We start from the raw sequence: 54840 nt of genomic DNA, 5'->3' as shown, positions 1-54840 counted from the left end.
GGTCCGGAAAGAAGAAGCGAAGTGTAAGAAGCGCCCTGCGAAACTGCGGCTACAAGACGGCCGACGCATTCCGAAACCATTGTCGCCTGCAAGGCCTGCCGGACGATTTCGATCTGCCGCCGTTTACCGTCGCGGCCAAGGTCAAAGCGGTGGGGAACCGCGTTCCGCTAGCGATGGGCCGCGCTGTCGCTCAAGCGGTGGCTCGCGCGATCGCCGCATGAGGTTTCCGATGACCTGCCCCCTTCCTGATCCCTCGGTTTGAGTGAGAGTCCGTCACCTAGAGGAGACGGACGTGAAGAAGAGCAGGTTCAACGAGGCGCAGATCATCGGCGTGCTGCGGGAGCAGGAGGCCGGAAGCCCGACGGCGGAGGTGTGTCGGCGGCACGGGATCAGCGAGCAGACCTTCTATCGCTGGAAGGCCAAGTACAGCGGCATGAGCGTGTCGGACGCGCAGAAGCTGAAGACGCTTGAGGACGAGAACCGGCGGCTGAAGAAGCTGCTGGCGGAGTCGATGCTGGACGTCTCGGCCCTGAAGGACCTTCTGGGAAAAAACTGATCGGGCCTGCAGCGCGCCGGGAGGCTGTGCTTCGCCTGATGGCGGAGCGCGGCTTCTCGCAGAGGCGCGCCTGCGGGCTGGTCCAGGTCGATCCCAAGACGGTGCGTCGCGTGGCCGATCCAGGCGATGCGGACGTGCGGGAGCGGCTGCGGGGCCTGGCGGCGGAACGACGCCGCTTCGGCTACCGGCGGCTCGGCATCCTGCTCGAGCGTGAAGGCGTCAGCATGAACAAGAAGAAGCTCTTCCGGCTCTATCGCGAAGAGGGCTTGGCGGTGCGAAGGCGGCGTGGCCGCAAGCGCGCGACCGGGACACGGGCGCCGATGGCGCTGCCGGATGGCCCGAACCAGCGCTGGAGCCTGGACTTCGTGGCCGACACCCTGAGCTGGGGCCGGCGCTTCCGGATCCTGTGCATCGTCGACGACTTCACCCGCGAGGCCCTGGCGCTGGTGGTCGACACCTCGATCGGCGGCCATCGCATGGCCCGCGAGCTGGACGTCCTGATCGCCCGGCGGGGGAAGCCGGCGACCATCGTCAGCGACAACGGGACCGAGATGACCAGCCGGGCGATGCTGGAATGGACCAATCGCACCGGCGTCGACTGGCACTACATCGCGCCGGGCAAGCCGCAACAGAACGGCTTCGTGGAGAGCTTCAACGGCAAGCTGCGCGACAAGTGTCTGAACGAGGAGGCCTTCGCCAATCTGGCCGAGGCCCGCGCCGTGATCGAGCGCTGGCGGCTCGACTACAACCACGTGCGCCCACACTCGGCGCACGGCGGGCTTACCCCCGAAGCCGTGCGGCTGAACCCCGCGGCCGGGCGGTTGCGCAACGTAATCAGCTCCACCGCCCGGCCGCTACCGCCGGCGATGGAGATCAGCTACCAAACCCCTGGGCTCTCACAATGAATGAGGGACCGGCGGGGGGCAGGTCACAGCGCCGTTGGTGTGGGGAGCCCACGATAGGGACTCCACCGCAGCAGCCCCCGATTTGCGGAGGTATTGCGGAGTTAACATGCGAACGCCCCGGACGCGAGTCCGGGGCGTTTGTCGAAGCCGTTGATATTGCTTCGTAATTTTGGTTGCGGGGGTAGGATTTGAACCTACGACCTTCAGGTTATGAGCCAAGCGAAAAGCCATTCTCGGCACAACCTGCCAACAGTACTCAACAACCAATTCACTGAAATAGAGCTGTTTTTTGATTGAGCCCTTCAGGCTGTTGTTGAGATTTTTTGCTTCTAAGTGTGCCAAAAGTGTGCCAAAAAGCGGCTTGGCACATTCGCGCCGTCCCTCTCCTCTCCCTCTTTCCGAGGCACACCGTGGCGACCATCCAGAAGCGTGAAGGCAAGAAAGGCCCGTCCTATCGGGTCATGGTGCGGATGAAGGGCTTCCCGCCCCAGGTGCGGACCTTCAAGCGGCTGACGGACGCCAAGCAGTGGGCGTCGGACACCGAAAGCGGCATCCGCAAGGGCGAGTTCAAGAACGTCGTCCGCACGGCCGCCAGCAAGACCCTCCAGGACGTGATCGACCGCTTCCGGAAGGAAGTGTTCGTCCACCGGGCTGAGAGCACCAAGCGGGCGGAAGGCTCGTTCCTCGCCTACTGGGAGAAGACCCTCGGGCAATACTCCCTCGCCTACATCACCGCCGACATGGTCAGCGACAAGCTCGCTGAGCTTGCCGCCGCCGGCGATGGTCGGCGCAAGCCGCCGGAGGAAGGCGAAGAGGCGAAAGCCCCGAAGGCGGCGCCCAAGCCAAAGAGCCGCAAGACGATGAAGCACTACCGCGACATGCTGGCGGTGCTGTTCAAATACGCGGTCCAATGGGGTTGGACGGGGTCGAGCCCGCTCGACGGCGTGAACCGGATTACCAAGATCAGGAACGAACGAATGCGCTATCTGAGCGATGCGGAGCGCAAGCGCCTGCTCGATGCCTGCAAGGCCAGCGACAACGAGCACATCTACCCCGTGGTCGTGTTCGCGCTCTCCACCGGCGCGCGGAAGAGCGAAATCCTCGGCCTGACGCTGGCCGATCTCGACCTCGACCGCGATACGGCCGTGCTGCGGGACACCAAGAACGGCGACACGCGGGCGGTGCCGGTCGTCCATCACCTGCGGGATGTGCTCGAAGGGCAGGTTGAGAAGGTGAATGGCATCTACAAGGAGCTGGGCTCGCCGTCGGGGCCGCGCTGGCTGTTCCCGCGCCGCGACGGGGAAGCGCCGATCGACATCCGCACGGCCTGGGAGAACGCCCGCGACACGGCGGAGATTGCCGACTTCCGCTTCCATGACCTGCGGCACTCGACGGCCAGCTACCTGGCCATGAACGGGGCCAGCCTCGTTGAGATTGCCGAAATCCTCGGCCACCGGACGCTCCAGATGGTGCGCCGCTACGCGCACCTCTCGGAGAGCCACGTCAAGGGGGTGGTCAAGGAATTGAACGAGAAGATGTTCTGAGGCATAGATAAGGCTTCCTGCTGTTTATAGGCCCCGAACCATGAGGAAAACATGGTGGATTACAGGGACCTCGCTACCGTGAAGCAGGTTGCGGCGGATTCGCCGGTCATCACGGAGCACACGTTGCGCTGGTGGATATTCCATGCGGAGACGAATGGACTGAAGCCCGCGCTGCTGAAGATCGGTGGCCGGGTCTACATCGACCGCGCCGAATTCAACAAGTGGCTGGAGGGCCAGCGCATGGCTCCGAAGCCGTTGAAGCCCGCGGCCTGACCGGCCCCTATCGACGACTGAAGCCCCACCCTCGCGGTGGGGCTTCTTTTCCACAGCCAGCATCCTATTCCGCGAATCCCATCTCCACTAAGAATCGGGACGGTTGCTTTTGCCAACCCCGGTAGCTTTGGGCACGACTAAGTATGAGGGCTTCCTTCGCGCGTGTAATCGCGACGAAGCAGTTTCTCCGCTCTTCCTCCATCTCGGGGCTTGCATCGCCCTTCTGCCGACTCTGATAGGATGGCATGACGTCCTCTGCCAGCCCGATAACATAAACCAAATCAAACTCACGCCCCTTGGCACCATGAATGGTCATAAGCGTTACCGTTCCCGGTGTCGGTGAGGGCTCCTTGGAACGGAGCTGCAATTCTTGAAGGAACTGATCAAGCGGAATATCACGCCCAAGGTGCTTAGAAATATCTCTCGATATTTCGCGCCACGCCGCCACGTCTTCCGTGAGGTCTGATTCCCCGTTGGTGTCCGTTGCGGCCCGCTCGAACTCAGCCAGAATGTCCTCCGTCACCTTCCTTGCACCGGAGGGTTCCTTCATGAGTTTGCCAATCAACTCCAATAGCCTTCTCTTCGGCGATGAGGCTATTTCCCTACCAGCAGCGGCCAGCCATGTTGCAAGGTAACTGCGTCCCGTCGCTTCTGCATCGGCGATGACCTGATCGACGGACACACCAATTTCAGCGATCCGATTGAACGCCTCGATGAGAACCGTCACGTTTCGCTTGTCGAGCGGCCTAACGACCTGCTTTAGGCTGGCCACAAGCCAACGCAGCTCGGCAGAAAGAAAATCATCGCGCCGCTGCGAAATAGTGGAGGGCACGCCCCTCTGCTGAAGCGCGGCGCGCATCTTCTCAAGAAGAGCGCGTGTACGAGCAAGTACAGCGATCTGGCCCCATTGCGCATTTCCTTTTTCCGCGATTTCCTGCGCTATCCCCTCGGCCTCCTCCTGGTCGGTTTCAAACACCCGGTGCTGGATGTGTTGCTCGGGTGGGTATCTGAGGTCCGTTTTCCCGGCAACCAGCGGCTTTTTGGCCTGTGTCCGATTGGTGTTGTAAGCAACGAGCCGGTTGGCGGCATCGACGATGGCGGGCGGGCACCTATAGTTCGTTGGAAGCTGTATTAGCTCGGCAGCGTAATCCGCGCGGAACCGCTGTATTTGACGAAAACTCGCGCCGTTCCACTGGTAAATGATCTGATCGTCATCCGCGACGGCAAAGATGTTTCGGAACGCATCGCCAGCCATCGCGCGAACAAAGCGATACTGTGCATCATTGGTGTCTTGGAACTCATCAATGAGCCAGTACGGGTGCGATCGGCGGTAACGCGCCGCAATGGCCGGGAAGGAGACCATCAGCCTGTGAGCCTCGAAGATGAGAGAGTTGAAGTCGAGTGCGTTCACTCGCCTCAGCTCGTCTTCATATAGCTTGTAGACAAGAGCTATTCGGCTGCGGTCGTCGAAACGCGACAGTCGCGCCTCGGCGTCCTCCGGCTCGATCAGTCGCTCCTTCATCCGATCAATTAAGCTGAGATACCGACCATCCTCTGACGAGACGGCTTCCCCTGCGGAAGCAGCACGCCTGAGCGCATCCTCAAGGATTGCGCGCCGGTCTTCGTCCAAGGCATAAATAGCGAAATCAGGACTGATACCCAAATGAACACCATGCTGTCGAAGCACCTGGCCACAGAAGCTATGGAACGTCCCGATGTTAGCTCGTTCTCCAAGGCCCGGTACGAACGCAGTCACGCGGTCCTTCATTTCGTCTGCCGCCTTGTTGGTGAATGTCAGAGCGAGGACGCGAAAGTTCTTGTCCCGGGCACCGTCCAATAGACGAGCGATCCGGCACGTCAGCACCTGAGTCTTGCCGGAGCCGGGTCCGGCCAACACTAACAACGCTCCGTCTTTCCACTCAACGGCTTGCCGCTGAATGTCGGTGAGCTTGGCCAGTGCGGCTTCTAAGGGCGTGTCTGTCATGTGAGCCCCCTTAGACTGGAGATGGCGTCCCGTAAGGCCTGTGGCATCCGCTGCGAGAGCGCGCCATCACCGTTGAGCCGCGCAGCAAGGGCAGCGGCATAGGGAATCTTGTTATCGGCTAGCCGTTTCCGAAGGGTCGTCCTATCGATTGTGTCAGCGTCGTTCTGTCCAAGATCCTGCAGGATAGTACGCAATTCGGGCTCTAATCCGTCGGCGAGAAGCTGGTCCTCCAGGTGTCCAGCGGCGTGTGTCCGACACCGCTGCGCGATGAAGGCGGGATCGAAGCCACGTGCCGCCAGCGCATTCACGTACCTTTGGCCAGCCGCGTCACCGTCGAACACTGCGGTCCACGGAATCCCCAACGCGCGTGCGAGCGCCGCGAAGAGTGTAGGATTGCCGTTGTTGACGGCGTCGATCAGGGCAACCCCGTGTTCGTCTAGATCATAGCCGAGGCTACGCGCCAGAGAATGAACGATAAGATACTCTCCCTGCCCCTCCACGATCATCCATCGGCGCGCGAAAAAAATCTCGCCACGTATCCGCCGGGCAAATGTCTCAAGTTGCCGCAGCTCCTCGTCAGAGATGAAGAGCTGCGATCTGTCCCTAAGCTCCCGGAGAACGCCGTGAATGACCGCGCGTTCCGGGTGGGTGCCAAAGCTGGCCAGAAGGCCGCGGTAGGGGGCCTCCTCCAGCCGTCCACGGACGGTCAGTGTCTGGGCCGCCCGATCATATGCAATCACGCCTCCGCTTCCGGCAACTACGTGATCAAGCCCGGCAACATGGGGCACCTGCGCCGAGAAGCTCGGCGGAAGCCATCGGACCTCGGTGCCGTTTTCCGTGAGACGTACCAAGCGGAGATCGCGGAAGGGCACATGCTGGACGAAGTACGGCGAATGGGTCGTTATCAGCTTCTGGCCCGGCAGATTGTTGACATGGACCCAGAGTGTCCTGGCTGCCTGCGGATGCAGGTGGGTTTCTGGTTCTTCAAGAGCAAGCAGGGGCGTGCTATCTGCCTCATAGAGGTCGGCAAGCAGATGCTCGACGAACGCCTGAAAGAGGAAAATGACCGACAGACTTTGCATCCCCTGACCGTGCCTTTGCAAAGGCAGCCAAGGCCAATCCGGCTCGTTTCGCAGAATGATCTCTGCCTTAGAGAGTAGGTCCCACGACTTCAGGGGAACGAGCCTCAGATCGACGCTGCCGTCTCGGTCTCGCGCAGCTACCCTCGTCGCCCCGGATAGCGTGTTGGCGATTTGCCCCAGCCTGGGATCGGCTTGCAGGAGCTTCCTATTGAGAAGGTCCAGGACTCTCTGCACGCGGGATTCCAACTCGGGTGGAATTTCCATCGCCTTGAGCAATCTGCCCCAGAATTGGGACCGCGGAGAGAACTCGTCATCCGCATCTCGCAATGCGCCGAGGTAGAAGACAGGCAAGTACTGCCAGAAGCGCTCCAGGTTCATCCGGCGCGCGGATTGTCCCACTAGGGGCGCGCGTGCAGCATTGAGAAAAGCCCAAGACGGTTGGAAGCAGCCTTCGGCGTCGCTCCAAGCGCAGCTCGCACGGAGAGAAATGAAGCTCCGGCCAGTGGCGGGGTCGGTCTGCACGATCTCGTCAAGATCCTGCTGCAACGCATCCGGCCATTCGCCTGCAACAGTCTCTTCGGCCCGTAGCTCTATGGCAACACCGGGGGAAGTCTTAGGGTCGTCTGTCTCGCTTTGCAGATGGACATCGTACTCGGTGAAGCCGGTACCCCTCTGCCCCCAGCGCCGGGTGAGCGCAATGCGGACAGCATCCAAGATTGCGGTCTTACCGGCATTATTGGGACCGATAAAGACCGTCGTGTCGCTAAGCTCGATGTCGAGCTGGCGAATGGAACGAAAATTTTCGATACGAAGCCTAGTAATTCGCACGACAGCCCGGTCTTTCGCTAAATTTATCTGCGAGATCAGTTTTCATTCATCCTCAAACCCCACATTCCCAGCGGCCAGCTTCAGGTCGCGGATATTGGCACGGATCACATCGACCACATCGTCAGGGTACCCGTCCGGAGCTGAAGCTTCGATTTCTAAGGTTAGACGCAGGGTCGCGCCATCGGGGCGGCCCAGCTCGAAGAGGATTTCCTCGGCGATCTTGGCGACCTGCAACCCGGCCTTGTCAGGATCGAGTGGGATCGACCCGTAGAAGCGGCGCGGCTTCCTATTCACCGCACCTTCCGGTCTGGTCTGCTCGCCATCGCCGGAAGTCACGCCCCTGATGCCTTGACCAGCACCGGTGGACCCTGTCGGACCTGGCACCGCCTGATCGGGAAGTGCAGACCGCCACACCAGAAGTCCACTCGCGACATTGGTGCCGAGATTGGTGGCCCAGCGCGACACGCCATCGTATGTGCCGGCTTGTTGATTATACGCTTGCGCGAAGCCGACTGGCCCCTCCAGTTTCCCTATCAGCTTCTCGATTGCGAGCGTCAGGGTCGCGTCGTCGCGCAAACGCGGCAGGTAGACGTAGGACGCGAACCAGTCGAGAAGCGTGGCAACCTCGATGTGCGGCTTGTCCTCCGGCCAGACCTTGCGCAGCTCCGCCAGCAATGTGTCCGGCCCCAGCTCATCAACGATCACGCCGTTCGCCCGGAGCTTCTCATAGACCACCTGTGGAATGGGCTTGCCTGGTGCCCGGTTGGCAACGGAGGTGTGCTCCAGGGAGAAACCCATTGCAGGACCGGAGCCGTTGCCGCCGTCCTGCGTTGGCACCGGATAGAGAACGTGCGACCAGGTGCTGCGGATACGTTGCGCCAGTGCTTCCGCCGACTGGCGCATCCGCGAGCCAGCGTCCTCGAACTGCGCCCGAGTGAGGCCGTCGGCCATCTCCTTGTCCTCGACGATGGACTTCCATGCGAGATATTTGCGGGCGATCTCGCGGCAGGTGTCGAGGCCGCTCTCGTCGGCGGCGGCGAAGACAAGTGCGTTGCGGAACTTGCGCTGCCCCGTGCCCCGACGCTGCAAGGCGTCGGTCGCAATGCGCTCCGCCGGTGTCTTGTCGGGGCTTTTGAGCGCATGTGGATGCGCGGGGGGAATGATGACGAGGGCGATGGCCCGCGCGTCATCGACGTCAATCAGATTGTCGGGCGCGGCGTGCACACGATGGAACCCGCCACGATAGCTCTGCTCTTTGCGCAGGATCGCAATGATTTCCGCGTCGGCATCGTCGGGCGAAATGTCATTGGCACGCTCGTCGGCGATGCGGTTCAGCGTTGGCTGGGTCGAGAACCAGTAGCGATCGCCTTCACGATAGAGATAGGCGGACCGCTCTGACAGCTCGCGAAGCGCATCGCCGAAGATGGAAATCTGATCGCCCGGTTGGGCGCAGGCGAGCCTGAGCGAGGGACCCGTCAGTCCGCCGCGCGACGAGCCGCGATGTGGCGCTGTGGCAAGAAACACGGCACGAGCTGCGCGTGTCGCAGCGATGACATCACCGAAGCGCTTGCGCGATGCCTCCATCTTCGCCGGCAGCGCCAATTCGCCGTCCACCTCGGCCTGAAGGATCGGGCCATAGGAACGGTCGAGCGGCTCCAGGATTGCGGTGCGAACCTTTTCCTCGGACAGAGGCAACAGCGCCAGCGTAATCAGCGGCGCGTTGCTCTGACCGCGCCAGAGCGCATAGATGGCGTTGGCCATGATCTTGAGGATGCCGCGGGTGCGCTGGAACTTCTCCAGCGTGGACCAGTCCTCGGAAAAGCGCTTCAACACCTCCGGGTGGATTGGGTACGCCCGGCGCATCTCCTCACGATAGGCCGGCTCTTTCACCTCGGGCGGGAAGTCGGTGGCATTGTCGCGATAGAGTTTGGCGAACGCTTGAATAGTGGCGTCGCGAGCCTTTTCCCCGTCCTCGTCGAGCGGCTGGAACAGGCGGCGGCGAACGATCTCGAAGGTCTCCATGCCGCTCGCCGGCGTCCAGGCAGACTGCACGCGACCGAACAGCTTTTCCAACCGATGCAAGGCATCGACGCCGCGCTGGTCACCCACCTCCATCGTCGATTCCGGCAGCGAACCCACGACCATGGCGCCGGGCACGGCCGCAGCCGCCTCGGTCAGCGACTGGATGAAGGCATGGAACGCCTCATACTCCTCGCCACGCAGCTGCTTCGCGAACGCAACGACTTCGTCGAGCAAGATGAGGCAAGGAGAGGCTGCCTCCAGAATCCGTACCAGCCGTTCCGATCCGGGGTTGGTGCGATTCGCTTCCGAGTCCGCGATCAAGTCGACGGCCTTCCAACCACCGAGGCGATAGGCGATGTAACCCCAGGCGGTGCGTACCGCGCGGCCATCGCTGGCATGCATAACCTCACTCGGTCCTTTGTGGGTGCCGACGAAGACTGCGCGTCGCACCTTGGGAAGCGTGGCAATGCCCGCCGCCTCCAGGATTCCCGGCATGCCGTGAAGCGTTTCGGGCCGATATCCGGCCTCCACCGCGCCCGCCAGATGGTAGAGGGCGAGCATTGTGTGGGTCTTACCGCCGCCGAAGTTCGTTTGCAGGCCGATGACGGGATCGCCGCCCTTCTTCGCGAAACGCTCTGCCGCAGTTCGCAGCACGCGGCTCAGGCCCTCGGTCAGGTAGGTGATACGGAAGAAGGCGAGAGGGTCAGTGTATTCCTCGGACCCGATGCCTTGATCGACATGGGCCAGGTTCGCTGCAAACTCCGCGTCGGTGAAGCGCGCTTCCAGCACATCGGGATGGGGCTGGGCCACCTCGCGCCACGGCCGCAGCTTCTCAGGCAGTGGAGGTTCGTCGAATCGCCGCTCCTCCTTGACCTTTTCCTGTTCAGCGTCCGGGTTCGCGCGCTTTTGCGCTTCGTAGAGCCCATCGACGATCTTCACCTGCGGCTTGGCGCCGACGGCCTCAAGAAGCTCGCGAATGGCGTCGAGATAACGCAGCGCCTCTCGGTCCTGCATCATGCCGTCGAAGTGCGAGGCGGCATTGCGTGCGTCGAGGGCCAGCGAGACGTAACTGCGCGCCTTGCGTAGTGCCGCATCGTGACGGAACACCTCGCTGTAATTGTCGAGGACTGTCTTCAACAGGCCGTAGGCGTCGAGCTCCCCGCCTGGCTCGCCACCGCTGGCGCGGCTTGCGTACTGTCGCCAATGAGCGCCATGGCGCTGCTTCATCCGCTCGGCGACATAGGGGCCAAGGCCGATGCGCAGCGCTTCGAGGGCCTGATCGACCCGCTGCTTCGCGGTGAAGGGATTGTTCATTGCCGCACCTCCCCGAAATCAAGAGACCTCTGTGCCGGAGCGTGAGCGGCCTGGTGGTGCAGCGCGGCCTGCTCCAGATGCGGGAACTCCTCGGCCAGAAGGTTGTAGACCTGCGCCTCCTGCGCCCAGCCCTTCTTCTCGCAGATATCGTAGAGCCGATAGGCCAGCGCCCGCGCGGCCTCGGCATCTTCCGGGCTCATCTCGGCCACCAGCGCGGCGGCGGCCTCGGTGCCTCCGTGTTCGTCCTCCAGAAGGCGGATCAGATGCTGGGTGCATTCCCAATGCGTCAGGTGCCTGTCGGTGCTTGGCCGCCAGTCGGCACGCATCTCGGAACGCTTCAGAAGCCGCGCGACACCCCCCTTGGCATGGAAGACCCCCGCCTGTTCCAGGTCGCCGAGGCCCAGATTGTAGGCGTTGGCCATGCCGATGGCGTCGCCGGACTTGCCAGCCTCCATGCCGAAGGCCTGGAACCAGTCGATGCAGAACCGGGTCGCGGGATCGTAATGTGCGTCCTCTTCGCCGAGGATTTCCTCGCGCACCTCGTTGATCAGCGCGATGGCGGTGCGGACGGTCATCTCGGAATCATCCGGCTCCAGCACCTTGGAATAACTGGTGAAGACGCCCATGCCGGGACCAAGCGCAGACTGCGCCATGTCCACCGGACCGACGCCGGCCTCTTTGATCTTCTGAAGGGCGCCCGGCATCTCCCGCTTCAGGCGGGCGATGAACTCTCGGCGAGTCGTGACGGCGGCAGTGGGCGGCCGCTTGGTGCAGACGAGGACGATGGAGGAGGCGAGGGCATTGGCGCCGTGTCCGATGAGACGCGCTGACTGCTCAGTTCGCATTGGCCATGTACCATCAATGACGAACCCTGCGTTAGCGACTGCCTGGAGGAAGCTGGCCCAACCAGATGATGTGAGTCCTTCGGACGCAATCTCAGTCTGCTTGAATGCATAATAAACAGTAGTTGGGGAGTTACTGTCCGCGGCATTATGCATTGCAGTGAGGGTCGCAGACATACCGTCCATGAAAAACTTCTCGGCGTTCTCCTTCCCTCCGTGCCTGTACGGCGTTGCAACCAACTCCTCATCCTTTGGAGTAAGGGTTCGCCGAAAGGCTACCGGCCATACCTCTCGCAAGGACTTGCGAAGCCAAACATAAAAAAAATCAGCGAGTACAGCGTACCCAATATTGTCAAAATACGGCGGGTCTGTAGCGAGCAGTGCTGGCCGTATCGGATAGCTGTTTGATGGAGCATCAATTTGCTCTATTTGAGCAAAACCTACCGCCGGGACTTTCAATATGCATTTGGAAATGAAGTCGCAGGATGGGAAAAACCCTCCCACCACATCATTCAGAATTGCGGCCTCGCCAAAATCAAAAGTCATAGGTAAGGCTTGACGGGCGAGTGTATTCATCACCTTTTCATTGCTCGGATTCCACCGCACTAGGCTTGAGTTGAAGTCCACTGCACGATCAATCGCAAACGCTAGGTATGTCGCTATCGCGTCGGCATAAGCGATAGAATTGGTTCCCGCTTCCGATAACGGAGCACCTTCCTCAATGCCACATGCTTCAGCATCGCCTTTAACTTTCTCTCGAACTGATGTGATCAGCGAGCTGAACGTGGTCAGCGCTTTTAGTTGCCGCGCTGTGAAGATATGTCCCCACGTGGAGAGGCCATAGGCGGAGCAAACGCCGCCCGTTATCATCGCGCGTGTGGGGGTCTCCGAATTGAGGAATGAATCGCGTGCTTCGTTGACCGTTTCATCCTCGTTAAGATGAGAGGCTGTTAGTTGATGTTCATCATCCGGGGATAAGTAGATGCGTGTTCTTTGGCCTTCGGCAACTATTGCCATCAGCCTAATACCGAGTCGGCCAGCCTTGCCTTCCGACTGTATGTAAGCGCGTTCTATAGGCGACCCAGTCAGGGTACATAGGAACGCTTCCGCCTTGCCGGCCTTAGTACCCAGACGTATTGTCTTTTCTTCTTCGGTTGAAAGCGATCCCGTAGTAACTTCGAACCGCCAACCGTCCTGCGCTGCCGGATCGCGCACCACCTCGACCCATGCCTGCTTGCCCTTCCTGGTCGAGAGCATGAAGGATGAGACGAGCGGCACATGCGCGCCCTTCGCCATCGGGTCGGGCGAGGCCACGGTGCGCGCCCAAAGCCAGGCGATGACGGTCGCTTCACTGCCGTCGGGCAGCTTCGCCTTTGGATAAAGATGGCCGATGCGCTTCTCCGCCTCGTCACGCATCCACTGGCCGTAATGGCGGACGTCGTCGGCCAGCCCTTCCGCCCCCTTCCAGGCACGGTGCGGATCGCGGTCGGGGTTGACCGGGGGTAACCCGGCGAACTTCGGGGGTATCTCGACCAGCGCCTTGGAGATCAGCACGGCGACGGGGTTGAGGTCTGAGCCATAGGCACGCAAGCCCAGCCGCTGCGCCTCCAGCGGGATCGAGCCGCCGCCGCAGAACGGATCGTAGACCGGCGGCGCCTTTTCTTGCAGATAGGCGAGCACGGCCGCGGGGTCGGACCTCGGAGGCGGTTCCTCGCCGCGCCCCCAGGCGACGGAGCGGGCGATCTCCCAGCGGGCATTGTTCAGAATGTGCTCATTGGTCGAGGCCTCCCACGGCACCATCGCCTCGATGATCTTGTGCAGGCGTTCGCGCTCGCGCTTTTGCGCCTCCTCGGTCGGGAAACGCTCCGGCCAGGACGACGGGTCGTCCACAAGCTGCGCGAACAGCACGGCTCGGCAGGCGGCCAACGGCCGGCGCGCCCACCAGAGATGCAGCCCTCGGGGATGCGGCCCGATACCAGGCATCTTTTCATGTGCGCTCGCCTTGTTGATGGCTTCGAGCGGAATCGAGACCTCGATCAGCTTCTTTCTTCTTGTTGCTTCTGTCATGCAGGCGGCCCCCCGACGGCCAATATCTTTGAAAGATTGAGGATGCGCGAGACCTCGGTGAAGCCGGGCTCGGCACCGAAGATGCCGGTTGGGTTGCGAACGTAAACCGGCTGTTGCGCGAATCCGACCTCCACGCGCACGACGGCGAGAATGTAGGAAAGCCCGGATTGCTCCGCGTTGAAGGCCGTCAGCATCTCGTTGCGGGTGATGGCGACGGTGTCGGCGCCGTCCACGCGCCCCTTCACCTCTATGAAGGTTAGGCTGCCGGTCTTGGGATCGCGGCTCTCGATGTCGTAGCCGCGGTTCTCGGCCGACACGTCGCGCGGCTCCCGCCCGAGGCTGCGCTCGGCCACCATGACGGCGTCCATTGCAAGCTTCTCGACCGCGGCGCGCCCTTCGGCCAAGCCGGTCAGTGCGGCGACCGGTTGCGCCTTCTTGGCGAACCATCCGATGGGGATGACGAGGGCCGCGCCCTGAATCTCGGGCGGCAGCGGCGCGATCTGACGTTCCTTCGCAAGCTCGGCAAGCCGCTTGTCCAGACGGTCGGTCAGCGTCTCAACGTAGCGGCGGGCATTTTGCGAGTTGAGGCGTTGCTGCTTGCCCGCCTGTTCCTCACGTTCCAGTTCCAACGCGCGGCTTTGCCAGTGCAGGATTTCCCGGCGAAGGCGCTCCTTCACCGCCGCCTCGGTGCGGGCGATTTCGTCGAGACGACGCGCCTTCACTTCCTCCAGATGACGCGGCACCAATTCGGCAATGGCATAGCCGCGCACGCGGTCCTCAATATCTCCGGCGAGCCAGCCTTCCTTCAGGATCTCCTCGACCTGGCGCTTCTCGTTCTCGGTGGGCGGGCGGCAATCGAGATAGGGCGCGGCACCGCCATCGGTGGCCTTGCCGTAACGGTCGAGATAGACGAACTGAAGCCGCTGCGAGATGAGGCGCGGGCGGCCGTTGCCGCCCACTCGGCCGTCACGTATGGCGTGCTCCAGATAGACCAGCACGCGCGGCTCGTCGCTCGTGTCATTGTCATCGACCAGCACCGCGCCTTGCGCGAGTAGGTTCCGATAGCGCTCCAATGTCAGATCGACGGTTGCATCCAGGAGCGGATGACCGGGCGCCACCAAAGCCGCCTGACGCTTGCCGGGCACGTCAGCCTTGTCGAAGCAGATGCGTTCGTAGCGCGGCAGGACAGGATCGCCGCGGCCGATCAGCCGGTCGCGGTCGCGCAGGATAGCGGGGACGCGGCGCACCTCGTAACGCCCTGTCTCCCGCTGGTGCATGACGCCGCCAGCGAGCGCGAAGGCTTCCTCAAAGAAGGAGCGGATGTAACGCGGTTGAAGCCGACGGGCTTCTGCGCGCTCCATCTCTTCCTTGAGCGCTGTGATGGTCGAAGGATCGAGTCCTTCCTTGGTGAGCTTCGATCGGGCGACAACTTCCTCGATGCGCTTTCGCTCGAAGGCAATATCGATTGTCTTGAAGTGTCGCTCAAGGACATCGGGCCTTTGGTTGTATCGTATTGCCTCCATGAACATGTCTCGAAGCGCACGGGCTTCGAACAACTCGCCGAGCACATCGTAGACCTTTCCGCCAAGCGCCTCACGGGCGATCTCCAGCTTTTCCAGGAGCCGGGCATAGACCTGACCTTCGCGGGTCTCGCCGGCGATCAGGTTCCAGAGGTGGCACACTTCGGTCTGGCCGATGCGGTGGATGCGGCCGAAGCGCTGCTCCAACCGGTTCGGGTTCCAGGGAAGGTCGTAGTTGACCATGAGGTGCGCGCCACGCTGAAGGTTCACGCCCTCACCGGCAGCGTCATTAGCAATCAGGAAACGGACCTTGGGGTCATCGTTGAAGGCGGCAATGGCCGCACGACGACGGTCGCGCGGAACACCGCCATGGATAACGACGACGCTCTCCTCTTCACCGGTGCGTCCGCGGATGCGCCCGGCCAGGTACTCCAGTGTGTCTCTGGACTCAGTGAAAATGACGATCTTCCGACGCACGTCGTTGTCTGGGTCGTGCACAATGGGATCGTCGAGAATGCGGTCTAGCTCGCGCCACTTGGTGTCTTCACCGGAGCGGCGAAGCTCGCGCGCCAGCTTCTCAAGCTCCCGAAGCGAGGCAATCTCGGCCTCCAACTCGGCAATGGTGCGGGCGGCAGTTGCCTGGTCCACCACCTGATCTTCGAGGTCCTCAAGCTCGTCCTCGGGCGCTTCCTCGATGTCCTCTTCGTCCCAAGCCGGGAGATCGACGCGCGTCGCAAGTTGGCCTGCCGCTTCCTGGCCCCGTTTCAACAGCCGTTCCTCTTCGAGCCGAGCCTCCAGCCGGGCGAGACGGCGCTTCAGGGACTCGTGGATGGCAGCGGGCGAAGATGCGAGCCGCCGCTGGAGAATCTGCAACGCAAAGCCGACGTTGTTGCGGCGACGGTCGCCACCCTCTTCGATCTGATCGGCGCGGTTCATCTCGTCGCGCACGTACCGCGTGACCGCCTCATAAAGAACGGCCTCGCGATCCGAGAGCTTGTAGGAGACAGTGTATGCCTTGCGCTCGGGGAAGAGCGGGCTGCCGTCGAAGCGCCGGAGTTCCTCCTTGGTCAGGCGCCGCATCATGTCGGATGGGTCGATCTTGTGAACACCCTGCCGGAACCGCCCCTCAAAACGGTCCGAATCAAGCAGTCCCATGAAGAGCTGGAAGTCCTCCTCTTTGCCGTTGTGCGGCGTCGCCGTCATGAGGAGGAAGTGCCGAGCCACCGCGCCGAGAAGTTGGCCGAGCTGGTAGCGCTTGGTGTATTTCACCTCGCCGCCGAAGAAGCTTGCCGACATGCGGTGCGCCTCGTCGCAGATCACCAAGTCCCATGAGGGCGCGGCCTTGAGACGATCCTGAAGGTCCTGGGCGCGGGAGAGCATGTCGAGCCGCGCAATCACCCGCTGCCTCTCGGCGAAGAAGTTGCCGGTGCTCGATGCCTCGATTTGGTCGCGGGTCAAGATATCGAAATCGATCGAGAACTTGTCCTTGAGCTCGTCCTGCCACTGCTCGACGAGGCTGCCGGGCGCCACGATCAGGCAGCGCTCCAGATCGCCGCGAATCAGTAGCTCCTTGATGAGGAGGCCGGCCATGATGGTCTTGCCGGCGCCGGGATCGTCGGCCAGCAGGAAGCGCAGGGGCTGGCGCGGCAGCATCTCCTCGTAGACGGCCGTCAGCTGGTGCGGCAGGGCCTCGATCTGCGAGGAGCGGACGGCGAGGAACGGGTCGAACAGATGGGCGAGCCGGATGCGCAGCGCCTCCGAGGCGAGCCTGAGGAGGTGCCCGTCGCCGTCGAACGCGAAGCGGCGCGTCAGCTCGGCAAGCTCCAGCTCCGACTCCGACGACCGGAAAAGCACCGTTTGATCGACGGCTCCGTTCAGCTTGTAAGTGACCTCCACGGCGTCAGGGCCGAACGAGCGCGCGGCCAGGACCTCGACGAACTGCGTGCCCGCAATCCCCCGAATTCTGGCTCCCGGCACGATCTCTTCAAGCCGAATCATCTTTGTGGGGGTTTCCTGATCTTGCAGAGTGTTTTCATTTCCTTCGGTTCTCGTTTACATCGCATTGCTCTTGTGGCCTCTACGACGAGGGCCTCTCTTATTCGGCGCATCGCCTTCTGACCGTTCGTCACTGTGCTCAGCGACATACCCCCGCATGAACTCGCGCAGAACCTGGGCAGCCGGCTTATCCTGAGCGCGGCACACCTCTAGGAACTGATCGCGTAGCTCCCGCTGGACTCGAATCCGGAGGCCGACATCCTTCATGGCGGCCAGTGTAACCAACGGATACACAAATTGCCAGCCCGAAGGGGAACCCCAATCTCCAGGTTGCGTTCAACGGACATCGGGTCTGCGCGGTAGAAGCTACGGAGAAACCCTACTGGCCGCTTTCTCGTTCAGGTTCTTGGGCGAGCACACGGGCGACGGTGGACGGGTGAACGTGGAAGAGACGGGCTGCGTCCGCCGCCAACTCTCCCCGCACCCGCACCATATGTATGATCTCGCGACGCTGACGTTCCGAGAGCTTGGGCCGCCGTCCGCCTCGGCGCCCTTCCCGTCGGGCGCGCTCCAACCCGGCCCGTGTGCGTTCGCGGATCATTTCCCGCTCGAACTCTGCGACGCTGCCAAGCATCTGCATCGTCATCCGGCCGCTGGCCGTGGTGGTGTCGATCGCTTCCGTGAGCGAGCGGAATGCAGCACCCGCACGGTCGATCTTCTCCATGATGAACAGCAGGTCTCGGAGTGAGCGCGAGACGCGGTCGAGCTTCCAGACGACAACGATATCATTGGGACGGAGTTGCTCCAGAAGACGCTGGAGCTCGGGCCGATCCCATCGGCCGCCGGATGCGGTTTCCTCGAAGATGCGTCCGCAACCGGCATCCCGAAGGGCAGCAACCTGGGCAGCAACATCCTGCCCATCAGATTTGGAAACGCGAGCGTAGCCGAGCAGCAATCAACGAATCCTCCCAAACGTATTGCAATTGCGCTCTATTTTGCGATCGATTTTCGCAATTCGGAAGACCGCAGGTTAGCGTCTGCACAATTGGTGTTGCGAAAACGGTCGTTTTCACATTGATTGACTTCAATGCAATAAGAGCCAAAATTGCTAAAGTCGATATTACGCCTCCGGCGGCCCAATGTACGAATTACATTTGCCGATGTTTGTTTACCTAGCGGACGGCTCATCGGAAACCACTCCATGCTCAATCCGTGATAGCTCCTTATCGATTACGGCACGAAGAGCCGGCCAGTTATAGTTGATCAGATGCTCGGTCGTGCCGATAAATGTTGTCGGCGAATAAAAGTAATCGAATGTCTCGTTGGCGGTCTCCTTAAGGAGGCTGAGCATGCGCCTTGCATCAGAACCAGAAGCGCACGCCAACACACGGGCCGGATCAATGTGCAACTCTTTTTGGGCCTCTTTAAGCAGCATCGTCAGTCCATCTCGGCGATAGTTCCAGAATCCGCTTGCTGACTGCCAATGCTTTGACGTCGCAGCCGCTAAGGCGAAAAGGCGAAACTGGACAATCGGGTCGTCTGATGCGCACAGAACAGCCGCGGCAACCTCATTGCCATTCTGAAACCACGTATAGGGACGCAGCGTGAAGCGCACCTTACCTGTATCTATATAGTTACTCTTCAGGTGCGGAAATACATCGTTGAAAAAAATGCCTGCTGCTGGAAACTCAGGTGTGTCGTATCTCACGATGTGCAGCGGTGCAGCGGGGTCACCGATAGTGATCTCGCCAACCGTAGGCGCAAGCGCCTCAGCGATCGCAGATACGGCTCTGGGTCGACCATTGGCCTTTCTGATCGCACGCAACAGGGTTTCGGTCAGCACCGGCTCGTCAACAAGACCCGGAAAGTAGTGCTCGTTCAAATAGAGATGGAGGTTAGGCATTGGCACCGGCCGGAACAGACGGCCTTCCGCAATCTTCTGTCGGGTGACCATTTCCTCCCGCAGCTTGGTGTTGCCCAAGCATGAAGCGATCTCACTTTGCTTCAGGCCGGCTTTGTCCAGTTCCGGTCTCAAATATGAATGTACCGAGCGCGCCTTTTCCCATGACCGTGACTTGCTTGCCGCGGCGCGCAGAAACACATAGCGCCTATCTTCCGGCAAACAAGCCGCCAAGGCGAAGAGCTGCCACGTCTGCTCGGTCAGCGTTTTAGGTCTGACAACGATACCGGCACCGGCAGAAATGGCTTTGGGAGCAACCTGCGTGAAGAAAACGTCGGCTGCGTCTTCCCCGAAGGGGATGAAGGCAAAAAGGACGACTTTGGTGTCGCGTTGGTGCGGCCATATCACAACATCCTCAGACGCGACGTAGAGCACTTGGCGATTCTGGTTCGTCGGAGATGAAAAGAACTTCTCAGCGGTGAAACCTGCTGATGGACTGATAAGCGCAGCCATAAAATACAAGAAACGGATTACGATTTTCATTCTTCTCTTGGTGTTTCAAGTTGTTGTTGTCGTGCTGGGATAACAAGAGGAGTAGCGCTGAGCGCGTACTTTTCACGTAATTGCTCGTATATTTGGTCGATAAGTTGATCGGCTTCGACGAAGTGGTCCTTTTGCGCCCGCACCTTGGGCTCCAGTTGGTTGTTCGCCTCGCGGGCGATGTGAGTAAGCGCAGCGTTTCCTGTCTGTTGCCGAACGCCGGTCTGCGCACTGGCGGGAGCAATCAAAATTCCGGTGAAGATGATCCCAAAAGTCACATGAAATACAGCAATCACTGACAGCACCTCACTTCGATACGGATTGTTTGTAAGTTGCGCACTTGCTCTTGCAATTCATGCAGTCGGCGTGTCCGCTCCTGAATTTTGCGCTCCGTGGCATCCAATGCGCCAGAGAGCGTGACGGCGAGCATCGTTGCTGTGTTCTGTTCTGCGACAAGCGACATCTCCCCGCCGGTACGAACGGTTTGCTCGCCGCGGCTGTCGGCTGCTGCCTGCTGAACCAAGAGGACTGCGGCACACATCAGCGCCAAAGCACTTAAGCGCTGCATGACTTACCGCTCCCCTATCCCGGCTTGCACGGCGCGCGCACTCACCCGAGCCGTGGCATCGGTCCGAAAGTTGTGATGCACAACATAGCCTTCTGCAATGTAGGTACCATCGCCAGAGACCAACAGGCTGTAGACCACGTCTTCGTCGTAGCCGGACAGGATCGCGATGGATTTGACGGGTTCTTGCCCGTGCAGAGTCATCAGCCGATCACCTACTTCCAACCGGGTAACAGGTGTGTCTGGATTGACGCGCCGCGTGCTTTCGGGGTCGAGGCTCTTCCAGCCTTGGTCGGTCAGGAGTGGGTGTTCCGGCGTCAAACGCAATTTTTGATTGATCAGATAGAGGGTTCGTTGCCCAACAGGGAATGTCGGCGTGTCCAGCACGGTATTGACCGATCCGCTGCGACCAAGCACCTGCTCACCAACTCTGATGCTCTCAATTTCCTTCTCATAACCGTCAGCCATCGTCACTAATGTGCCGCTGCAGAAACAGTCCCCCCCGCCACCATCATCGCCGCCGCCGCCGCCGCCGCCACCGCCGTCACCGCCGCCGTCACCGCCATTGCCGAAATCCAAAGCCACCAAATCGGTGTTTGGCAGCCAAATAGTTTCGACTTGGGGCTCGTATCCAGCTATAAACTCTTCAATCCGCGCTATTTCTTCATCAATTATTTCAAGGTCTCGTTGTCGGCGCTCCAGCGCCTCGCTGAGTTGATTTAGATTTGATATTTCTGCGTTTGAGCTTGCGAGCGCTTCGGCGCTGAGCTCAGCACTGGGATTTCGACCGGCGCGCTGCAACTCTTGTTGGGCGAAACCCTCTGATGCCATCAAACCGACCAGCAGGCCAACCGTGAGGACATAGGGGCGAAAGACGCTCGTGCCAGCGTGCGTTGGTGGAAAGCCACCATGAATACCTATAACATCCATCGCCATTCTCCTCATTTTGCTTGAAACAATATTACTCATACTGTCAATATTATGGATTATCTCACTTTTTTCTTATGTTGAGCATCGAAAAATGTGAGCTGACGCCGAACTGACGGGGTCAAAGGTGCGCCACCGCACCAAAATCTGCCGCTGAAACAGTATGAGTAATTCTGTTGCAGGCTGCGGGATGACCGCTGCGCGTGCGGGCAGATAACGGGCGGCTGAGCTTCGGCTCGCCGCCGCTTTGAACAATCGAAATGAAACCGATGTCAGGACAACTGTTTGATCAGGATGGCCAGCGGAAGTATCTGACGGCCGATGAACGGGAGGCGTTTCTCAAAGCGGCGGAGCGCGCACCGCGCGACGTGCGGACGCTATGCGGTGTGCTCGCCTTCACCGGCTGCCGCATCTCCGAGGCGCTCGCGCTGACGGCCGATCGCGTCGATCTTGCCGGCAGGCTGATCGTGTTCGAGAGCCTAAAGAAGCGACGCAAGGGCGTGTACCGCGGCGTGCCCGTGCCGCCGGCCTTACTCGACGCCCTCGACCTGGTGCATGGCATTCGCCAAATCCAGCAGCGGCGTAGCGGCGGACGCAGCGTTCGCCTATGGAGCATGAGCCGGCCCACCGCTTGGCGGCAGGTGAAAGCGGTGATGGACACCGCCGGCATCGGCGCCGGCCCGCAGGCGAGCCCGAAGGGACTCCGACACGGGTTTGGGGTGGCGGCCGTCTCGGCCGGCATCCCACTCAACATGGTGCAGAAGTGGCTGGGCCATGCCCAGCTCAGCACCACAGCGATCTACGCGGCGGCCGTGGGGGATGAAGAGCACCACATCGCTTCACGGATGTGGTGATGAAGGAACCTGTCGGGCGCCGCTCTATCAGTGCCTTAACCGCCGCAGGTTCTCGATGTGTGGCTCCATTCTGGCAAGGACATTTTTTGTCCCATCTGGCGAAAGCCACCAATCGCCACGCTCAGAGATTTTGGCTCTCAGACATAGTCCGTCGAACTGGGCAAGCTCTTCAGGGGACGGTTCGTGGCCAAAATATTCCTTGGCAAGCATCTCACGATTGCTTGCATATCCGCCATAACTGTAGATTGTTACTGAATTGAGGTTCTTGAGTTCGAGTACCACCTCATTCTGTGATCCCCCATATTGTCCAATACCGCTACCAAATCCAACTATCTCACCTTTGTGCGTGTCAACGGCCGCCAAGAATGCCGAATCTGCATAAATCTCGACAAGGTTGAGAACGACACTATCCGCTGGTGGCACGATCTCGAAGATTACGCCTTGAAGCCCCTCTGGCGGAACTCCACCTTTAAATGCCTTTGCAGTGGAAAGGTCGGACGTCCAGGAAGCGATCGTTTCTGGCAAGGCATTCTCCGCCAGGAGCTGCCAAACACGATCCTTTTCGTGAGCCTCCTGCCGATAGCAAGGCCCGGAGAAGATACGGAATCGCTCTGGCAGCGTCAGAGCGACATCCTGGAGCTTCGCACCTCTCCTGACCTTCTGCTTGTGATCGCCACCACGTTGCCAATCATTGATGGCTTGCAGGACTTCCAAAGTAAATTGGGTCAATCAACACATCTCCTTATTGGTTCCCATTTCGCGACGATTATCGGGAAGGAAAGAAGGGCGACAACTGGTTCCGTCCTTCTCAGAAGGATCATACCCTCAACAACGATCGTTGTTGCGAGGCATTTCTACTGCCTCCAGAGCCGCTGCGGTTTCGTCGAAACCACTCCGTCGCGCCTCATCCGCCAGATAGCGTATGCACCAGGCCAGCCTGTCGGCTTCGATGCGGGAGGGCCGTTCGCCGGCCTGTGGCGGCGACGCCGGCCATTCGGTGTCGTATGTCATGCCGCAATCCTCCCCTGATCGATCTCGTCCAGGTTGGCGATGATCGGCGCGGCGGAGCCAGCCCGCTCGCGGACCCGCCCGAGGTAGGCCAGAGACACCTCCAGCCATTCGGCAGCCGCAGTGTCCGTGCCGGTCTCCATCGTTCCACCTAGGCGAACGGGATTCCAGCCGGCGCGGCGCATGATGGGCTCCATGCGGATGTCGGATACCGACACATAGCCGCGCAAACCGGTGAACAGCCCAAACTCCAGCATGCCCGCCATCAGGATTGCGGCGATGTTCGCCGGCGCTGTGGCCTGGTCTGCACAGAAGCGGGTGCTCTCCCATATGTCAGGCGCGCGGGGTGGCTCGCCGTCCACCAGCTCCGGGAACACGTCGGCCAGAAGGTAGGGGCAGGTCGTCGGCAGAAGCCGGGTGCAGGCGTTCACGCGGCCGTCGGCGGCGTAGTGAACCAAATAATGCGCCTCGGGCAGGTCGAACTGGTCGATCTCCAACCCGTTGACAACAGTGACGCTCCAACCAAGCCGCTCGCTGAAGACCGCGCGGCGAAGCTGGTGCATGGATGCGAGCGCATCCCAGTGCAGGTGTGCATTCTCTTTCGTTATGATGTGAAGCAATGGCTTTCCTCCCAATGTGTTTGGGAGCATTGAGCCAGAGAAAGACGCGCCTGCCATCCTGTCAACCTCCACAGGTTACTGGCGAGTAAAGCGCTTTCAGGGAGTGATGATGCCTTCCATGATCGCCTTCATCACGGCGTGATAGACGTTCGCCACGCCCATCTTGGCGCGGACGTTGGCGAGGTGGAAATAGACCGTGCGCTCCGATATCCCGAGTATCTGCGCGGTCTGCCAGGCGGATTTCCCGGCAGCGGTCCAGAGCAGGCATTCCCGCTCGCGCGGCGTCAGGCTGACGGTGATGCGCCCCATGCGGCCGAGCGCGAGCAGCTCGCGGGCATGATTGTGGAAGGCCAGCGAAAGCAGATGCACATCCTGCCCGACGGTTGACATCAGTCGGTCCAGACCGTTCGCGCCGTGGTCGGAAACCATGGACGCCATCGCAAGCGCCCCTCGCGCGCCATGGATTGGGATGCCGACGCCTTCCCCGACCCCGAACTCGGTGGCTTCTGCGAACAGGCGCCGTTGTTCCTGCGACGGTTCGATGCCGAATGACATGGCGCTCCATGTAAAGGGCGCGACCTGCAACGGTCCATTCTGGATCACCGGATCGATGCGGTGATAGCCGTTGTCGATGTAGTGGTTGTACCAGGCATCGGAGAAGGTTGTGAGGATGAGCGGCTTCTCGTCCGGCAGAGCATCAGTGCGAATGACCTGGTAGGCCCATTCCCGGAATCCGAGGTCCCAGAGCGCCTTCGAGAATGCTGCTTCGAGGGACGCCACATCCTCGACATGGCGTATCTGGTCAAGGAAGGCGATGACGGTTGGCCGAATGCGTGGCTCCTCCAAGTACTGTATTTTGCAAATACTTATGCGCGTCAGCGAAAGTGCGTGAAATAACGATTTCCATATGTCATGATTTCCTCAATTCGTCCTTTCAACAAAAACAACAAGAAAGATCGGACATGACTCTCTTCATTGGAATCGTCTCTCAGAAAGGTGGCGTCGGCAAAAGCACGCTGGCGCGGCTCATCGCCCGCGAGTACGCGCTTGCCGGTTGGAACGTGAAGATCGCGGACCTCGATATCCAACAAGGCACCAGCTTCAGCTGGCAGGCACGGCGTCTTCAGCGCGCGGTCGAGCCGGTGGTCGCGGTCGAGCGCTTCGGCACCGTCGGCCAGGCCGTGAAGGCGGCGACAGGCTATGATCTGATGATCCTCGACGGCCCGCCGCACGCGACGATGGGCACACTTCATATCGCCGAAGCGAGCACTCTCGTCGTGCTGCCCACTGGACTTGCCCTGGACGACCTCGAACCGACCGTCCTGCTGGCGCATGAGCTGACCCGGAAAGGGATACCGGCCGAGAAGATCGTCGTGGCCTTCTGCCGCGTCGGCGACAGCGAAGGCGAACTTGCCGAGGCCAGCGCCTATGTGCGGCAGGCGGGCTACCGTTCTCTGGTCCACGTCCTGCCCGAGAAGACCGGGTTCCGCCGCGCCAGCGACGAAGGCCGCGCGCCGACGGAAACGCGCTTCCCGTCGCTCAACGAGCGGGCGGAAGCCATCGCCCAGGAGATCGCCGAGCTGATGCAGGCGCGCAGCAACAGGGAGGCCGCCTGAGATGACGAAGATTCTTCCACCTCAGCGGACGAGCAAGGGGCTGCCGCCCGCTCCGGTTCAGGTCGTCCACAACCTCGATCGTGCTGAGGCCGGCGCCCTGAAGCCGCTCAACTTCAAGGTCAGCCCCGAGTTTCACCGCGAGTTCAAAGCCTATGCGGCGGTGCACGGCGTCTCGATGCTGGACTTGCTGAAGGAGGGCTTCGATTTGGTGAAACAGCGGCGCGGATGAAGAAATAACGAAATCGCCATATAGGTATTTCTTCCGGAAATTCAAGCTGTAAGGGTTGACAGGTTTTCCTGCAAACCATCGATGCCAATATTTGTATCAGGAAGGCGTTGCCGACTCCTCATTTGGCAAAGTCGTCAACTGGGAATGCGACGAACGGAGCCGGCAACACTTCCATTATTGCTCCGATCGCAAACAATTTCCACACGTCAGCCAAAGTAATTTTTCGCCGCCCCATAAACCCTTGGCAAAGTCAACTACCAAGGGAATGCACCATGGGGCATTTATGTCTTCTGTGGCGTCTCGTCAGGCTTGTCCTCGTCGAGCTGCCAATCTGCCTGCTCATCGCAGCGCTCATCTGGACCATCATCGACAATCTGACCATCGGCGCCGACCGGCTGGTGGTGCTGGGCACGACGGGAGCCGCGGCCTTCGCGGCGATCCTCTTTTTCGCCTATCGTCTGTCTCGAAAGCCGTCCGACGCGCATGGCTCGGCGGCATTTGCGACGACAGGTGACATCCGCAGCGCAGGCTTGCGCTCTCGCGGCGTGATCCTGGGCAAGAAGGGCGGACGGTTTATCCGTTTCGGCAAACCTGGCCACCTCCTCACCTTCGCGCCGACGCGCTCGGGTAAGGGCATCGGTGTCGTCATCCCCAACCTGCTCGATCATCCGGGCTCGGTGGTGGTGACCGACATCAAGGGCGAGAACTACCGCATCACCGCCCGCCATCGCGGCACGCTCGGGCCGGTGCACGCCTTCGCGCCCTTCGATCCCGGCATCGAGAGCGCTTCCTACAACGCGGTCGAGTTTATCCGCGCCGGCACCGTCAACGACGTGGACGACGCGCGGCTGATCGCGGAAATGGTCATCGCGCCCGAAGGGCATGAACCAAACCACTGGGAGCAAGAGGCACGGGTGCTGGTCACCGGCCTGCTGCTCCATATCGCCCTCGACATGCCGCCGCACCGGCGCAACCTGCGCGAACTCCGCGTTCTCCTGATGCGCTCGCGCGAGAAGTTCGACGCCGTGCTCGCCCACATGGGCGACAGCAAGCACCCCATCGTCCAGCGCATCGCTGACGGCTTCTCGCAGAAGGAGCCAAAGGAGCGGTCGGCCGTCGTCTCGACGGCTCAGACGCGCACGGCGGTGTTCGACAGCCCTCAGCTCGCGGCGATCACCAACCATTCGACCTTCCGGCTCGAAGACCTGAAGAACGGCGTCATGTCGATCTTCCTGATCGTTCCGCCGGAATACGCGACAGTCTACCAGCCCTTCCTGCGGCTCATGGTCGGGCTGACCACGGCCGCCATGACGCGCAACAAGCGTGTGCCACGGCATCCGGTGCTGTTCCTGCTGGACGAGCTGCCGACGCTCGGCTCGATGCGGCCAATCGAGGACGGGATCGGCTACCTCGCGGGCTACGGCGCGCATCTGTGGCTGTTCGTTCAGGACCTCGACCAGCTCCAGAGCACCTACCGTAAATGGCGCTCGATGATCGCCAACTGCGCGGTGCGGCAAGCTTTCAACGTGCAGGACAGCGACACGGCGCAACTCCTCTCCGCTATGCTTGGCAAGCGCACGATCCCCGTCACCAGCGGCGGCAAGAGCGGACGGCTGCCGTTCCTCACCTTCGCCTCGACCTACAGCGAGCATCAGAGCGAGATCGGTCGCCCGCTGCTGGCGCCGTCCGAAATCATGCTGCTGCCAGAGAGCTGCCAGCTCCTGTTCGTGCAGGGCTGCCGGCCGATCCTGGCGCAGAAGCTCCGCTATTTCGAGGAGCGCGCCTTCAAGGGCCGCTGGACGCCGTGGCGGATGGAAGCGGCGGAGGACGACCCCGGCGCGCTCATCTCCGCCGACATGATGAAATAACGAAAGGATGAAATGATGAAGCCGTTCAATCACGATATCGGCGGGTATGCCTTCCTCGGCCTGCTCGTTGCCACGGCCTGGGCCATCCCGCTCGCCGTGTTCCTGCACCGCGACGCCCATGGGAGCGCGATGGAGTTGCCGCGATGCGACGAGGCGCGTTCGCTCGATCAGGTGCGCGAGGCGCTCGAAGAGCAGGGTGGCCAAGCCGTTCTTGGCCTCTTTGACGCAACCGAGCTGCGGCGCGGCGCCATTGGGGATTACCGGCGCTGCCTCGCCAAGGTGGTGACTACCGCCGGGGAGGCACACATCGGCTTCGCCATCGGCTGGCACGACCGCCGGAACGCCATCCCGTTCTGGACCGGCGACCGGCTGCCCCCGTCGCCGCTGGACAGGGCGAACCATTGACATTCCCGGCTGAAGTAATTACATTGTAATTACATAGGAGGGCTTGGCCATGAAAGTGAACCTGATCCCGATCGGCAATTCCAAGGGCGTGCGGATTCCCAGCTCGGTCATCAAGGAATGCGGCTTCGGCGACCAGATCGAGATGCGCGTCGAGCACGGCATCGTCGTGCTGGCGCCCGCCCGTCGCACCAGAGATGGCTGGGACGGCGCGTTCGCGAGGATGGCCGCAGCCAAGGACGACACCCCGCTTGTCCCCGACACGATGGAGCATGACTGGGATAAGGAGGAATGGGAGTGGTAGCCGATGTCCGACGCTATGATGTGTATCTGGTGAACCTCGACCCGACGCTGGGCTCGGAGATCCAAAAGACGCGACCGTGCCTGGTCATTTCGCCGGACGAGATGAACCGGCACATCCGCACGGTCATCATCGCCCCCATGACCTCCGTGCGGCGTGACTACCCGACCCGCGTCGATGTCACCTTCCAACGGAAGAAGGGACAGGTCGTGCTCGACCAGATACGGACAGTGGACAAGGCGCGCCTTGCCAAGCATCTCGGGCGCCTGCCGGAGCCACGTTGCCGCGAGGTCGCCGACCTGCTCCAGCAGATGTTCGCCTACGAATAAGTCGCCTCAGAGACTCAAGTCCCTGTCCCGCGATTTCTCTCGCGCGAGTTCGCGACGGATGCGAATGACGGCAGCCTTGAGACGGGCCAAGTCTTTCTTGCAGGTTTCCCACAAGATGACCGGATGGCTGTCGTGGTAATCGTGACGCAGGATGTTCCCGATTCCGGCGATCGCCTTCCACTCGATCTCATTCTCCTTGGCCTTGAGCCGATCGGGAAGGCGGCGGCTCGCTTCGGAGATGATTTCGAGATTGCGCTCGACGAGCTGCTTGGCTCGCCTGTCGGACCGGAAGCTGTCGAAATCATGTCCGGCGATATCCTCCTCGATATTGGCGATCGCTTCGAGAAGATGGTCGGCGTAAAGCTTCGGGTCTTTCGCCATCAGAAGACGCTTTCGGCTTCGTTGAACACGCGGTCTCTGATGGTTGGCTCGATACCCTGCCGTGTCACGACATCGACCTTGCGGCCGATGCGTTCTTCGAGGAGGTTCTGGACGGACACGAGATCTACGAGACTGAAGCGGGCCTTCGGATCGACATCGACCAGGACGTCGATATCGCTGTCAGGCCGCGCATCCCCGCGGACCACCGACCCGAACAGCGCAAGAGACGTGATCCCCTTCTCGCGGAGCGGCCCTTCCAGCGCCGCGAGTTGCGCATGAAGCTCCTCCTTGCGAGGCGGGCGGGCGTGCTGGGCTACCTCTGAAGCGCCATCCCGTTCGACAAGGAGGCGCAACCCTTCGCGGATCACCTCGCTGGCATTGCTGTACAGCCCGGACGCGACCTTGCGTCGGACGAACTCTTCCAGCTTCGATGTCAGCGAGACGTTCATCGGCCCATACCTCTCCAAGCAAAAGGATAGGCACGATGTCCAATAATGTCAATCTTTGTTACTTCTGCTCAGCGAGACGCCGGGCCTGAGCGCCTCAAGCAACATCACGCCGCGTCAAAGCCCCAGCCGCGCTCCCGGTACAACGCACACAGAGCCCCAATCAGCGCGTTTGCCTGCGACAAGCTGAAGACCCCCGGGTCGAAGCCGCCTGCCCAATCCACGATGTCCCGGTGTTCCGGGTGGTCGGGATCGGCCAGCGCGTCCAGAAACTCAGGATAGCGATAGACGCCGCCGCAGTCCTCCGGCGGACAGGCGCGCTCTCCGGCGATGCAGCGCGGCGAGAAATGGCGCACAGAGGCGGGAGCGGCGATATCCTCGACCGTGACAAGGTGCTTCCAGTTGTCGCCGAAATCGTAGATGTAGAGGAACTCCATTCCCTTCGTAAGGATTTTCGCCAGCGTTTGCTTCCGCTCGTCCGCATAGCCGTCCTCCGGCCCGATCCTGTCATCTTCCGGCACCTCGAAACGCTTTCCGTCGATTTCGAACATGTGCAGGTGGTAGTCCTGCCAGCCCATGGCGCCTTGAAGGACCGCATGAAGCTCCCGCAGCGTCAGCGTGGCCGGAACAATGATGCGGCGCCAGATTTCCGGCTCGATGCCGATGATCTGAACCTTGATCTGAAATGCCGTGGTCGCGGCGGCGGGCTTCTTCTTGCTGGGCATACTCGGCTCCCCCTCTGTTATCGCCATCTAGTCTATCGGTTTTCAAAGCATTCGACGAAACGCCGCGACACCAACGATCAGTATTTGTCGAAGAGATCGAGGTCGAGCCCAAACGCCCGGCCTCGCTCGCGTTTGCGCTCCCGTTCAAGACGCTTCTCCTTCGCCACGCGCCATGCCCGATGGAGCTGCTCCCGCCGCTCGTCGGCGAGGCGGCTGCGCTCGATAGCGCGTTCGGTCACCCGCGAGAGAGCGCGTGCCCGCGCCTTGATCTTCTCCAGCATGGTCTCGCGCAGCATCTGCGGCGAGCCTGCGACATGCTGGAGAAGTTCGTATTCGCGCACGGCAAGCTTCACCCGCTGGCGGGCGCGCTCGATCTCGGCGCGGGTGTGTTCCAGCCGGTTCTTCGCATCACGCCAGCGCTGGCGGCGCTCGACGATGTAGCGGAAATACCGCTTGGCCTCCCGCCGGTCGGCCGTGCGGGTGTCGCCCAGCCGGATGCCCCGCACCGCGCCGAGGATGAACGGGTCCTTCTCGATCATCCGCTCGGCGTCGCGGATGCCGAACTTCTCCTCCAGGTCATCCCAGATCGCCCGTGCTTTGGCAGCGTCCCGGTAGACCTTGCCCAGAATCTCGTCGAGGCTGCGGCTGCGCTTGCCAAGCCATGCCTCATCCCGGTGCACCTGCTTCTCGTTGAAGGCTTGCTGGCGTTCGGCGTAGCGCACCTTGCCGGCGGCAGAGCGATAGGACGCCTCGATCTGGCTCCAGTAGCGGAACTCCATGTCGGCCTGGTCGAAGCGCCGCACAGCGGCCTCGGCTGAACCGCGCTCGGGCTCCTCGTCGAACATACCCTCCACCGTCCGCCGTTCGGCCGGGGCCATGCTGCTGGTGTCTGGGGCGCGATCCTCCTTGCCCCGTTCCCGCTCGGCGACACGGGCGGCGCGGCGGGCCATGTGGTCGTCGAAGCTCTCGCCGTAGCGTTCCTCCAGGACATGGAAGCGCACGCCCTTGCCCATGTCGGAGAGCTTGGCGAAGCGCTCACCGTCGGTGAGCACCAGGCCCTGCCCCTTGCGCTCCAGGGTGATGCCCTTGGCCGCGAGCCGTTCGGCCAGGTCATCCCAGTCGCGGGCGCGGATGAAGTCGTCCTTCAGGCGGCGGCGCAGGTCGGTGACGGCATCCTTCTCGAAGGGTCGCTGCGCCTCGCGTTCCTCGCGCCGGGCGCGCCAGTATTCGGCATCGGTCGGGGCCGGGCCGAAATCTTCCACCACCTCGCGGCCGAGCTGGCGCTCGTACTCGCGGTTGCGCAGGATGTTGAGGCCGTGCTCGCGCGCGAGCTCTTGCACGACGCCGGTGAGCCGCCGCCCGTCCTGATGCCGGTCGTAGGCAATGTGCTTCGTCGGGTGCACCCGGTTGACCAGGAAATGCAGGTGGGGGTGGTCGGTGTCGGTGTGGGAATAGACCAGGAGCTGGTGCTCGGTGAGCCCCATCCGCTCGATGACCTGCTGCGCCACGCGGCGCTTCAGCTCCGGCGTCACCTTCCCCGCCGCCGCGTCGTCGGGGTCGAACGTGACGATGAAGTGGTAGGCCGGCTGGCGGCATCGCGCCGACTTCTGGGCGGTGGCGTCCATGACGGCCGCCGCCGAGCGCGGATCGTCGGTATGCAGGTTGCGCCGTTCGACGAACTCCACCCGGTCGGGCGACAGGCCCTTCACCCGCCCGGCGAGATAGAGGACGGAAGCCCGGAAGCTCTCCGGCTGGCGGGCGGGCACCTTAAAGCGCATCCGGCCCGTCTCCCGGATCGGACGTGCCGTCGCCTGCCTTCGCCGGTCGCTTCACCGCCCGGTGGATCGGCTCCAGCACACGGCGGAGGATGGAGAGGGTTTCCTCGACCTGAGCCGCGTCCAGCGGCTTGCCCATGTTGGCGCGGCGGGCCATCGCGTTGACCATGTGCCCGGCGCCGTTGATCGCCTCCAGGTGCTCCTCGATGAGGGGTGTCAGCTCGTGGCGGTCGGTCACCCGCTCGACCAGCTCGCCACCGACATAGCGTGCCCATTGCGCGTAGGTCGGCTCGCCGGTGGCGTCCTCAAGCTGGGAGAGGTTCGTGGCGATGGACGACAGCTCGTAAAGCAGCGCCGCCATGACCCGGTCCTTGACCGGCTTCGGCTTCGGCCGCCGCCCCGTCAGGGTGGCGCGGGCATAGTCGGCGAGCGTCACGCCCGCCTCGGCTGCGCGGCGCCGCAGGTCGTACATCTCGGTCGGAGAGAGCCGAAGGTTCAGGACCTCGGAGCGCTTGCGCTGGGGATCGAGGGTTGGCCGTGCCATGGCTAGATGCCCCCTCTCCCAGTCGCCTCGCAGAGCAAGATGAGCTGCGCTTGAGACCCCGTCAGGGGGTCGAATGCGGGTGCTGTTGGGTGAAGAAAACTCCCGTCAGGCCGGACGGCGGAGCCGCGGCCGGTGTCGGGGCGGCAGCCTCGACGCGGGAGTTTTTGTAACACAACATCCATCTTGCCTCCCCCCTGTGACACGAAAACCCTCCCCCGCTTATGGGGTCGGTCCACAGGGTGGAGTGGATTCGGACTGACAGGTCAGATACTTAATGCCAATGATGGACAACGCGATACTAACCGCAATCGCCCGTCTCCACAAGCCACAACACCTGCCAGCGGCCACCAACACCATGTCGCTGCCGACACCCGGCACAGCGCCAGCCGGCGGACGGAGGCGCGACAGCGCCGTCGCGGCCGTCGAAAGATGCCGGCAGCCAGGCATGCGAAAACCCCGCCGGGTCGCACCGACGGGGTTCGCTCGGGCCGCCGTCGGTCAGGCGGCGTGGAACCAGTGCTCGCGCGCGTCGAACGGCCGGCGGGCGTCGATGATGCTCATGACGCAGCCGTTCGGGCTGAGGCCGCGCTCGAAAGCGGCGAGCACCGTGGCGTAGTCGTCGTCGGCCAGATCGGCGCCGGTCTCGATGAGGTGCAGGTCCTCCACGGTGATCAGGAACTCGTCCCAGGTCAGCTCGTAGTCGGTGTCGATGGTGTGCAGGGTGTTCATGGTTTGCCTCCTTCCGTTACTGTGGCCGCGACCGCGGCCTTCCATGGGCAACGTGAGGCGTCGGCAAGGGCGTCCAGCCGCACCCGAAGGGCGAAGCGCAGCGGCAGACGGCGAGGCCCGTCTTTCTTGGAGCGCAGCGACCGCGAGGAAGGCGCCAGCGGCGCCGGGGAAGAAAGTCGGGCAGCGCCGTTGCGGCAGACGCCGCCGACGCCAGTTTGCCCAGTTGGAAGGCCCGCATCGGTCGTGTGCCTCGGAAGGGGACAAGCCCCGCCCTGCATGCCTGACCGCCGACCCGCTGACCGTGAGGACGTCAGTCGCCGGGGTGACCTTCGCCTTCATAAGACCCGTGTCGGCCGACCGACGCCTGCGCCGGGGCCAGCTCGCCACGTCGCGCCTCGCAGACGCCGCTCGTCAGAAGCAGCGTCGCGCCAGCGGAGCCCGATGGGAGCCGCCCACGTCTGACCGCATGACGCACCGGCCGCCGACCCCGCGTCCGTCGAGGGGATACTGGCGGAAAACGCGGTCGAGGCCGCCCTTGGCGAGGGCGGCCTCGTTCCAAGCGGCGCTTACCACCACGAGGTGTAGAACACCGTCTTCCCTTCGGCGATGGCCGCGCGGGCCTTCTCGATGAAGGCAAGGTCGAGGTCGATCTCGTCGGGGCGCGAGGTGCCGAAGAAAAACCCCTCGGTGTGCGGCAGCGCCTGATGGCGAATGTCACGCTCCAGCCGATCGAGGTCGTCCGCGTCGAGAGCGACGTTCACGCAGTTGAAGTCGGCGTCCGTGCCGCCCTTGGCGCGATAAAGCTGTTCCATCCAGCCATGCAGGTTGGGGTGCTTGCGCCAGTAGGCGAGTTCGGTGGCGGTCTCGGTGGTGAAGTCCACCTCGGCCGTGATTGGCTCGGCGGTGGTGAAGGCGTACATATCCAGTCCCATGATGATCTCCTTTCGGTCGTTGGTTGCGCGTCCTGACGGACGCGACCGAAAGGGCGGGCGGCATGAGCCGCCGCCGTCCTGACCAACACGGGCGGGGCACCGACCCGCTGGTGCGGGCAGGTCATGGACGGCAAGGCGCCGCCTGCCAGGTACGCGGAACCTCCAAAGGACGGGCAACCGACCGGAAGGGATCGGGACTGGATGCCTGCGCCCTCCGCCGAAGAGCCACCGATCGGACACACGAAAAGCCCCCGCCGCCGAAGCGACGGGGGCGGAAGCCACCGTCAGTCGAGGCGGATGTCGAGCTGACCGTCGCCCTGCCATGGGCGCTCGGTGATGAGGTAGCCAAGGCGGTTGACGAAGTGGAAGCCGGACAGAAGGTAGAGGCCGTCGTCGTCATCGCTGCTGACGAGCGTCCAGACGCAAGCCGGGTCGGCCGCACGAACGGCATCGAGTTCGGGGCCGAAGGTCTCGAACATCAGCCCGCCGAAGGGCGCATCATTGCGGAGCGTGTTCAGGACGGGGCGGTCGGCGTCTTGGGAGACAGCCGCGCGAAATTTGATGCTTGGCTTGCTCCTCTGCTCGATAGACGACCGGAAACAACTTGAAGCCGGAAATAGGGAATCTACCCGATGATAGCCGCGATCGCACCCGCCTCCCATGCCAAGCATGGGACGGCGAAAAAGGCTCGCCGCAATGTCCGTGGAGAGCGCTCCTATTCTTCCACCCGGATCGTGATGGGGTCTTCGTAAAGCATGAACCGATGTTCTCCGGGGCGCGTGGCCGTGAACACGACCGCTCTTGCGGGTGTCGCTCCGCCACATGAGCGGCTGACGCGGTAGCCTACCCCTCCATCTGACCAAATGCCCGTGGCGAGTTCCGGCAGATACTCGAACACCTCTTCCCACGATGGTGGCTGCTCCCCGCAGCGTCCACGCTTGGCGTGGATCACAACCGACTCGCCTACCCTCACCTCGGAAAGCTCACGCCAGTAAATGCGCTGGTCAGTCATGTCGATCACACGCGGGCCGGGTTCGGGCCGCTTCCTTTGGATGGCCGAGCTTTCCGACACCTGCCAACCGCTCAATCCGATCATGCCGCCGCCAGCGGCCAACAACACAAGGGCGACGATACCGGCAATCTGCCAATGACGGACGCGGCGGGAAGCCGCAACAGGATGAGGCGGTGCTATCCTTTCGGGGGTTCCCGTGTGTCCGTTCGCGTCGCCGTTGTCCGGTTCGGTGGAAGGCTTGCGCCGCTGGGCATCTTCATAAAGCCGGTGCCAGTAAGGCAGCGCATCGTCCATGTCCTCCACTTGAAGCAGCAAGGTCAGGATGCGGAAGTTACGGCGGCTGGGGGTGTGTAACCCCCTGCGCCAGTTGTTCAGGCTTTTCAGCGCGCTTTCGTAAGCGCCGTCCGCCTTCTTCTTGGTCAGGTTACAGTATTCGCTGGCAATCCGGTCGTTATCGACATGGCCACGCTCGATGCACAAAGCATCGAACAGCTTCCACCATTCTGCAAAACTGGCGAACTTGTCCCCCATGCCGTCCCCTCACGCGGCTCTTTCCCTCCTTTCTAGCCAGACCGGGACTCCCGATCAAGCTCTTGAGAAGGATCACCTATTCGGCGCATTTTCCGATTTTTCCATGCCTTCCAACATTGCCGGTGACACCAGCCGGTAGCAGCCCTTATGAAAATATTCGGGCGACCCGTCGCACGGGTCGTAGTCGTGCGCCTGTTCGCATGAACAAACTTTACGGAAGCCGGGGGCACCCATGACCAACCAACACAAACCTTTCCTGCGGCCTGCCGCACTTCTCTTAGGAGGGCTTATGTTCACCGTGGCGGGGGCGTCCAGCGCACTTGCCTGCCGGGGTACGGCGGAATACCCGGACGTGGCGTCCCGGCTGGCCGCCGCCTCGTTGCCCGCCGACAGGAAAGCCGACCTTACCCGGCAACTCGAAAGGGGCCGCGCCTTGCACGACCGCGCCCATCAACAGAACGACACCGGAGCCATGCGGGAGTCGCTGACGATCCTCGACCGCATCAAAGCCGCGCTACCGAGGTAAACAATGATGTTCCCGAGCTTGTCACGCTGCGGCGCGGTCTTCGCCGCGCTTTTCATGCTGGGCCTGATGGCCTGCCAGACAGCAGCGGCCGATAACGGCAACCGTCTGACGGCTGATCAGGTGCGTAGCACCTTTGTTGGGCGGGCATGGAGTCAGGGAACAGGAACGTTCATGTTCTCGCGGGATGGCACCTATCGGTATGACGATAGCCGTATGAGCGCGCGGGGCACCTATCAGATTGCCAATGACGGCGTGCTCTGCACGACCAACAGCAATTCGGGCGTGCGGACTTGTTACACGTTCTACCGCGACGGCAACGGATACCGATACTGGCACGACCGCTCTGGCCGATACTGGCCAGCCTACCTGCGGTAAACGTGATGAGACTTCGTAGGATCGGCTCCTCCGCACTCTTACTGGCAGGCTTGCTCGTCGCAACACTTGCGCATGCGACGACGCCGGTGGTTCGCAGCTTCGATTTCCTTGAAGGCGACGAGTCCTTACTGATCGGAAAACTGCCCGATGCGGATATCCGCGCGGTCGCGGCCGGAGCGCCAATGTACGAGAGGATAGGATATCCGAAGGTTCTTTTGGCCACGCCGGAGTTCGGCTTGGGTCATCAATGGCTCGTCGTGATACTCGCGACCACAAACACATGTAATAGTCAAGGATGCAGTATCCGAATCCTTCATTCCGGCCCTGCTGGATATGTGACTGTAGCCGAAGTGATGGCGTCAGACGTCGCGTGGATCGATGACGGCAACGAACCACCCGCTCTGATCTTTCTGTCGGAAGCCGTAGAGGGAGCCCAAGAAACGGCAATCTGGCGGTGGAACGGATCAGCCTATGCATTCGACCAGCTCGGCGATGAAGCACTGATGGACGCCTATACGGACGCCATTACGGGAGCACAGAATCGGAATTGAGGAACTTATGAGCCATTCACGACGGGGAATGAGTGCCGCGATGATCGCGGCGCTAGCTGGACTGCTTCTGGGCACCACTGGATCTGCCTCTGCGGACGCTCTCATCGTGCACAGCTTCGAATTCGTCGCAGGCGACGAGACATTGCTGGTCGGCACACTGCCCGATGCGGATATCCGCGCGGTCGCGGCCGGAGCGCCTGCCCCCGGCCTTAATGCCAAGGTCCTGCTCGGATCGCCAGAGCTCGGGCTCGGCCACCTTTGGGTCATCGTCCAGCTGGTGACGGACAAGACCTGCAATGCTCAGGGCGAGTGCAACATCCGCGTGCTCCATTCCAGCCCCAACGGATATGTGACCGTCGCCGATGTTATGGCGATCGATGTCGCCTGGATCGAGGATGGGAGCGAGCCGGTGACCCTGCTTTTTGCCGGACTGCAAGGACCGGCCATCTGGCGCTGGAACGGGTCAGCTTATGCCTTCGACCGCATCGGCGACGATGACCTGATGGATGCCTATTACGCCGCGACGGGCGGCGACACCTACTGAGGGGCCGCAGATGGCGCGCGCGACATCAAATGGTGGATCGCTCGTGTTACTTGCCGTCCTGATTTGGAGTACAACCCCAGCATTGGCAGGGGACTGGTTCGCGGTCTCCGATGATGTGCTTGGCTGGGGAACCGCCGCATGCAGCGCCGACGGGGACGCGGCGCGGTGCTTTGGTCTGCGCTGCAAGGCAGACAACCCGCCCCCGGGCGCGGAATGGTTCTTGTTTGTCGATGACGCGGGGCTGGTCGATGCCCCCCTGCAGGTGAACCTGTCGGTCGAAGGACGGATCGACGCCACCTTCTCCATGAGCCCGGTCACCTTGGGAGGTTATCTCCAGCACGTTACACCCCTCGATCTTCCGGGGCATTCGGATTTTCTGGATGCGCTGCAAGCCGGACAGCGCCTGCGGGTCACTGCCGGGGATTTACCGGCCTTTTCACTGGCACTGGCGGGCTCGCGGGCCGAGCTCACGCGCGCGCTGGCGGTCTGCGCCCCTTCCGGTCGTTCAGACCGCCCCGCCGCGCCAAGTTGCGATGCCGAATACCGCGCGCGCGTGCGGGAAGCGGAGCGCCTCGACACCGTTCCGAACGGTCGGCTTGCCGCTGAGGGCATGCGCCTCGATGCGGAGGCGCGGCTGAACCTGTGTCGTGCCGGGGTAAGGCCATGATCCAGAACCGCGATCTTGCACGAAAGGAGGACGGATGAAGGCGACGATTTCAGGAATTTTGTTGGCTCTTGCCCTTGTGGTTGTCGGGCCAATAAAGGGTCAGGCGCAAGAGGCACCCACCGAGGCGCAGGTCGCCGAGGGGCTGAGCTTCGAGATCCCGGCAATCTGGTCGGTTGAGTCCCTGACCATCCAGGCCACGCAGAATGTCGGCAGCATCGTCGATCCCGATATCCGGATGCGCATTCGCGCCACCGCGCGTCTGCAACAGGCGACCTTCGGCTTCGTGTCTCAGATCGACGACGTCACCGTGCTGGCGCCGGTCCTGCCCGAGGGCCATGTGGTCGAGCTTTTCGGCTTTGCCTCCGCGCGACTCTATCGCGGGGAATGGGAATATTCCTTTGATTTTCAGGGCAGCCCTTTCGAGGGCTCGGGCGCGCCGCGCAGCAGCTTTTCCGGGCGGACGGTTCTGCGCGACAGCCACGAGCATCGCGCAGTGATCGCCGAGGCCGAAGCGCGACAGCGCTCGGCTCGTGAAGCTCAGCAGGCCGCCATCGACCGCGACTCCGCGCGATTGCGCCATCTTCTCGGGCGAGGCGAGTTTCGCGGTGAGTCGAGCCAGGGCGGCTCGGTCTGGCCCTTCGAGGTCGTCGATGTTGTCCTTGATGCGAATGATCGCTTTACAGGTCAGCTGACCTGGCTGACGCTGTCATCGGTTCAACGGATCAACGGCATCATCACCAATGGCATGATGATCTTCGAGAATGTCGAGGACATCCAGCGTGGCGATGCCGTCCTGAATTGTGTCTATCGGCTGGCGCTGGATGGAAGGGAGACGGCGCTGGGCGGTTTCTCGGACTGCGCGCAGGGCCTTGTGCAGGTTGCCTTCTACCCCGAAGAGGTCATCGCAGAGCGTCGCGCCAGACGGGCCGCGGGCATTGTGATCCTGCGTGACGCACTGGCTGCCGGAGCAGCGGTTCAGGCGCGCTATGACGAGCCGGACAGATGGGGCTGTGCAAGATTGCCCTGCGGAAAACGAACAGTCAGCGAGTTCACGATCACCTTCGAGACATTCGACCCCAACGACAATCTGTTCAGTGGCGAGTCCTTATGGTCGTCCGGGTCGCGCTATGCCATCGAGGGTCGGATCGACGGCGAAACCATTGCGTTTCGCGAGACTGACATACGCGAGAACCCGTCCAACCGCGCGCCGGAGTTCCAGAGCTATCATGGGCGGATCGGAGCAGAGAGCGTGACGGGCATCGTCTGCCGGGACGCCGTGATCGACGCCCCCTGCCGCGATCCATACGCCACGGATACGCGCTTCTCGTTTGCGTTCCCGTGAGGCCCAAGGGAGACCGCCGCCCGGTTGCGGACGGCGGTCTCCCGGCCTGTTCAATCAAGGGCGATTTCCACTGACTCCGCGCCCTTCCATGGGCGCTCGGTGATGAGGTAGCCAAGGCGGTTGACGAAGTGGAAGCCGGACAGAAGGCAGAGGCCGTCGTCGTCATCGCTGCTGACGAGCGTCCAGACGCAAGCCGGATCGGCCGCACGAACGGCATCGAGTTCGGGGCCGAAGGTCTCGAACATGCACCCGTCGAAGGGCGCATCCTTGCGGATGGTGTTGCGGACAGGGCGATAGGCATCGCGCCAGTCGTCGTAACTGAGAGCGGGCGCGGGCGGCGTCGGCTCGGGATCGGCCGCCTCGCGGGCGACCTCCTGAAGGGCGAGCTTGAAGCCCGTGGCGATGCCGTCAGCTTCTTTCCACGCATCCCAGTCGTCGGGATCGTCGCTGTCCAAGGCGGTGGCGAGGCGGCGGTCGGCGTCTTCGGCGAGGCGTTTGGCCTCGGCGTGCAGGCGTTGCAGATGGATGTCGGTCAAAGTGATCATGTCAAAATCGTCCATTCATTAAATCGTCAAACTATCGGGGGAGGCAGGGCCGCCCGCCGTGTGGCGGGCGGCGTCGCCTGCGGTCAGCGGCTCCAGATGAGGGCGAAGCCTTTGTCCTGCTCGACCAGGTTGGCGTAGATCGGGGCGGCGAAGCTCGGGTCGTCCAGCTTGACCGAGATGTACTCGTTGCCGCCCTTGGAGGTGCGGTGCCAGGCCGCGCCGATCTCGACAGCGCCCGCCTTGACGCGGAAGTCGGGGGCGGCGTCTGCGGTTTTCTCGACGCTGGTGATCGCGACCTTGGTGGCCTTGACGCCGAGGGTCTGGATGGTGCCGGTGAAGCCGCTGTCGGTCCTGGTGAAGGTGCCGATGGTTGCCATGATGAAAGTCTCCTTTGTTTGGTTCTGGCGGTCGCGCCCATCGCGACCTTTCCATGGCCCATGAGAGAGACCGTCGAAGCACGGACCCGCACCCGCAGGGCGGAACGCAGTGGGAGACGGCAAGCGGGCTGTTTCTTGTTTCGCGAGGAATGACCGCAGGTCAGGGGAAGAAACCGACCGCGCGCCGTTGCGGGGACGGGCGACGGGCTCAGATGTGGCCATGAGAGGAAAGGACGCAGAAGGGCGGCTGATCCGCGCCAAACAGAGGCAAGACGCGCTGGCGACCTCGGCCCCCTTCACCCGACACGCGGCCAATCGGCCTCCGTCCTCTCTCGGCCTCCGGCCAAATCGCGTCCCCTGCGCAATGAGAAACCGCCCCGCCCCCTGACGGGAGCGAGGCGGCGCTGTGGGTCGGTGCATGGCCGCACCGTCCTCGATGCGGCGCACGGGATCTTCAGTCAGCGGGGGCTCGACCCGCTTCGGATCGCTCTGAAAATCCAACCGAGGATGAGCAGGACGTAGAACAGCCCCAAGGCTGCCAGCGGGACGACGACCAGCACCGCGATGAAGGCGTCGGCGCTGCCGGTTCGGGTGCTGACGAAAGCGGCGAGGATGATGAGCGCGAGGGTCACGATGATCGGCATGGCCATGGCTCCTGACCGTCAGGGGGACGGCGGCGGGCCACGGAACGCGGCCAGCAGCTTACCGATAATCCAGAGCACGATGGCGGTGACGGGAATGACGAAGGGCACGGCGACGATCGTCCAGAGGAAGTTCTCGGGATTGCCCGTGACGTGGGCGATGTAGGCGGCGAGGATAAAGAGCGCGAGCGCGCCAAGGATGGTGGGCATGGGGCACCTGTCGGATGAGGAATTGACGAATTGAGGAAAGGACGAAGCCCGCCCATTGCGGGCGGGCTTCGCTGGACGGGTCAGGCCGCGTGGGCGGGCTGCACATCCTCGGCGACGGCGGGCGTGGGGAAACCGTCGCCAATCGCGTCATCGGCCTCGATGTCGGCCTCGACCTCGGTCACGTCCTCGGCCACGTTGCCGCTCTCGACCTCCAACCCGCCGAAGCGCATGGCCTCGGGCAGCCACGCATTGGCGCGGGCCTTCAGGTCGGCGGCGATCAGCTTGTCATCGGCGGCGCAGCGCTCGAAGTGACGGGCAAGGGCAGCGGCCAGCTGCGTCTTGTTGTAGTCCTTGAGCGCCCCGAGGCGGGTCACAGCACCCGTCTCCTTGGCGATGGCCTCCAGCTGATCCTTGCGGCGGCGGGTGAGGAACGCCTCGTCGGGGCACCAATGATCCCGCATCGACACCCCGAGATCGCTGGCCACGCGGTTGAACAGGCTCGCGCCCGCGTCCAGCGCGTCCATGTTGCCCTGACCAAAGGTCAGCGTGGTCAAGAGAAGATGCAGCGCATCGAGCGCGGCATCATCGAGGGCGGTCACGGCCTCGTAGAGCGCCAGCGGCTCCTTTTGCGGACGCAAGAGCGTCTCCCACGCCCCACGGTCGGGTGACAGATAACGGCTGGTCAGGGTGGCGGCGATGTCGAGCGCCTCCATCACCGTCAGTGCCGCCCCTTCCACCGTGGCGTAGGTCTCGGGCTTGCCGTCTTCGCCCGCGAAATAGCCCAAAGCTGGATGGGCATCGAGACGCGCCCGCGCCGTGAAGTCACAGGCGTTCAGCATCGTCACCACGGCCACCTCCCGCGCCTTGCGGGGGTTCGCCAGAAGCCCCGCCATGACGGCGAGCGACTTGTGGGCGGCGGCCATGCGGATGACCGCGCCCGTATATTCGGGCTTCTCCTTCGGCGCGGCGGGATGGTCGGCGGTCTCTTCCGCCACGCTCGGGCGCACCTCGCGGCGCGCAAGCCCTTGCCGCACCTCGACACGGCCTGACGGCTTGAAGTGGATGACCACCCCGCCCGTCTCGCCCTGCTCGGCATCGGCCTCTCGGTACTGCCACCATGCGGCGTAGCTGTCGGTCAGGATGTCCACGAAGGCGGCACCCGCCTCGCGGTGATGCGCGGCCAGCGCTTCGACGGCCTCGGTCTGGAGCCGAAGGAACTGCTCGGCATCGTCGAAAACAGTGCTGTCCTCGTCCGCGAACAGGTCGGACGTGGTCGTGCCCTCGTAGCGTTCCAGCGGAAAGATCGCCAAGGACAGGGCGGGCTTCTCGCCCGTCAGCCAGTCGCGGATGTCGTCGGCATCGTAGCGATAGCCGCTTTCCAGCCGCTCGATGACGGCGCGCTGCTGCTCGGCACTGCCCAGCGTCAGCGCCTCGGCGGCGGCAAGGGAAATCTCGCCGTTCCGCACAAGCGCCTTCACCTCGTCGGTAAGGCTCGCCAGCGCCACACGGCGCTTGACGGTCAGCACCGACACGCCCGCTTTCGCGGCCACGTCTTCGAGGCGCGCGCCCTGCCCCAAGAGAAGGGCGAAGGCTTCGGCCTCGTCCATCGGGGGCAGTTGCTCGCGCTGGATGTTCTCGACGGTTGCCAGACGCAATGCGTCGGCCTCGGTCAAATCAGCGCGCACCTCGACGGGCACGGGATAGTCCTTCCCGATGTCGCCGCGCTCGACCAACAGGGCGAGCGCGCGCCAGCGCCGTTCGCCCGAAACGATGCGGAACTTCCGGCCGTCCTTGCGCACGACAAGGTTTTGCAGAAGGCCGTCCGCCTTGATCGAGGCGGCAAGCCCCTCGATGGCGGCGGCGTCGATGCTGCGGCGGGGATTGGCGCCCTCGGTCAGGGCGAGTTTCGAGAAGGGGATGGTTTCGATGGTCATGGGTTCGGTTCCTTTCGATTGGGTAAGCGCCCGCGCCGTGACGCGGGCGCGGGATGTCAGGCGCTGATACGCCCGTGTTCGTTCGCCTCGGCGGCGTAGGCCGTCAGGCTCTTGGTCGGCTTGAAGTGGAGGTCGCGCTCGACGGGCAGGCCAAGACGGCCACGCAGGGCAGCAATCTCCGACAGGCGCACGCTGCCCAATTCAGGGCATCCCATGCCCAAATCGCAGAGGCCGAAGGCGATGTCCTCGTCATCGGGGTCGAGTTCGGACAGCAGCCACGTACACGCCCCGTCGGGCGTGAACAGCTTCACCACAGGCCAGAAGTCGTGGGTGTCGCCGTCATCCGCCATGCGTTCGGCGTTCGCCCGCCCGTTGGCCAGCATGCGGGCGCGTTGTTCGGCGGTCAGCAGGTTCATCGGCCTGCCTCCCGTCCGTCATGGTCGGTCAGGCGCATCGTGTCGGTCACCGCGCAGATGGCGGCGGCGGGCTGGCCGTCCGCGAAGCAGGAGAACAGGGCGAAGTTGGAAAACGCGCCGCTGGTCAGCGCCTCGAAGGCGCTGCGATGGTCTGGTGTGATGTTGGTCTGGCTCATGGCCGAAGTCCTCCGTTCAGTCGTTCAAGGCTGCGAAGGACACCCACGCCCCGCGCATTACCCTCTGCCCAGCGGCGAGCGACGACAGACGGTGGAGTGCGAGGACGTGTCTGGATTGAGCCTGGCGGCGGCGCGCCGACATCCGACGGGCTCCAAGGGAGCCGCCCCGTCAGGGGGCATCCGGCCAACACGGGAGGGCGGCGTCAGCCGCCCGAATGGAGCGGGCAGGCCGGACGGCGACCTTGGGCAAGCCCGGCGGGGTCGGCACAAGCTGGCAGAAGAGGGTATCGCGCCAAGGCGCGATCAGAGGATCATCTCCGGCCCAGAGGGCCGTCCGCCGCCGCCGCATCGGGCAGCGTCAGCGCGGGTCCCGATATGGCGGCGATGGGGGCGTTGCGGGGTCTCCCCGCTCGAAAGGGGTGCGCCGAAGACATCTTGGCTGAGGCCAGGGGAAAGGCGTTTCCCCAAAGGATGCTCCATCTTCAGGTGCTAGTTTTCACTCGCAACAGATCTTCATTGCGACATTGCCTCCAACGATTAACGCACTCATCAAAAACAGGAAAAATACTATTACAATGAAAGCCACCATCGTTCTCAGGCAATCATTTAGATTCATTTTCATTCTTCCTGGCATCGATCAGAATCCCAATAAGACAATATATCAGCAATCCAAATACAATAAATGGAAACACAACATGTACAAACAAATTTACGGCGTTCAAAACCTCATAAAGTCTAACCCTATTGTCGATGTGCGCATATCGAAGATGCGGCCCCCTATACCAGCGCACCGGGAGAACCTTTGAAACGTACCAAGGGAAACTCTCATTGACCTCAAAGAATATATGATTGAGCAGCGCAAAGTACGAAATGTGGAAATCTTCAAGCCGCGCTGGATAAGAAACCTCTCCATAGAATACTGTTTCAACATCCCCGGTCCTTCCCGATGCCCAGAATCGATATAAATCTAGAACGCCCAGAAGTTCGCCGCCCGACCGAAACGAGACATTGAAGGTAGGGTCATAGATGACCCATCGGCCGCCAATTGCGATCTCAACTGTGCTGTGGCTATCTATCCACTCGCCGAGGTTGCGCACCAGAGTAACACGACGGGCGGGAACTCCGGCTTCGTTGAGGTTCCCGACGAACAGCTTCGCCATGCCAGCGCACATCAGCGCGCCGCCCGCGGCTGCGTGCCGCGTCAAAACATCAAGGTCGAAAGATCCAGGCTCAGAGCCGACATTCTTTACGGCATTCATCGTGTCACGAAGAATGGCTACCACGCGATCATGCTCTCTGTGCGGCAGAGATTCAGCCGGTGGCTCGGCAAGGGCGGGCACATGAACGAGACGCCGCGCCAGTCCGAAATCATGCAGCGCCAAGAAAAACAGCACGTTGAGCGCAAAAAGAATGCAAGCTACGGCAGCAAGTCTATTTACGCGTATCTGTGATGTTTGGATTATTTTCATACTATATAAAAACATATACTTGAGAAAATACAATTGGATTGCCTTGCCATGCCGCGAAGTCCTTTTAGAAATGTTTTGATTATCAAGAGATGCGAGATACTTGATACTACGTCTATCCTTGCACTGATCGAGGAAGCGCAGGCAAATCATGGAATCTCAATACGTGCGATCTGTCGTGCCGCAGGAGTTTCCACGACATCCTACTACCAGTGGCGCGCCGGACGAGGCATCATGCCGGAGACGCAAGCTGCGGTTCGCAGCGCAATCCGGCAATTGACAAAGCGTGCGCAGTCGCAGCTGGAAGCCGAGAAATGAGGCCGCCTAAGCGGCGGCCTCGGTGATGTCGGCTGCTTGCAGCCCGGCGAGGAAGTCCGTCGCCTTGGCCGCTTGGCTGGCGGCGGTGAAGATGGCCTTCTTGTCGGCCTTGAGCACCTTCAGCCAGTTGTCGATGTAGGCGGCGTGGTCGGGACGCGGGGTAAGCGTCACGCCCAGGTCGGCGCACAGGAACGCCGCGCCCAGCTCGGCCACGAGTTCTTCCATCGCATAGGCGTCGTCGCCGAAGCGCTTGCCGAACTGGCGATCGCAGCGGTTCGGAGCGCCGGAATAATGCACCAACTCGTGCAGGAGCGTGGCGTAGTAGCTCTCGGTCGCCGTGCTGGTCCCGGTGCCGAGGAAGCGCTCGCGCTCGGGCATCTGGATGATGTCGTCGGAGGGACGATAGAAGGCGCGCGTGCCGCCGTGACGGATGATCGCGCCGGTGGCGGTGATGAAGCGGTCAGCGGCTGCCACGGTGGCGACGGGGTCCTTCGGCTCTGGGAGCGCAGGCGCCTCGTAGCCGTCCACCTGGTCGGCGTTGAAGACCCAGCTCGCGCGGGCCATCAGGCGCTTGCCGTGCTCGGTTTCGCCGGTGTCGTCGTTGCGCTCTTCCACGTCGAACTCCTTGTAGAAGACCACGAGGCTCGACTTCTCGCCTTTGCGGACCTGAAAGCCATTGGCCTGCCACTGTCGGTAGGTGCCCCAGGTGCCGGTGGTGAAGCCGCGGGCTTGGGCGGAGGCCCAGAGACTGACGACGTTGATGCCGCGATAGGCTTTGGCGGTGTCGATATTGACGGGGCGGTTCAGGCCCTCGCCGCTGCGGTGCCAGGGCATCTGCCAGTCGCCCGCTCCCGCCTCGATGGCGGCGATGATGTTGTTCGTGACCTGGGTGTAAACGTCGATGCGTTCTGCGGTCATGGTTCCTCTCCTTGTCTTTGCGACCGCGCCCATCGCGGCCGTCCGATGGCGACCGGAGAGGCAGGGGCAAGACGGGCGGCGCATCCACACGGGCTGGAGGGAACCGGAAGACGGCGGGCGGGCTGTTTCTTGAAGCACCGCGTCCGCGAGGAATGCGGCCTCGGCCGCAGGGGAAGAAACTGACCGACCGCCGTTGCGCCGCACGGCATCCCTGCCAGGTCAGCCAAACCTGAGGACGGCTCGTGGGCAGCGATCAGCGACAAGGATTGGAGGAACCTCGCCAACGAAAGTCGTGATACCCGGACACAGAACGACCCCGCCAGCGGTGGCGGGGCCGATTTGGAGAATGTTGCGATGCCCACTGGCGCAGGGCACCGAGGGCTTATGGCCGCAGGCAACAATCCGTCCCTGACAGCCTGAAACGGAACGAGCGTCAGAGGTGGCCGCTCAAGTCATAGGAAGAACAGGCAAATCGGGTTACAACCAAACGGAAGAACAAAGGAGGCTGGTCAGCGGCGGAGGGCAGCCATGGTCTGGGGCAAGCTGTTCGGTTGGGGCAAAGGCGGGAACGAGCCGATCCGATGGACGGGCGGGTCGTTCCATGTGGCTTGGTATCGGTCGCTCGACCCGGAATGGCGAGAAGCCCTCCGGATCATTACCGACGACCCCTACATGGAGCACATGTTCAAGGTCCGCCTGTGGCAGGAGCTGAAATCCGGCGATCTGGAGAAGTTCCGAGCACAACTCCGCAGTACGTTTCCGATGCTTCATCCCGACAGCCAGGCAAGGCTGAAGTCGATCAGCGCGTCGGCCGCATGGGCGTCCTTGCAGCAGCTGGAGAGCGGACGGTTCATCCCGGAGAAGGGGGAGCCCTGGCCGGAGGACACGATCGAGCTGGCGAGGTTCGCCCTTCCGTATGTTGACGAAGACGGTGGGCAGACGACGCTGTTCTACCCGATCCACTTCCATGGCGAAGGCCATCTGCTCACGGTCGCCCCGACGGGGGCAGGCAAAGGCCAGCGCTTCATCCTGCCGACGCTGCTGAAGTTCGAAGGCCCCGTTGTGGTGCTCGATCCCAAGGGCGAGAACTACAAGGAGACGGCGTGGTGGCGAAGCCTCTACGGGCAGGTCTTCAAGTTCGCCCCCGGTCAGCCTGACTCCGACAGCTACAACCCGCTCGATAGGGTGAAGAGCTGGGACGATGCGCGGCTGGTGGCCGACCTGATGATCGTGCCCCAGAGCCGCGATCCGTTCTGGGACGATTCCGCGAAAGTGCTGCTGAGCGGCCTGATCTACTACGTGGTCAGCACCCGTCCGCCCGGCCTCCGGAACATGGCGGAGGTGCAGAGGCTCCTGGCGGCCTCGAAGGAGGAGCATGACCGCATGCTCGAAGAGCTGAAGGCATCAGGCGACCAGCGCCTGCGCCAAGCCGGCAATCTCATCGAGAAGCAGACCGACGGGCTGCGCATGTCAATCACGACGACCTTGCACACGCAGCTCGAGGTGTGGAGTTCCGACCGGGTACGGGCGGTCACCTCGACAACGACGCCGGGATTCACGATGGAGGACATCCTCGTGACGGCCAACAACGATGCGGTGGCGGCCTCGAAGGAGAAGAGGTGGTACGGCTGGCAGGACAAGGGCGAAGGGCAGGTCGAGCGGGGGGCATCGGGATCGGTCTATCTGATCGTGCCCCCGGAAGAGATGCGCGCGACGCTCACGGTGCTACGCGTCATCCTGGGCCAGCTCCTGAGCGAAGCGATCCGGGTGCGCAAGGAGATCATGGAGCGCAACGCAGCCGACAAGGAGCTGCATCCGAAGTTCCTCAACTACCCGATCACCTTCTTCCTCGATGAGATGCCGCAGCTCGGCTACATGGGCATCATCGAGAACGCGGTCGCGATCACGCGCAGCTACAAGATCAGGATGTGGCTGTTCACCCAGGACATCGCGCAGCTGAAGGAGGTGTACCCGAAATGGGAAAGCCTCATCGCCAACTGCCGCTGCCAGATCTACTTCCGCCCGAACGATACCGCCACCGCGGCCCATGTCTCGGCGCGCCTTGGCCGGAAGCGCGACATCTGGGGCAAAGAGGACTGGGTGGCGTCGCCGCAGCAGCTCATGGGCACGGAGTTCTGGGAGGATTGCGTCATGTTCCAGGACGGCCTGGCCATTCGTGCCCGCATGCAAACGCCGCTGTTCGCGGACCCGGATCACAAGGAGTGGGTCGAGGAGAACCAGGCGAAGTACGGCAAGGAGGTACTGCGCGCGCCTCGCGTCGCGCCGCTTCCTGTCCCGGAAACGAGACCGCCTGTGCCCGCCGAGGGGTCAAATGCGGTCGCGGCGGCACAAGCCCCGGCGCCATCTTCTCCTGGCGCTCAGGATGACGCCGTCGATCTGGAAGATGACGCCGAATATCAGGCAGAACTCGCCGCGCTCCAGGCGCGGATGCGTGCCCGCAAGAGCGGCTCCCCGCCCGCTGCCGCCGCGAGCCCGCCCGACGATGGCGGCCCCAGACCGCTTGAGCGGCCTTCTGGTTCATCCGAGACGCCGCGCCGCCCACCTGCCCCTCCCAGCTTCGACGAATGATCTGAGAGGACTCCCAGCGCGCCACACGCCCCTTCAAAACCCGATAGCCAACAGAAAGGAGCGCCGCCAATGAGATGGATAACGGAGAATTTGACGACGATTGTCGTGCTCGGCGTCATCGCCGTCGGGCTGTATGTCTGGGTGATGCGCAAGAAGTACGCAGAATCCTTCAAGGATGAAATGGCGCGCACTCAGGCGGAGAGGCAGGCACGCCGCGACGAGGCTGAACGCCTTCGGAACAAGGATTCCTGATCCAACGATAAGGCACCTGCCGCAGGTTGACGGGAGTGCAGAGCGGGGTCCTCAACTCGGACCCGTTCGGGAGCCCATTGCCGCCGGTGCAGCGCGCTCGCTGGTTTCCGAATGACACTTTTTCGGTGAAACATCATCCAGGCAGCGGTCGATATTGCTCGGCCTCCCAGGTAACGGCCCGGATCGGTCGGGCGAATATTTATCGTCAAATTCTGAGGCATTAGATGGTGATGGGTCATCCGATGGACTATCGGCAGTTATCCACAGGCCAGGCCGCTTGATGTGCGTTTTCTTTAGTTTTATTTAAGTTTTAAATAGTTTTAGGCGTGAGATTTTTTTCTTTCCACCAAGAAAACTGCGGCTTTCAGTGTATACAAGGTCCGCAATTTCCACTTTTTGGTCCGCAATCTCCACTCTGAAGTCCGCAATTTCCACTTTTTGGTCCGCAATTTCCACCGCGAGGCGGAATCGGAGTCAAATTTATCAACAGCCGACATATACCGGTGGAAATTGCGGACCTATGCTTGATCACTGGATGCGAGCGCCACTTCGCGACACTGCATATGGAGTTGCGGGCCGTCCGCTCCCCTGACCTCCTTGAGGTGATAGCCAGGCAGATTGTCGGCTTCGATGAGCTTTCGCAAATCGCTGGTGAACTTCTTCAGCGGCCGTGTGGAGCCACTGCGGGCATGCACGGTCGTGAAGGAATAGATGGCGCTGCTGTTACCTGCCGCCTTTCGCGCGAGGCGGTAAATGAAGCGCGCCAATCCCTTCTTGAGCAGGAAGTAGTCGGGGTCGATGGTCAGGACCGCCGGATTCTCGTGACTCGTCACGCTGTCGTAAATCCAATCGGGGATGATAATCTCGATGGTCGCAATCCGTCCGCTGTCGGTTCGGGAGACAACATCCGCGCCTGCGAGAAGCGGAAAGTAGCCCGTGCGACGGGTGCGCTTCACGCCGTTCGTGCGCGTGATTTCGATAAAGGTCCCTTGCAGACGACGTAGGGAGTCCTCCAGTGCGTCGTAGGAGTTTCCGCCTTTCGGTACGCGGCAGAACTTGAAGACCTCGACGCTGTTGGGACGGAAGATTTTGGAGGGCTTATGCCCCCGACCCTGCCGATGGCGGCGCGTTTCGTCGGCCAGATGGCTGACCATCATCAGGACCACGTCGTAGTCCATGATTGTCGCCATGCCGTGAGCGCCGCCAGCAACCGTAACAGTGACGCCCGGCAGTTCATGGCGGATAATGTCGCCCTTTCGGGTCTGGCTCTTTGCAAGGCGAAAGACCGCGATGTCCATAAGGTCGAGGCCGTCCTTGATGGGCACGTCCTGGACCGCCGGAACGAAGAAATCCGGCTGATTGTCATTGGCGGGAACCGCTCTCTTTGTCAGGCCTTTCGTTTTCGCCTGGTTTTCCGGGGAAGCGGCGAGCGTCAGCTCAAGCTGCTTCAAGTGCCTACGAAGGGTCGGGTCGCGCACGTCATCAGCACTTACCTTGTCTTTCGCTGTCGTCATTCGACGGCCTCTCTGGCACGGCTTTGCAGGTCATAGGCGTCGAGAAGGCGGATCAGGAGTTCTTCTCCGCTCGCCACCTCCAGCTCGTAAGCGAGCTTCCAGAACCGCTCCTTTACGGCAGGCCGTATCGCGACGTTGAGCTGCGCGGTGCGGGGTGTAGGGCGCCGATACATACGAGCATCCGCGACGGCTACGGCACCCTCCCGAGTGGTGAAGCCCAGTTCCTCGGCCACCTGCCGTGCCGGAGCGGGATCGGCCACCGGCGTCGGCTTGAAGGCATCGAGATTGAGTGGGGGACGGTTACGCGGCTCGGCCATTGTTCGGCTCCTTCTTGTTGGCAATCAGGTCGATGACAGCCGCGGCAACGGCTTCGGCGTTCTCAATGGCTGCTTCCGGGTTATGGACTTCGGCACCGGACAGGTCGTAGAGCGTCCCCCCGAACTGCATCATGGCTCGGAAGGCAGCACGTTCGGTGAGTTCCGTAGGCAGGCAGAAGACACCGTTGGCCTCCAACTCCTGCCGCAGATGCGCGAGGTCGCGGGAGCGGATCGCCGGAGACGTGGCCGTAAACAGGACTGCATGTCGGATACGTCGGCGATATGCCTGCTCCTCGCGCTGGATGAGCGCAATGACGCGAGTCGTCTGGTCGGCGTCGAGCTGGCTGCCGCGCATGGGCACGATAACCACGTCGGCTCGGCCGATAGCGTAGGAGACAGCAAGGTTGGCAGTGCCCTCAAGGTCCACGAAGACGAAGGCATTGCGTTGCGCCTCCCGGTCGATGGCGTCGAGGATGGAGCTTTCGCTCACGTCCGGCACAACGGTCAGCAAGCCGGGCACGCGGCTGGGGTCGCGACTGGCCCAGGCTTTAATGGGTTGATTAGGGTCGGCGTCCAGCAGGGCGACGGAGGCGTTCGACCGAACGAGCACCTGGGCGAGAGCGAGAGCGGAAGTCGTCTTTCCGACGCCGCCTTTGGAGTTTGCGAATACGATTGTCGGCATTTTTTCTTTTCATGGTAGCCGAGGGTATCGGTCGGCTACAACAATAATATTCACTATTTGTTCTCTATCCGCCCAGGTGACGGCTCTTGCCCTGCTAGCGGTCAGAAACCGAACGACGAGCGAAAAGCCGAAGAACGGGCCGAGCCTATGCCGCCATTGGGCGGCTAGCCACTAGGCGGACAACAGGCTGTGCTCGCCGACATTGCGGGCGGCGTTGGGCTTGTGACTTTGATCGCTAAATGGCGGGGGTTCTTGACCGGTAAATGGCGTACTTGACTGAACGAATAGTGAGGTCCGCCATTCCTCGATCCCCGCATAGATCTGGAGACCTCCGGAAACTGACTGGTGTTGCCGCGCGGGGCGTGATTCCGTCTGGTTGAGGCGGCAGCGAGCGAGGTTCGGATGTCCGGAGGTCAGCGAGGGTTCTGGGATGTGCAGGAGCGTCTGCGGGAACTCTCCGCACAGGGCGATCCGCTGGAGAAGCTCGCGGCGACGGTGGATTTCGAGATGTTCCGGGCTGACCTCGACGCAGCCTTCGGGCCGCGGGATCGCGCAAAGGGCGGGCGGCCTTGCTTCGATCCGGTGCTGAAGTTCCGCATGCTGGTGCTGCAGGCGATGCACGGGCTGTCGCTGGCGCAGACGGAGTACCTGGTGGCCGACCGGCTGAGCTGGATGCGCTTCTGCCGCCTCGGCCCCGGCGATGCGGTGCCGGACGCCAACACGCTGTGGGATTTCCGTGAGGCACTGATCGCCGCCGGCGCGCTCGACGCGCTGTTCGCTCGGCTCGACCGGGCGATCACCGAGGCGGGCTATCTGCCGATGGCCGGCCAGATCGTGGACGCGACGCTCGTTGCGGCGCCGCGCCAACGCAACACCGAGGCCGAGAAGGCGCGCATCAAGGCGGGCGAGAAGGCCACCGACATCTGGTCCGACAAGCCGGCCAAGGCGCGCCAGAAGGACACCGACGCGCGCTGGACGGTGAAGTTCTCCAAGGCCAAGCCCACTGCCGAGGGCAAGCCGCAGGTCGACATCGCTGTCCCGGCGTTCGGCTACAAGTCGCACATCTCGATCGACCGCCAGCACGGGGTCATCCGGCGCGGCAAGACAACCGATGCCGCGGCGCATGACGGCGCGCGGCTGCGCGAGGGGCTGATCGACCCGAACAACACCGCCGCCGACGTGTGGGCCGATACGGCCTATCGCTCGGCGGAGAACGAGCGGTATCTCGCGGGCATCGGCAAGGTCAGCCGCATCCATCGGCGCAAGCCGCCGGGCCGGCCGATGCCGAGGCGCACCGCCCAAGCCAACGCCGCCAAGTCCGCGGTGCGCGCCCGTGTCGAGCATCCGTTCGCGCATCAGAAAGGGGTGATGGGGCTGGTGATCCGCACCATCGGCATCGCCCGCGCCCGCGCCACCGTCACGCTCGCCAACATGGCCTATAACATGAAGCGATGGTGCTGGCTCGACAGGAGAGGTCTGCCCGCCTGAGCCGCAGGCCGCTCGGAACACGCCCCAACAGCCCAACAGGGGCCTTCAAGCGGCCCCTCCGTACCCTCGCCATCCCCCGGAGACGCCAATCCAACCGCCGCTCCCGCGCCCGCCGCAGGGTTGTCGGAGGTGTCCATCTTCTTGCTCAGCTTCGGCGAGGTGCTGAATTCTAACAGCGAAAGAGTTAGCATTCAGCACGATGTTAGTATCGAGCCGAACCTGCGCAGCTGCGACTCTTACCGATTAGCTTTTTCTTCGATGTGTCTGCATCTCTCCATGAGCACCTCGAAGGTCTCCGGATCGCTCAGTAGCAGGCCGTCATCGACCATCTGGTGGTAGTCGTCGGCGAGCGCCTCGTAGGCATCGCCGTTGGGAACGAGGGACAAACGCCCGAGGACGGCCGCTTGGTAGTCGATCGGCTGGCCATCCTCGTCCTTCTCGGCGAAGAACATGGCCTTGTGGCGGGCGACGGCCTCAGCGAGTTCCCGCTCAAGGAGAGCGGCATCCACATGCCCGGCCTCGTCGAGGCGCGCGAGGTCATGCCAATGACGCGCGAAACGGTGTCCGCGGATGCGGCCTTGCAGGCAGAACACATGTACCGCCGTCGCCTTTTCCCAAAAAGTGCGCTCGACGCGCATGATGCGCGGCTCGGCCGCAGGGAAGACCAGCCCTGTCAGATGCGGCGCCGCATCACAGATGACTGGACGCTTGTCCGCCGGCTCGCCGGTCGATCGCGCCCCGAACTCCAATAGAACCGAGGGGCTCACATAGCCGGTGCCCGTCGCCAGTGGCTCATAGTCGATGAAGATTTTGTCATCCTCGATCCGCAGGGTTGCCGCCAGCTCGTCGCGCCCGAGCGCCTCTTGCAGCACTGGGGCGACCGAGTCCGTTATCCAGTGGGGCAGACGGCGTCTGACTTCGCGCGTCCATTTCTGCTCCTGACTTCGGTTCGGCGGGAGCGGCTCAGCGCCGTCTCCGGTCAGGTCGGGCGCAAGCGCACGAATGTCGTAGGTCAGATCGACGTCTTCGGAAAAGCGCTGGATGGCGCCATAACCCTTCGACAGCGAAGTGCCGCCTTTGAAGACCAGATGCTCGGCGAAAGGCGCGCCGAACAACGTCGCGAGCGACCAGACGACCCAGACATCCTTTTCCAGAAGATGGATCGGCCGGCCGCTGGCGGTTGCGGCGACCCCGAGAGCGTCACGACGCTCATTGGCTGAGAGTTGAAGAAACGCCTCAGCCATTCACGACGACCTCACTCACTTGCTTGGCGAGCCAGGACGGAAGAACGGCGCGCGCCGAGGCGATCTCGTTCAGCTCTTGCGGTGACAGCTTGTGCTTAAGCGCGCGCAAGGCTTCCACGGCCTTCTCGGGGCCGAGCCATGCGAGCGCCCTCAGCACCTCGCCAGCCGGATGGTTGCCGAGAGCGAGCTGCCAGCGCGGCGCGTGGCGGAGTTCCACGACCTCAGAACCGAGCTTGAGACGACGGCTCGGGCCGGAGGTGAGGTAGACAGAGCGCACGGGAACCTGCGTGGTGAGGCCGAGCTTGTTCGCCGCTGCGGCACCATGAGGCGCGACGGTCTCGCCCTTGATGCCGGCGACGTGCTCGACCACGGCGGAGGCGGACGGCGCACGCTTGCCGAAGCGGCTTTCCACAGGCCGGACATAGACGCCGCGGCTGACCCGCATGAAGTGACCGCGCTTCACGAGCCGAGAGAGGGCTTGGTCCACGGCTGCACGGCTGCCCAGGTGCAGCAGTTCCTTGGCGCAGATCGTCGCTCCCTCGGGAAGCCCCTCGGTACGCTCCAGAATGGTCTTGGCCAGCG

The 54840-nt window shown here is 62.4% G+C and carries 59 protein-coding genes (2 of these 59 cut by a window edge); 21 read left to right on the top strand and 38 right to left on the bottom strand.

The window, feature by feature from the left end; all coding sequences use genetic code 11:
* From BOQ54_RS19645 to BOQ54_RS03335, 4 genes are all read left to right on the top strand, one after another.
* On the top strand, positions 1 to 221 hold the 3' portion of the coding sequence (locus tag BOQ54_RS19645) for a hypothetical protein (RefSeq protein ID WP_145979719.1). 160 nt of this gene lie to the left of the window's left edge; 221 of the gene's 381 nt are visible here — the last part of the coding sequence; its start codon lies off the left edge, out of view; its stop codon occupies positions 219 to 221.
* A 71-nt stretch (positions 222 to 292) separates the two neighbouring features.
* Positions 293 to 1461 (top strand): IS3 family transposase gene (locus BOQ54_RS19410; protein ID WP_432431519.1). Its coding sequence is split into 2 segments (ribosomal slippage): positions 293 to 551 and positions 551 to 1461, totalling 1170 coding nucleotides; the frame shifts between segments, so codons are not numbered across the junction.
* A gap of 410 nt (positions 1462 to 1871) precedes the next feature.
* Positions 1872 to 3005: a tyrosine-type recombinase/integrase gene (locus BOQ54_RS03340; protein ID WP_071923273.1), complete on the top strand. Its 1134-nt coding sequence runs from the start codon at positions 1872 to 1874 to the stop codon at positions 3003 to 3005.
* 51 nt (positions 3006 to 3056) lie between these two features.
* Positions 3057 to 3278 (top strand): helix-turn-helix domain-containing protein, encoded by a 222-nt coding sequence (locus BOQ54_RS03335; protein ID WP_071923272.1) that lies wholly within the window; start codon positions 3057 to 3059, stop codon positions 3276 to 3278.
* 64 nt (positions 3279 to 3342) lie between these two features.
* On the opposite strand, the gene BOQ54_RS03330 is transcribed toward BOQ54_RS03335, so the two are convergent.
* The 11 genes from BOQ54_RS03330 to BOQ54_RS19405 all read right to left on the bottom strand — a co-directional run bounded on the left by BOQ54_RS03330 (position 3343) and on the right by BOQ54_RS19405 (position 20906).
* Positions 3343 to 5262 carry an ATP-dependent helicase gene (locus BOQ54_RS03330; protein WP_071923271.1) on the bottom strand — a complete coding sequence of 640 codons (1920 nt, stop codon included), beginning with the start codon at positions 5260 to 5262 and terminating at the stop codon, positions 3343 to 3345.
* Positions 5259 to 7172, bottom strand: a complete 1914-nt coding sequence (locus tag BOQ54_RS03325) for an ATP-dependent nuclease (protein ID WP_071923270.1) — start codon at positions 7170 to 7172, stop codon at positions 5259 to 5261. The genes BOQ54_RS03330 and BOQ54_RS03325 overlap by 4 nt, the downstream gene beginning before the upstream one ends.
* Before the next feature lie 42 nt (positions 7173 to 7214).
* Positions 7215 to 10508, bottom strand: coding sequence for a DUF499 domain-containing protein (locus BOQ54_RS03320; protein WP_071923269.1), 3294 nt, complete (start codon positions 10506 to 10508; stop codon positions 7215 to 7217).
* Positions 10505 to 13417 (bottom strand): DUF1156 domain-containing protein, encoded by a 2913-nt coding sequence (locus tag BOQ54_RS03315; protein WP_071923268.1) that lies wholly within the window; start codon positions 13415 to 13417, stop codon positions 10505 to 10507. The genes BOQ54_RS03320 and BOQ54_RS03315 overlap by 4 nt, the downstream gene beginning before the upstream one ends.
* On the bottom strand, positions 13414 to 16935 hold the full coding sequence (locus BOQ54_RS03310; RefSeq protein WP_071923267.1) for a helicase-related protein: 3522 nt from the start codon (positions 16933 to 16935) through the stop codon (positions 13414 to 13416). Before BOQ54_RS03310 ends, BOQ54_RS03315 begins: the two co-directional genes overlap by 4 nt.
* Before the next feature lie 54 nt (positions 16936 to 16989).
* Positions 16990 to 17199, bottom strand: coding sequence for a hypothetical protein (locus BOQ54_RS20185; protein WP_071924384.1), 210 nt, complete (start codon positions 17197 to 17199; stop codon positions 16990 to 16992).
* A 112-nt stretch (positions 17200 to 17311) separates the two neighbouring features.
* Entirely contained in the window at positions 17312 to 17887 is a 576-nt protein-coding gene (locus tag BOQ54_RS03300; protein WP_071923266.1) for a recombinase family protein, read from the bottom strand.
* Positions 17888 to 18100: 213 nt separating this feature from the next.
* Positions 18101 to 19375, bottom strand: coding sequence for a thioredoxin domain-containing protein (locus BOQ54_RS03295; RefSeq protein ID WP_083585889.1), 1275 nt, complete (start codon positions 19373 to 19375; stop codon positions 18101 to 18103).
* Entirely contained in the window at positions 19372 to 19668 is a 297-nt protein-coding gene (locus BOQ54_RS19640; RefSeq protein WP_145979718.1) for a hypothetical protein, read from the bottom strand. Before BOQ54_RS19640 ends, BOQ54_RS03295 begins: the two co-directional genes overlap by 4 nt.
* Positions 19665 to 19940: a hypothetical protein gene (locus tag BOQ54_RS03290; RefSeq protein ID WP_071923264.1), complete on the bottom strand. Its 276-nt coding sequence runs from the start codon at positions 19938 to 19940 to the stop codon at positions 19665 to 19667. The genes BOQ54_RS19640 and BOQ54_RS03290 overlap by 4 nt, the downstream gene beginning before the upstream one ends.
* Positions 19941 to 19943: 3 nt before the next feature.
* Positions 19944 to 20906: a Hint domain-containing protein gene (locus BOQ54_RS19405; protein ID WP_083585888.1), complete on the bottom strand. Its 963-nt coding sequence runs from the start codon at positions 20904 to 20906 to the stop codon at positions 19944 to 19946.
* 218 nt (positions 20907 to 21124) lie between these two features.
* Between BOQ54_RS19405 and BOQ54_RS03275 the strand changes: the two genes are divergently transcribed.
* Complete coding sequence (locus tag BOQ54_RS03275; protein WP_071923261.1) at positions 21125 to 21718, top strand: tyrosine-type recombinase/integrase; 594 nt, start codon at positions 21125 to 21127, stop codon at positions 21716 to 21718.
* Positions 21719 to 21745: 27 nt separating this feature from the next.
* Here the strand turns inward: BOQ54_RS03275 and BOQ54_RS19635 are convergent, their stop codons facing one another.
* The 4 genes from BOQ54_RS19635 to BOQ54_RS03265 all read right to left on the bottom strand — a co-directional run bounded on the left by BOQ54_RS19635 (position 21746) and on the right by BOQ54_RS03265 (position 24192).
* Positions 21746 to 22447, bottom strand: coding sequence for a hypothetical protein (locus BOQ54_RS19635; RefSeq protein ID WP_145979717.1), 702 nt, complete (start codon positions 22445 to 22447; stop codon positions 21746 to 21748).
* Positions 22448 to 22543: 96 nt separating this feature from the next.
* Positions 22544 to 22729 (bottom strand): hypothetical protein, encoded by a 186-nt coding sequence (locus BOQ54_RS19630; RefSeq protein ID WP_145979716.1) that lies wholly within the window; start codon positions 22727 to 22729, stop codon positions 22544 to 22546.
* On the bottom strand, positions 22726 to 23346 hold the full coding sequence (locus BOQ54_RS03270) for an acyl-homoserine-lactone synthase (protein WP_210187192.1): 621 nt from the start codon (positions 23344 to 23346) through the stop codon (positions 22726 to 22728). Before BOQ54_RS03270 ends, BOQ54_RS19630 begins: the two co-directional genes overlap by 4 nt.
* A gap of 96 nt (positions 23347 to 23442) precedes the next feature.
* Positions 23443 to 24192 carry a helix-turn-helix transcriptional regulator gene (locus BOQ54_RS03265; protein ID WP_071923260.1) on the bottom strand — a complete coding sequence of 250 codons (750 nt, stop codon included), beginning with the start codon at positions 24190 to 24192 and terminating at the stop codon, positions 23443 to 23445.
* Positions 24193 to 24308: 116 nt separating this feature from the next.
* On the opposite strand from BOQ54_RS03265, the gene BOQ54_RS03260 reads away from it, so the two are divergent.
* From BOQ54_RS03260 to BOQ54_RS03235, 6 genes are all read left to right on the top strand, one after another.
* On the top strand, positions 24309 to 24962 hold the full coding sequence (locus tag BOQ54_RS03260; protein WP_071923259.1) for a ParA family protein: 654 nt from the start codon (positions 24309 to 24311) through the stop codon (positions 24960 to 24962).
* Position 24963: 1 nt separating this feature from the next.
* Positions 24964 to 25191: a hypothetical protein gene (locus tag BOQ54_RS03255; RefSeq protein WP_071923258.1), complete on the top strand. Its 228-nt coding sequence runs from the start codon at positions 24964 to 24966 to the stop codon at positions 25189 to 25191.
* A 122-nt stretch (positions 25192 to 25313) separates the two neighbouring features.
* Entirely contained in the window at positions 25314 to 27059 is a 1746-nt protein-coding gene (locus tag BOQ54_RS03250; protein ID WP_210187191.1) for a type IV secretory system conjugative DNA transfer family protein, read from the top strand.
* Positions 27060 to 27071: 12 nt separating this feature from the next.
* Entirely contained in the window at positions 27072 to 27464 is a 393-nt protein-coding gene (locus BOQ54_RS03245; protein ID WP_210187190.1) for a hypothetical protein, read from the top strand.
* 49 nt (positions 27465 to 27513) lie between these two features.
* On the top strand, positions 27514 to 27765 hold the full coding sequence (locus tag BOQ54_RS03240; protein ID WP_071923255.1) for an AbrB/MazE/SpoVT family DNA-binding domain-containing protein: 252 nt from the start codon (positions 27514 to 27516) through the stop codon (positions 27763 to 27765).
* Positions 27759 to 28091, top strand: coding sequence for a type II toxin-antitoxin system PemK/MazF family toxin (locus BOQ54_RS03235; RefSeq protein ID WP_245316278.1), 333 nt, complete (start codon positions 27759 to 27761; stop codon positions 28089 to 28091). The genes BOQ54_RS03240 and BOQ54_RS03235 overlap by 7 nt, the downstream gene beginning before the upstream one ends.
* A gap of 6 nt (positions 28092 to 28097) precedes the next feature.
* On the opposite strand, the gene BOQ54_RS03230 is transcribed toward BOQ54_RS03235, so the two are convergent.
* The 9 genes from BOQ54_RS03230 to BOQ54_RS03185 form a co-directional block, all read right to left on the bottom strand.
* Positions 28098 to 28472, bottom strand: a complete 375-nt coding sequence (locus BOQ54_RS03230; RefSeq protein WP_071923253.1) for a HepT-like ribonuclease domain-containing protein — start codon at positions 28470 to 28472, stop codon at positions 28098 to 28100.
* Positions 28472 to 28921, bottom strand: coding sequence for a type II toxin-antitoxin system ParD family antitoxin (locus BOQ54_RS20180; RefSeq protein ID WP_083585887.1), 450 nt, complete (start codon positions 28919 to 28921; stop codon positions 28472 to 28474). Before BOQ54_RS20180 ends, BOQ54_RS03230 begins: the two co-directional genes overlap by 1 nt.
* Positions 28922 to 29025: 104 nt before the next feature.
* On the bottom strand, positions 29026 to 29643 hold the full coding sequence (locus BOQ54_RS03215) for a plasmid pRiA4b ORF-3 family protein (protein WP_071923252.1): 618 nt from the start codon (positions 29641 to 29643) through the stop codon (positions 29026 to 29028).
* Between the two features lie 77 nt (positions 29644 to 29720).
* Positions 29721 to 31421: a relaxase/mobilization nuclease domain-containing protein gene (locus BOQ54_RS03210; RefSeq protein WP_071923251.1), complete on the bottom strand. Its 1701-nt coding sequence runs from the start codon at positions 31419 to 31421 to the stop codon at positions 29721 to 29723.
* Positions 31411 to 31962 (bottom strand): plasmid mobilization protein, encoded by a 552-nt coding sequence (locus BOQ54_RS03205; protein ID WP_071923250.1) that lies wholly within the window; start codon positions 31960 to 31962, stop codon positions 31411 to 31413. Before BOQ54_RS03205 ends, BOQ54_RS03210 begins: the two co-directional genes overlap by 11 nt.
* A 498-nt stretch (positions 31963 to 32460) precedes the next feature.
* Positions 32461 to 32691 (bottom strand): hypothetical protein, encoded by a 231-nt coding sequence (locus BOQ54_RS03200; RefSeq protein ID WP_071923249.1) that lies wholly within the window; start codon positions 32689 to 32691, stop codon positions 32461 to 32463.
* Between the two features lie 566 nt (positions 32692 to 33257).
* Entirely contained in the window at positions 33258 to 33623 is a 366-nt protein-coding gene (locus BOQ54_RS03195; RefSeq protein ID WP_071923248.1) for a phosphoglycerate kinase, read from the bottom strand.
* 284 nt (positions 33624 to 33907) lie between these two features.
* Positions 33908 to 34102, bottom strand: a complete 195-nt coding sequence (locus BOQ54_RS03190; protein ID WP_071923247.1) for a hypothetical protein — start codon at positions 34100 to 34102, stop codon at positions 33908 to 33910.
* Positions 34103 to 34338: 236 nt separating this feature from the next.
* Positions 34339 to 35166, bottom strand: coding sequence for a hypothetical protein (locus tag BOQ54_RS03185; RefSeq protein ID WP_071923246.1), 828 nt, complete (start codon positions 35164 to 35166; stop codon positions 34339 to 34341).
* A 289-nt stretch (positions 35167 to 35455) separates the two neighbouring features.
* Here BOQ54_RS03185 and BOQ54_RS03180 point away from each other — a divergent pair, with 289 nt between their 5' ends.
* Genes BOQ54_RS03180 through BOQ54_RS03160 form a run of 6 tightly spaced genes read left to right on the top strand, consistent with a single transcriptional unit; the run spans position 35456 to position 39171 of the window.
* Complete coding sequence (locus BOQ54_RS03180) at positions 35456 to 35692, top strand: hypothetical protein (protein WP_071923245.1); 237 nt, start codon at positions 35456 to 35458, stop codon at positions 35690 to 35692.
* A 3-nt stretch (positions 35693 to 35695) separates the two neighbouring features.
* Positions 35696 to 36067: a DUF995 domain-containing protein gene (locus BOQ54_RS03175; protein ID WP_071923244.1), complete on the top strand. Its 372-nt coding sequence runs from the start codon at positions 35696 to 35698 to the stop codon at positions 36065 to 36067.
* 5 nt (positions 36068 to 36072) lie between these two features.
* Entirely contained in the window at positions 36073 to 36618 is a 546-nt protein-coding gene (locus tag BOQ54_RS19625; RefSeq protein WP_145979715.1) for a hypothetical protein, read from the top strand.
* A gap of 28 nt (positions 36619 to 36646) precedes the next feature.
* Positions 36647 to 37162 (top strand): hypothetical protein, encoded by a 516-nt coding sequence (locus tag BOQ54_RS03170; RefSeq protein ID WP_145979714.1) that lies wholly within the window; start codon positions 36647 to 36649, stop codon positions 37160 to 37162.
* Positions 37163 to 37172: 10 nt separating this feature from the next.
* Positions 37173 to 37829: a hypothetical protein gene (locus tag BOQ54_RS03165; protein WP_145979713.1), complete on the top strand. Its 657-nt coding sequence runs from the start codon at positions 37173 to 37175 to the stop codon at positions 37827 to 37829.
* 34 nt (positions 37830 to 37863) lie between these two features.
* Entirely contained in the window at positions 37864 to 39171 is a 1308-nt protein-coding gene (locus tag BOQ54_RS03160) for a hypothetical protein (RefSeq protein ID WP_145979712.1), read from the top strand.
* 50 nt (positions 39172 to 39221) lie between these two features.
* Here BOQ54_RS03160 and BOQ54_RS03155 read toward each other — a convergent pair whose 3' ends face one another.
* The 8 genes from BOQ54_RS03155 to BOQ54_RS03120 form a co-directional block, all read right to left on the bottom strand.
* Positions 39222 to 39731, bottom strand: a complete 510-nt coding sequence (locus BOQ54_RS03155; RefSeq protein ID WP_071923240.1) for a hypothetical protein — start codon at positions 39729 to 39731, stop codon at positions 39222 to 39224.
* A 68-nt stretch (positions 39732 to 39799) separates the two neighbouring features.
* Complete coding sequence (locus BOQ54_RS03150) at positions 39800 to 40093, bottom strand: DUF736 domain-containing protein (protein WP_071923239.1); 294 nt, start codon at positions 40091 to 40093, stop codon at positions 39800 to 39802.
* A gap of 458 nt (positions 40094 to 40551) precedes the next feature.
* Complete coding sequence (locus BOQ54_RS03145; RefSeq protein ID WP_145979711.1) at positions 40552 to 40737, bottom strand: hypothetical protein; 186 nt, start codon at positions 40735 to 40737, stop codon at positions 40552 to 40554.
* 18 nt (positions 40738 to 40755) lie between these two features.
* Entirely contained in the window at positions 40756 to 40944 is a 189-nt protein-coding gene (locus BOQ54_RS03140) for a hypothetical protein (protein WP_071923237.1), read from the bottom strand.
* Between the two features lie 80 nt (positions 40945 to 41024).
* The gene (locus tag BOQ54_RS03135; RefSeq protein WP_071923236.1) at positions 41025 to 42878 is read right to left on the bottom strand and encodes a ParB/RepB/Spo0J family partition protein; all 1854 of its coding nucleotides are present in this window, start codon (positions 42876 to 42878) and stop codon (positions 41025 to 41027) included.
* Between the two features lie 56 nt (positions 42879 to 42934).
* Positions 42935 to 43294: a DUF2958 domain-containing protein gene (locus tag BOQ54_RS03130; protein WP_071923235.1), complete on the bottom strand. Its 360-nt coding sequence runs from the start codon at positions 43292 to 43294 to the stop codon at positions 42935 to 42937.
* Positions 43291 to 43470, bottom strand: a complete 180-nt coding sequence (locus BOQ54_RS03125) for a hypothetical protein (RefSeq protein ID WP_071923234.1) — start codon at positions 43468 to 43470, stop codon at positions 43291 to 43293. The genes BOQ54_RS03130 and BOQ54_RS03125 overlap by 4 nt, the downstream gene beginning before the upstream one ends.
* 602 nt (positions 43471 to 44072) lie before the next feature.
* Positions 44073 to 45089, bottom strand: a complete 1017-nt coding sequence (locus tag BOQ54_RS03120) for a transglutaminase domain-containing protein (RefSeq protein ID WP_083585886.1) — start codon at positions 45087 to 45089, stop codon at positions 44073 to 44075.
* Here BOQ54_RS03120 and BOQ54_RS20420 point away from each other — a divergent pair.
* Positions 44988 to 45254 carry a transposase gene (locus tag BOQ54_RS20420; protein WP_432431518.1) on the top strand — a complete coding sequence of 89 codons (267 nt, stop codon included), beginning with the start codon at positions 44988 to 44990 and terminating at the stop codon, positions 45252 to 45254. The genes BOQ54_RS03120 and BOQ54_RS20420 overlap by 102 nt on opposite strands.
* A 6-nt stretch (positions 45255 to 45260) precedes the next feature.
* Here BOQ54_RS20420 and BOQ54_RS03115 read toward each other — a convergent pair whose 3' ends face one another.
* Positions 45261 to 46172, bottom strand: coding sequence for an ArdC family protein (locus tag BOQ54_RS03115; RefSeq protein WP_210187189.1), 912 nt, complete (start codon positions 46170 to 46172; stop codon positions 45261 to 45263).
* A 528-nt stretch (positions 46173 to 46700) separates the two neighbouring features.
* On the opposite strand from BOQ54_RS03115, the gene BOQ54_RS03110 reads away from it, so the two are divergent.
* Both BOQ54_RS03110 and BOQ54_RS19965 read left to right on the top strand, forming a co-directional pair.
* Positions 46701 to 48761, top strand: a complete 2061-nt coding sequence (locus tag BOQ54_RS03110; RefSeq protein WP_071923231.1) for a type IV secretory system conjugative DNA transfer family protein — start codon at positions 46701 to 46703, stop codon at positions 48759 to 48761.
* Between the two features lie 90 nt (positions 48762 to 48851).
* Complete coding sequence (locus tag BOQ54_RS19965; protein WP_186438020.1) at positions 48852 to 49013, top strand: hypothetical protein; 162 nt, start codon at positions 48852 to 48854, stop codon at positions 49011 to 49013.
* A gap of 518 nt (positions 49014 to 49531) precedes the next feature.
* On the opposite strand, the gene BOQ54_RS03105 is transcribed toward BOQ54_RS19965, so the two are convergent.
* Genes BOQ54_RS03105 through BOQ54_RS03095 form a run of 3 tightly spaced genes read right to left on the bottom strand, consistent with a single transcriptional unit; the run spans position 49532 to position 51526 of the window.
* Complete coding sequence (locus tag BOQ54_RS03105) at positions 49532 to 50527, bottom strand: replication initiator protein A (RefSeq protein WP_083585885.1); 996 nt, start codon at positions 50525 to 50527, stop codon at positions 49532 to 49534.
* Positions 50524 to 50844, bottom strand: a complete 321-nt coding sequence (locus tag BOQ54_RS03100; protein WP_071923230.1) for a hypothetical protein — start codon at positions 50842 to 50844, stop codon at positions 50524 to 50526. Before BOQ54_RS03100 ends, BOQ54_RS03105 begins: the two co-directional genes overlap by 4 nt.
* Positions 50828 to 51526 carry a ParA family protein gene (locus tag BOQ54_RS03095; protein WP_071923229.1) on the bottom strand — a complete coding sequence of 233 codons (699 nt, stop codon included), beginning with the start codon at positions 51524 to 51526 and terminating at the stop codon, positions 50828 to 50830. Before BOQ54_RS03095 ends, BOQ54_RS03100 begins: the two co-directional genes overlap by 17 nt.
* Positions 51527 to 51928: 402 nt before the next feature.
* Between BOQ54_RS03095 and BOQ54_RS03090 the strand changes: the two genes are divergently transcribed.
* Positions 51929 to 53014, top strand: a complete 1086-nt coding sequence (locus BOQ54_RS03090) for an IS5 family transposase (protein WP_071923228.1) — start codon at positions 51929 to 51931, stop codon at positions 53012 to 53014.
* A 236-nt stretch (positions 53015 to 53250) separates the two neighbouring features.
* On the opposite strand, the gene BOQ54_RS03085 is transcribed toward BOQ54_RS03090, so the two are convergent.
* Entirely contained in the window at positions 53251 to 54258 is a 1008-nt protein-coding gene (locus BOQ54_RS03085) for a nucleotidyl transferase AbiEii/AbiGii toxin family protein (protein ID WP_071923227.1), read from the bottom strand.
* On the bottom strand, positions 54251 to 54840 hold the 3' portion of the coding sequence (locus BOQ54_RS03080) for a DUF6088 family protein (protein WP_071923226.1). It continues 7 nt past the right edge of the window; the window shows 590 of its 597 coding nt (coding positions 8–597); its start codon lies beyond the right edge, outside the window — the gene reads right to left on this strand; the stop codon is at positions 54251 to 54253. Before BOQ54_RS03080 ends, BOQ54_RS03085 begins: the two co-directional genes overlap by 8 nt.

This window comes from Chelatococcus daeguensis (genome assembly GCF_001887265.1).
Taxonomy (GTDB): Bacteria; Pseudomonadota; Alphaproteobacteria; order Rhizobiales; family Beijerinckiaceae; genus Chelatococcus_A; species Chelatococcus_A sambhunathii.
This window is presented reverse-complemented; position numbering and strand designations above follow the sequence as displayed.

Bases quoted from the DNA above. Each gene is read 5' to 3' on its own strand.
- BOQ54_RS03230 (WP_071923253.1), bottom strand. From the start codon at position 28,472: ATGGCGAAAGACCCGAAGCTTTACGCCGACCATCTTCTCGAAGCGATC.
- BOQ54_RS03335 (WP_071923272.1), top strand. From the start codon at position 3,057: ATGGTGGATTACAGGGACCTCGCTACCGTGAAGCAGGTTGCGGCGGAT.
- BOQ54_RS03260 (WP_071923259.1), top strand. From the start codon at position 24,309: ATGACTCTCTTCATTGGAATCGTCTCTCAGAAAGGTGGCGTCGGCAAA.
- BOQ54_RS03090 (WP_071923228.1), top strand. From the start codon at position 51,929: ATGTCCGGAGGTCAGCGAGGGTTCTGGGATGTGCAGGAGCGTCTGCGG.
- BOQ54_RS03175 (WP_071923244.1), top strand. From the start codon at position 35,696: ATGATGTTCCCGAGCTTGTCACGCTGCGGCGCGGTCTTCGCCGCGCTT.
- BOQ54_RS03320 (WP_071923269.1), bottom strand. From the start codon at position 10,508: ATGAACAATCCCTTCACCGCGAAGCAGCGGGTCGATCAGGCCCTCGAA.
- BOQ54_RS03105 (WP_083585885.1), bottom strand. From the start codon at position 50,527: ATGACGACAGCGAAAGACAAGGTAAGTGCTGATGACGTGCGCGACCCG.
- BOQ54_RS19405 (WP_083585888.1), bottom strand. From the start codon at position 20,906: ATGAGTAATATTGTTTCAAGCAAAATGAGGAGAATGGCGATGGATGTT.
- BOQ54_RS03170 (WP_145979714.1), top strand. From the start codon at position 36,647: ATGAGTGCCGCGATGATCGCGGCGCTAGCTGGACTGCTTCTGGGCACC.
- BOQ54_RS03330 (WP_071923271.1), bottom strand. From the start codon at position 5,262: ATGACAGACACGCCCTTAGAAGCCGCACTGGCCAAGCTCACCGACATT.
- BOQ54_RS03155 (WP_071923240.1), bottom strand. From the start codon at position 39,731: ATGGACGATTTTGACATGATCACTTTGACCGACATCCATCTGCAACGC.
- BOQ54_RS03125 (WP_071923234.1), bottom strand. From the start codon at position 43,470: ATGAGCCAGACCAACATCACACCAGACCATCGCAGCGCCTTCGAGGCG.
- BOQ54_RS03130 (WP_071923235.1), bottom strand. From the start codon at position 43,294: ATGAACCTGCTGACCGCCGAACAACGCGCCCGCATGCTGGCCAACGGG.
- BOQ54_RS03275 (WP_071923261.1), top strand. From the start codon at position 21,125: ATGAAACCGATGTCAGGACAACTGTTTGATCAGGATGGCCAGCGGAAG.
- BOQ54_RS03290 (WP_071923264.1), bottom strand. From the start codon at position 19,940: ATGCAGCGCTTAAGTGCTTTGGCGCTGATGTGTGCCGCAGTCCTCTTG.
- BOQ54_RS03240 (WP_071923255.1), top strand. From the start codon at position 27,514: ATGAAAGTGAACCTGATCCCGATCGGCAATTCCAAGGGCGTGCGGATT.
- BOQ54_RS03200 (WP_071923249.1), bottom strand. From the start codon at position 32,691: ATGAACACCCTGCACACCATCGACACCGACTACGAGCTGACCTGGGAC.
- BOQ54_RS03210 (WP_071923251.1), bottom strand. From the start codon at position 31,421: ATGCGCTTTAAGGTGCCCGCCCGCCAGCCGGAGAGCTTCCGGGCTTCC.
- BOQ54_RS03180 (WP_071923245.1), top strand. From the start codon at position 35,456: ATGTTCACCGTGGCGGGGGCGTCCAGCGCACTTGCCTGCCGGGGTACG.
- BOQ54_RS03135 (WP_071923236.1), bottom strand. From the start codon at position 42,878: ATGACCATCGAAACCATCCCCTTCTCGAAACTCGCCCTGACCGAGGGC.
- BOQ54_RS03185 (WP_071923246.1), bottom strand. From the start codon at position 35,166: ATGGGGGACAAGTTCGCCAGTTTTGCAGAATGGTGGAAGCTGTTCGAT.
- BOQ54_RS19630 (WP_145979716.1), bottom strand. From the start codon at position 22,729: ATGACATACGACACCGAATGGCCGGCGTCGCCGCCACAGGCCGGCGAA.
- BOQ54_RS03255 (WP_071923258.1), top strand. From the start codon at position 24,964: ATGACGAAGATTCTTCCACCTCAGCGGACGAGCAAGGGGCTGCCGCCC.
- BOQ54_RS03195 (WP_071923248.1), bottom strand. From the start codon at position 33,623: ATGGGACTGGATATGTACGCCTTCACCACCGCCGAGCCAATCACGGCC.
- BOQ54_RS03215 (WP_071923252.1), bottom strand. From the start codon at position 29,643: ATGCCCAGCAAGAAGAAGCCCGCCGCCGCGACCACGGCATTTCAGATC.
- BOQ54_RS03310 (WP_071923267.1), bottom strand. From the start codon at position 16,935: ATGATTCGGCTTGAAGAGATCGTGCCGGGAGCCAGAATTCGGGGGATT.
- BOQ54_RS03190 (WP_071923247.1), bottom strand. From the start codon at position 34,102: ATGTTCGAGACCTTCGGCCCCGAACTCGATGCCGTTCGTGCGGCCGAC.
- BOQ54_RS03140 (WP_071923237.1), bottom strand. From the start codon at position 40,944: ATGCCCACCATCCTTGGCGCGCTCGCGCTCTTTATCCTCGCCGCCTAC.
- BOQ54_RS03110 (WP_071923231.1), top strand. From the start codon at position 46,701: ATGGTCTGGGGCAAGCTGTTCGGTTGGGGCAAAGGCGGGAACGAGCCG.
- BOQ54_RS03160 (WP_145979712.1), top strand. From the start codon at position 37,864: ATGAAGGCGACGATTTCAGGAATTTTGTTGGCTCTTGCCCTTGTGGTT.
- BOQ54_RS03315 (WP_071923268.1), bottom strand. From the start codon at position 13,417: ATGACAGAAGCAACAAGAAGAAAGAAGCTGATCGAGGTCTCGATTCCG.
- BOQ54_RS03145 (WP_145979711.1), bottom strand. From the start codon at position 40,737: ATGCCGATCATCGTGACCCTCGCGCTCATCATCCTCGCCGCTTTCGTC.
- BOQ54_RS03165 (WP_145979713.1), top strand. From the start codon at position 37,173: ATGGCGCGCGCGACATCAAATGGTGGATCGCTCGTGTTACTTGCCGTC.
- BOQ54_RS19625 (WP_145979715.1), top strand. From the start codon at position 36,073: ATGAGACTTCGTAGGATCGGCTCCTCCGCACTCTTACTGGCAGGCTTG.
- BOQ54_RS20180 (WP_083585887.1), bottom strand. From the start codon at position 28,921: ATGAACGTCTCGCTGACATCGAAGCTGGAAGAGTTCGTCCGACGCAAG.
- BOQ54_RS03295 (WP_083585889.1), bottom strand. From the start codon at position 19,375: ATGAAAATCGTAATCCGTTTCTTGTATTTTATGGCTGCGCTTATCAGT.
- BOQ54_RS20185 (WP_071924384.1), bottom strand. From the start codon at position 17,199: ATGAAGGATGTCGGCCTCCGGATTCGAGTCCAGCGGGAGCTACGCGAT.
- BOQ54_RS03120 (WP_083585886.1), bottom strand. From the start codon at position 45,089: ATGATTTGCCTGCGCTTCCTCGATCAGTGCAAGGATAGACGTAGTATC.
- BOQ54_RS03150 (WP_071923239.1), bottom strand. From the start codon at position 40,093: ATGGCAACCATCGGCACCTTCACCAGGACCGACAGCGGCTTCACCGGC.
- BOQ54_RS03085 (WP_071923227.1), bottom strand. From the start codon at position 54,258: ATGGCTGAGGCGTTTCTTCAACTCTCAGCCAATGAGCGTCGTGACGCT.
- BOQ54_RS20420 (WP_432431518.1), top strand. From the start codon at position 44,988: ATGCCGCGAAGTCCTTTTAGAAATGTTTTGATTATCAAGAGATGCGAG.
- BOQ54_RS03100 (WP_071923230.1), bottom strand. From the start codon at position 50,844: ATGGCCGAGCCGCGTAACCGTCCCCCACTCAATCTCGATGCCTTCAAG.
- BOQ54_RS03205 (WP_071923250.1), bottom strand. From the start codon at position 31,962: ATGGCACGGCCAACCCTCGATCCCCAGCGCAAGCGCTCCGAGGTCCTG.
- BOQ54_RS03245 (WP_210187190.1), top strand. From the start codon at position 27,072: ATGATGAAGCCGTTCAATCACGATATCGGCGGGTATGCCTTCCTCGGC.
- BOQ54_RS03115 (WP_210187189.1), bottom strand. From the start codon at position 46,172: ATGACCGCAGAACGCATCGACGTTTACACCCAGGTCACGAACAACATC.
- BOQ54_RS03095 (WP_071923229.1), bottom strand. From the start codon at position 51,526: ATGCCGACAATCGTATTCGCAAACTCCAAAGGCGGCGTCGGAAAGACG.